This is a genomic window from Paenibacillus sp. FSL E2-0177 (genome assembly GCF_037992975.1).
GTDB classification, from domain to species: Bacteria; Bacillota; Bacilli; order Paenibacillales; family Paenibacillaceae; genus Paenibacillus_AQ; species Paenibacillus_AQ odorifer.
In genome coordinates this window covers 5,248,105-5,305,775 of the sequence record NZ_CP150307.1, presented here as the reverse complement: position 1 = coordinate 5,305,775, position 57,671 = coordinate 5,248,105, and the positions used below count along the sequence as shown (strand labels likewise).

Annotated in this window: 48 protein-coding genes, 2 tRNA genes and 1 other annotated feature (2 of these 51 only partly in view); of the genes, 46 read left to right on the top strand and 4 right to left on the bottom strand. The window is 46.2% G+C overall.

What is annotated here, in order from left to right; genetic code table 11:
* The 31 genes from MHI25_RS23740 to MHI25_RS23590 all read left to right on the top strand — a co-directional run.
* Positions 1 to 116: the 3' portion of an ABC transporter ATP-binding protein gene (locus tag MHI25_RS23740; RefSeq protein WP_340394484.1), read on the top strand. The gene continues 880 nt to the left of window position 1, outside the view; only the last 116 of its 996 coding nucleotides appear in the window; the start codon falls outside the window, past its left edge; the stop codon is at positions 114 to 116.
* Positions 113 to 1,033, top strand: coding sequence for an ATP-binding cassette domain-containing protein (locus MHI25_RS23735; protein ID WP_036683682.1), 921 nt, complete (start codon positions 113 to 115; stop codon positions 1,031 to 1,033). Before MHI25_RS23740 ends, MHI25_RS23735 begins: the two co-directional genes overlap by 4 nt.
* A 230-nt stretch (positions 1,034 to 1,263) precedes the next feature.
* Positions 1,264 to 2,895, top strand: a complete 1,632-nt coding sequence (gene bshC / locus MHI25_RS23730) for a bacillithiol biosynthesis cysteine-adding enzyme BshC (protein ID WP_076129044.1) — start codon at positions 1,264 to 1,266, stop codon at positions 2,893 to 2,895.
* Between the two features lie 100 nt (positions 2,896 to 2,995).
* Complete coding sequence (locus MHI25_RS23725) at positions 2,996 to 4,267, top strand: adenosylhomocysteinase (RefSeq protein ID WP_170914265.1); 1,272 nt, start codon at positions 2,996 to 2,998, stop codon at positions 4,265 to 4,267.
* Positions 4,268 to 4,530: 263 nt separating this feature from the next.
* Complete coding sequence (mraZ, locus tag MHI25_RS23720; protein WP_036683674.1) at positions 4,531 to 4,968, top strand: division/cell wall cluster transcriptional repressor MraZ; 438 nt, start codon at positions 4,531 to 4,533, stop codon at positions 4,966 to 4,968.
* A 36-nt stretch (positions 4,969 to 5,004) separates the two neighbouring features.
* A complete protein-coding gene (rsmH, locus tag MHI25_RS23715) occupies positions 5,005 to 5,958 on the top strand; it encodes a 16S rRNA (cytosine(1402)-N(4))-methyltransferase RsmH (RefSeq protein ID WP_036683671.1) in 954 nt (317 codons plus the stop codon).
* Between the two features lie 23 nt (positions 5,959 to 5,981).
* Entirely contained in the window at positions 5,982 to 6,374 is a 393-nt protein-coding gene (locus tag MHI25_RS23710; protein ID WP_036683668.1) for a septum formation initiator family protein, read from the top strand.
* A gap of 46 nt (positions 6,375 to 6,420) precedes the next feature.
* Positions 6,421 to 8,655 (top strand): penicillin-binding transpeptidase domain-containing protein, encoded by a 2,235-nt coding sequence (locus tag MHI25_RS23705; protein ID WP_076129051.1) that lies wholly within the window; start codon positions 6,421 to 6,423, stop codon positions 8,653 to 8,655.
* Positions 8,656 to 8,734: 79 nt separating this feature from the next.
* Entirely contained in the window at positions 8,735 to 10,660 is a 1,926-nt protein-coding gene (locus MHI25_RS23700) for a stage V sporulation protein D (protein WP_076136530.1), read from the top strand.
* A 55-nt stretch (positions 10,661 to 10,715) separates the two neighbouring features.
* A complete protein-coding gene (locus MHI25_RS23695) occupies positions 10,716 to 12,203 on the top strand; it encodes a UDP-N-acetylmuramoyl-L-alanyl-D-glutamate--2,6-diaminopimelate ligase (RefSeq protein WP_038572864.1) in 1,488 nt (495 codons plus the stop codon).
* On the top strand, positions 12,200 to 13,606 hold the full coding sequence (gene murF, locus MHI25_RS23690) for a UDP-N-acetylmuramoyl-tripeptide--D-alanyl-D-alanine ligase (RefSeq protein WP_036683655.1): 1,407 nt from the start codon (positions 12,200 to 12,202) through the stop codon (positions 13,604 to 13,606). The genes MHI25_RS23695 and murF overlap by 4 nt, the downstream gene beginning before the upstream one ends.
* 21 nt (positions 13,607 to 13,627) lie before the next feature.
* Positions 13,628 to 14,593: a phospho-N-acetylmuramoyl-pentapeptide-transferase gene (gene mraY, locus MHI25_RS23685; RefSeq protein WP_036683653.1), complete on the top strand. Its 966-nt coding sequence runs from the start codon at positions 13,628 to 13,630 to the stop codon at positions 14,591 to 14,593.
* A gap of 3 nt (positions 14,594 to 14,596) precedes the next feature.
* Positions 14,597 to 16,018 carry a UDP-N-acetylmuramoyl-L-alanine--D-glutamate ligase gene (murD, locus tag MHI25_RS23680; protein WP_076185248.1) on the top strand — a complete coding sequence of 474 codons (1,422 nt, stop codon included), beginning with the start codon at positions 14,597 to 14,599 and terminating at the stop codon, positions 16,016 to 16,018.
* A 49-nt stretch (positions 16,019 to 16,067) separates the two neighbouring features.
* Positions 16,068 to 17,165 carry a stage V sporulation protein E gene (gene spoVE, locus MHI25_RS23675; RefSeq protein ID WP_036683647.1) on the top strand — a complete coding sequence of 366 codons (1,098 nt, stop codon included), beginning with the start codon at positions 16,068 to 16,070 and terminating at the stop codon, positions 17,163 to 17,165.
* A 5-nt stretch (positions 17,166 to 17,170) separates the two neighbouring features.
* The gene (gene murG, locus MHI25_RS23670) at positions 17,171 to 18,283 is read left to right on the top strand and encodes an undecaprenyldiphospho-muramoylpentapeptide beta-N-acetylglucosaminyltransferase (protein ID WP_076278780.1); all 1,113 of its coding nucleotides are present in this window, start codon (positions 17,171 to 17,173) and stop codon (positions 18,281 to 18,283) included.
* A 205-nt stretch (positions 18,284 to 18,488) separates the two neighbouring features.
* A complete protein-coding gene (gene murA / locus MHI25_RS23665; RefSeq protein ID WP_036683642.1) occupies positions 18,489 to 19,772 on the top strand; it encodes a UDP-N-acetylglucosamine 1-carboxyvinyltransferase in 1,284 nt (427 codons plus the stop codon).
* Positions 19,773 to 19,837: 65 nt separating this feature from the next.
* Positions 19,838 to 20,593 (top strand): FtsQ-type POTRA domain-containing protein, encoded by a 756-nt coding sequence (locus MHI25_RS23660; protein WP_076129061.1) that lies wholly within the window; start codon positions 19,838 to 19,840, stop codon positions 20,591 to 20,593.
* 343 nt (positions 20,594 to 20,936) lie between these two features.
* Positions 20,937 to 22,199, top strand: coding sequence for a cell division protein FtsA (ftsA, locus tag MHI25_RS23655; RefSeq protein ID WP_076136520.1), 1,263 nt, complete (start codon positions 20,937 to 20,939; stop codon positions 22,197 to 22,199).
* A gap of 61 nt (positions 22,200 to 22,260) precedes the next feature.
* Complete coding sequence (gene ftsZ, locus MHI25_RS23650; RefSeq protein ID WP_076129065.1) at positions 22,261 to 23,382, top strand: cell division protein FtsZ; 1,122 nt, start codon at positions 22,261 to 22,263, stop codon at positions 23,380 to 23,382.
* A gap of 268 nt (positions 23,383 to 23,650) precedes the next feature.
* Positions 23,651 to 24,598, top strand: a complete 948-nt coding sequence (spoIIGA, locus tag MHI25_RS23645; protein WP_076129086.1) for a sigma-E processing peptidase SpoIIGA — start codon at positions 23,651 to 23,653, stop codon at positions 24,596 to 24,598.
* Between the two features lie 92 nt (positions 24,599 to 24,690).
* On the top strand, positions 24,691 to 25,413 hold the full coding sequence (sigE, locus tag MHI25_RS23640) for an RNA polymerase sporulation sigma factor SigE (protein ID WP_036683937.1): 723 nt from the start codon (positions 24,691 to 24,693) through the stop codon (positions 25,411 to 25,413).
* Positions 25,414 to 25,491: 78 nt separating this feature from the next.
* Positions 25,492 to 26,274 carry an RNA polymerase sporulation sigma factor SigG gene (gene sigG / locus MHI25_RS23635; RefSeq protein ID WP_036683631.1) on the top strand — a complete coding sequence of 261 codons (783 nt, stop codon included), beginning with the start codon at positions 25,492 to 25,494 and terminating at the stop codon, positions 26,272 to 26,274.
* A 130-nt stretch (positions 26,275 to 26,404) separates the two neighbouring features.
* Positions 26,405 to 26,749 (top strand): YlmC/YmxH family sporulation protein, encoded by a 345-nt coding sequence (locus MHI25_RS23630; RefSeq protein WP_036683628.1) that lies wholly within the window; start codon positions 26,405 to 26,407, stop codon positions 26,747 to 26,749.
* Between the two features lie 104 nt (positions 26,750 to 26,853).
* Positions 26,854 to 27,711: a peptidoglycan editing factor PgeF gene (pgeF, locus tag MHI25_RS23625; protein WP_340394480.1), complete on the top strand. Its 858-nt coding sequence runs from the start codon at positions 26,854 to 26,856 to the stop codon at positions 27,709 to 27,711.
* Between the two features lie 3 nt (positions 27,712 to 27,714).
* On the top strand, positions 27,715 to 28,401 hold the full coding sequence (locus MHI25_RS23620; protein ID WP_340394477.1) for a YggS family pyridoxal phosphate-dependent enzyme: 687 nt from the start codon (positions 27,715 to 27,717) through the stop codon (positions 28,399 to 28,401).
* A gap of 11 nt (positions 28,402 to 28,412) precedes the next feature.
* On the top strand, positions 28,413 to 28,853 hold the full coding sequence (gene sepF, locus MHI25_RS23615; protein ID WP_036683619.1) for a cell division protein SepF: 441 nt from the start codon (positions 28,413 to 28,415) through the stop codon (positions 28,851 to 28,853).
* A 7-nt stretch (positions 28,854 to 28,860) separates the two neighbouring features.
* Positions 28,861 to 29,127 carry a YggT family protein gene (locus tag MHI25_RS23610; RefSeq protein ID WP_036683616.1) on the top strand — a complete coding sequence of 89 codons (267 nt, stop codon included), beginning with the start codon at positions 28,861 to 28,863 and terminating at the stop codon, positions 29,125 to 29,127.
* A 9-nt stretch (positions 29,128 to 29,136) separates the two neighbouring features.
* Positions 29,137 to 29,919, top strand: a complete 783-nt coding sequence (locus MHI25_RS23605; RefSeq protein WP_339169298.1) for a YlmH/Sll1252 family protein — start codon at positions 29,137 to 29,139, stop codon at positions 29,917 to 29,919.
* Positions 29,920 to 30,146: 227 nt separating this feature from the next.
* Entirely contained in the window at positions 30,147 to 30,659 is a 513-nt protein-coding gene (locus MHI25_RS23600) for a DivIVA domain-containing protein (RefSeq protein ID WP_051491297.1), read from the top strand.
* A 185-nt stretch (positions 30,660 to 30,844) separates the two neighbouring features.
* Positions 30,845 to 31,119: a binding site (T-box leader), on the top strand.
* A gap of 567 nt (positions 31,120 to 31,686) precedes the next feature.
* Positions 31,687 to 34,779: an isoleucine--tRNA ligase gene (gene ileS / locus MHI25_RS23595; RefSeq protein ID WP_340394474.1), complete on the top strand. Its 3,093-nt coding sequence runs from the start codon at positions 31,687 to 31,689 to the stop codon at positions 34,777 to 34,779.
* A gap of 329 nt (positions 34,780 to 35,108) precedes the next feature.
* Positions 35,109 to 35,405 carry a DUF5665 domain-containing protein gene (locus MHI25_RS23590; protein ID WP_051491300.1) on the top strand — a complete coding sequence of 99 codons (297 nt, stop codon included), beginning with the start codon at positions 35,109 to 35,111 and terminating at the stop codon, positions 35,403 to 35,405.
* 92 nt (positions 35,406 to 35,497) lie between these two features.
* On the opposite strand, the gene MHI25_RS23585 is transcribed toward MHI25_RS23590, so the two are convergent.
* Positions 35,498 to 36,220: a TraR/DksA C4-type zinc finger protein gene (locus MHI25_RS23585; protein ID WP_076098553.1), complete on the bottom strand. Its 723-nt coding sequence runs from the start codon at positions 36,218 to 36,220 to the stop codon at positions 35,498 to 35,500.
* Positions 36,221 to 36,466: 246 nt separating this feature from the next.
* Here MHI25_RS23585 and lspA point away from each other — a divergent pair, with 246 nt between their 5' ends.
* From lspA to MHI25_RS23515, 14 genes are all read left to right on the top strand, one after another.
* A complete protein-coding gene (gene lspA, locus MHI25_RS23580; RefSeq protein ID WP_340395704.1) occupies positions 36,467 to 36,979 on the top strand; it encodes a signal peptidase II in 513 nt (170 codons plus the stop codon).
* Positions 36,972 to 37,943 (top strand): RluA family pseudouridine synthase, encoded by a 972-nt coding sequence (locus MHI25_RS23575; RefSeq protein WP_340394473.1) that lies wholly within the window; start codon positions 36,972 to 36,974, stop codon positions 37,941 to 37,943. The genes lspA and MHI25_RS23575 overlap by 8 nt, the downstream gene beginning before the upstream one ends.
* A gap of 205 nt (positions 37,944 to 38,148) precedes the next feature.
* Positions 38,149 to 39,402, top strand: a complete 1,254-nt coding sequence (locus MHI25_RS23570) for an LL-diaminopimelate aminotransferase (RefSeq protein ID WP_076098555.1) — start codon at positions 38,149 to 38,151, stop codon at positions 39,400 to 39,402.
* A 1,004-nt stretch (positions 39,403 to 40,406) separates the two neighbouring features.
* Complete coding sequence (pyrR, locus tag MHI25_RS23565; RefSeq protein WP_036683379.1) at positions 40,407 to 40,970, top strand: bifunctional pyr operon transcriptional regulator/uracil phosphoribosyltransferase PyrR; 564 nt, start codon at positions 40,407 to 40,409, stop codon at positions 40,968 to 40,970.
* Between the two features lie 4 nt (positions 40,971 to 40,974).
* Entirely contained in the window at positions 40,975 to 41,880 is a 906-nt protein-coding gene (locus MHI25_RS23560) for an aspartate carbamoyltransferase catalytic subunit (RefSeq protein WP_036683376.1), read from the top strand.
* 109 nt (positions 41,881 to 41,989) lie between these two features.
* Positions 41,990 to 43,273: a dihydroorotase gene (locus tag MHI25_RS23555; protein ID WP_076128828.1), complete on the top strand. Its 1,284-nt coding sequence runs from the start codon at positions 41,990 to 41,992 to the stop codon at positions 43,271 to 43,273.
* 115 nt (positions 43,274 to 43,388) lie between these two features.
* Positions 43,389 to 44,570: a glutamine-hydrolyzing carbamoyl-phosphate synthase small subunit gene (gene carA, locus MHI25_RS23550; RefSeq protein ID WP_051491286.1), complete on the top strand. Its 1,182-nt coding sequence runs from the start codon at positions 43,389 to 43,391 to the stop codon at positions 44,568 to 44,570.
* A gap of 1 nt (position 44,571) precedes the next feature.
* Entirely contained in the window at positions 44,572 to 47,799 is a 3,228-nt protein-coding gene (gene carB / locus MHI25_RS23545; protein WP_076185242.1) for a carbamoyl-phosphate synthase large subunit, read from the top strand.
* Between the two features lie 111 nt (positions 47,800 to 47,910).
* On the top strand, positions 47,911 to 48,657 hold the full coding sequence (gene pyrF / locus MHI25_RS23540; protein WP_076146022.1) for an orotidine-5'-phosphate decarboxylase: 747 nt from the start codon (positions 47,911 to 47,913) through the stop codon (positions 48,655 to 48,657).
* On the top strand, positions 48,654 to 49,292 hold the full coding sequence (gene pyrE / locus MHI25_RS23535; protein ID WP_340394472.1) for an orotate phosphoribosyltransferase: 639 nt from the start codon (positions 48,654 to 48,656) through the stop codon (positions 49,290 to 49,292). The genes pyrF and pyrE overlap by 4 nt, the downstream gene beginning before the upstream one ends.
* Before the next feature lie 1,805 nt (positions 49,293 to 51,097).
* Positions 51,098 to 52,585 carry an extracellular solute-binding protein gene (locus tag MHI25_RS23530; protein ID WP_339169282.1) on the top strand — a complete coding sequence of 496 codons (1,488 nt, stop codon included), beginning with the start codon at positions 51,098 to 51,100 and terminating at the stop codon, positions 52,583 to 52,585.
* Between the two features lie 112 nt (positions 52,586 to 52,697).
* Positions 52,698 to 52,862: a hypothetical protein gene (locus MHI25_RS23525; protein ID WP_167347621.1), complete on the top strand. Its 165-nt coding sequence runs from the start codon at positions 52,698 to 52,700 to the stop codon at positions 52,860 to 52,862.
* An 82-nt stretch (positions 52,863 to 52,944) separates the two neighbouring features.
* Positions 52,945 to 53,021, top strand: a tRNA-Met gene (locus MHI25_RS23520).
* A 44-nt stretch (positions 53,022 to 53,065) separates the two neighbouring features.
* Positions 53,066 to 53,139: transfer RNA gene (locus MHI25_RS23515), tRNA-Ile, on the top strand.
* A gap of 424 nt (positions 53,140 to 53,563) precedes the next feature.
* On the opposite strand, the gene MHI25_RS23510 is transcribed toward MHI25_RS23515, so the two are convergent.
* Positions 53,564 to 54,700, bottom strand: a complete 1,137-nt coding sequence (locus MHI25_RS23510) for a sialidase family protein (RefSeq protein WP_256717195.1) — start codon at positions 54,698 to 54,700, stop codon at positions 53,564 to 53,566.
* A 114-nt stretch (positions 54,701 to 54,814) separates the two neighbouring features.
* Complete coding sequence (locus tag MHI25_RS23505) at positions 54,815 to 55,180, bottom strand: hypothetical protein (protein WP_042191062.1); 366 nt, start codon at positions 55,178 to 55,180, stop codon at positions 54,815 to 54,817.
* Positions 55,181 to 55,686: 506 nt separating this feature from the next.
* On the opposite strand from MHI25_RS23505, the gene MHI25_RS23500 reads away from it, so the two are divergent.
* Positions 55,687 to 56,190, top strand: a complete 504-nt coding sequence (locus MHI25_RS23500; RefSeq protein ID WP_076192030.1) for a hypothetical protein — start codon at positions 55,687 to 55,689, stop codon at positions 56,188 to 56,190.
* Positions 56,191 to 56,915: 725 nt separating this feature from the next.
* Here the strand turns inward: MHI25_RS23500 and MHI25_RS23495 are convergent.
* Positions 56,916 to 57,671 carry the 3' portion of a hypothetical protein gene (locus MHI25_RS23495; protein WP_339281312.1) on the bottom strand. The gene runs 234 nt beyond the window's last position, so 756 of the gene's 990 nt are visible here — the last part of the coding sequence; its start codon lies beyond the right edge, outside the window — the gene reads right to left on this strand; the stop codon is at positions 56,916 to 56,918.

The window sequence follows — 57,671 nt, the reverse complement described above, 5'->3', positions numbered from 1 at the left end:
ATGAAGCGATGCATGTGTGCGAACAAATCGATCCCGGCGCCACAGAATTCAGCGAAACGCATATGGCGCGTTGCTGGAATCTGCATTCGATGGCCAAGGAGGTGCAGTACTCTTGAGTAAGAACCTAATAGAGGTAGAAGGTCTTAAGAAATATTTTAATGTAGGTAAAGGTAAGGTTCTTAAGGCTGTTGATAATATTAACTTCACGATCCGTGAGGGCGAGACACTTGGGATGGTAGGTGAGTCCGGTTGTGGTAAGACTACTGCTGGACGTACGATTCTTCGCTTGTATGAGCCAACTGCTGGAAGTGTGAAATATAATGGTACAGACATTTATAAATTGCCTGGAAATCAAATGAAGGCTATGCGCCGTGACATGCAAATGATTTTCCAAGATCCGTACGCATCGCTTAACCCGCGGTTTACGGTTTCTGATATCATTGGCGAGGCACTGGACATTCACGGAATGGCTGGCAGCCGTGCAGAACGTAAGAAACGGATTGAAGAACTGCTGGATATGGTTGGTCTTAACCATGACCATGCAACCCGTTATCCGCATGAATTCTCCGGTGGACAACGTCAACGTATCGGGATTGCCCGTTCGTTAGCGGTTAATCCTAAGTTCATCGTTTGTGATGAGCCGATTTCCGCACTTGACGTATCCATTCAAGCTCAGGTCGTTAACTTGCTTAAAGAATTGCAAGATCGTCTTGGATTGACTTATCTTTTCATCGCGCATGATCTGTCCATGGTTAAACATATCAGTGATCGCGTAGCAGTTATGTACTTGGGTAAAATGGTTGAGTTGGCGGAAAGTGAAGAGCTGTATGCAAATCCTATCCACCCTTATACTAAATCCCTATTGTCGGCTATTCCAGTTCCGGATCCGGAAATTGAAGTCAACAAAAAACGTATTCACTTGCATGATGAGCTTGGCAGCCCTATTTATTCTGCTAACGATAAGACCAATGACAGTGACTTTGAATTAGTAGAAGTATCTAAAGGCCACTTTGTCAGCAAAAAATTCGCATAATTTATACTTAGGTTTTCAAAGGCGGGAGCATTATGCTCTCGCCTCTTGTATGTATTTAGGATATTATTTAATGAATTTATAGTATAATTGAACAGTTGGCTGTACCTGTGTTGCTGATATCAAGACATGTTTTACTTTGACGCGGCTCCTGACTTTGGATACAATCATAGAGAGTTTTTACGAACTTGGATTTACATATAACTGCTTAGTAGAACTGGAGGCACTAGCAAATGAATATTGTAACGGAACCGCTCAAGGGTGGATCTGCACTCTCGCGCGACTATATAGATCATTTTGAAAAGGTTAGTCATTTGTACGGTGGGGATTTCCGCAATAAAGAAAGTAGAAGTAGAAGGGCAGAGTGGCTAGACGGCAGAGAAAGCCTTCGTGCCGACCGGACTCAGATTGCTGAGTGTCTACGTCAATATAATGAAAAGCATAACTCGCATGATGCGGTGATGGCTTCGCTGGCTCTCTTAGAGCAGCCGGGGACATTAGTGGTGACAGGTGGGCAGCAAAGCGGACTATTTACTGGACCCCTGTTAGTGGTATATAAAGCTGCAACTACCATTATGGCGGCAAAAGAAGCAGCTGAACAACTCGGCCGACCAGTAGTTCCTTTATTCTGGATTGCAGGTGAAGATCATGACTGGGATGAAGTGAATCATACGTATGTACTGAATCGTACGCAGGAGATTACTAAGATTAAGATAGAAAAGTCAGAAGAGAAACGCTCCTCAGTAAGTGATATTCGTGTAGAAGAGGAAAGCTGGCAGCAGGTAGTAGAACAGTTAGACGGTCTGCTTCAGGAAAGCGACTTTAAGCCGCAGATTATGGAATTCATTCGAACTTCTTCTTTTAGAGCAGATAGTATGACGGATGCATTTGCCAAGCTGATGGGTTCATTATTTGGTAAATTTGGTCTAATTCTGCTTGATTCTGCTGATCCCAACTTACGTAAGTTAGAACAGCCATTTTTCACTTCGCTAATTATGCAGAATGATGCACTGGAAACAGCGTATATGAATTCTGCTTCTGATATTGTGGGCGCCGGATATGAGCTTCAGGCTGATGTTACAGCTGGCAATGCCAACCTCTTTTATATTCATGAAGGTACACGGCTTCTGCTTCACAAGAAGGACGGAATCTTTACGGATCGCAAGGGTCAGGTATCCTTTTCCCGTGATGAATTACTTGAGGAGGTGCAGGCACATCCGGAACGCTTTAGCAATAATGTGCTGACACGTCCACTTATGCAGGATTATGTGTTGCCTGTTCTGGCAACGGTGCTGGGTCAAGGTGAGATTGCTTACTGGGCCATTCCGCGTCGTGCGTTTGAGACCATTGGGGGAGAAATGCCGTTAATTATCCCTAGAATGTCTTTTACTGTCGTAGAAGGTACGCTGCACAAGCATATGGATAAATATCAACTTAGCTTTGAGGATGTAAGACAAGGACTGGATCATAAAAGACATGAATGGCTGGCCGCACAGGATGAGCTGGGGATTGAACGTCGTTTTGAAGAAACCAAGACCTCATTCGCCGCCATGTACGAACCGCTGATTGAGCAGCTTGGAACGGTTCAGGCCGGTCTGCTTAAGCTGGGGAATAACAATAAAGAGAAGATTCTAGATCAGATTACTTTTTTACAGGCGAAAGCCCAAGATGCAATGGCAAAACAGAACGAAGCTGCAATCCGGCAATGGGAGCGAATCGAGCTGTCGTTAATGCCACTGGGTAAACTGCAGGAAAGAGTGTACAATATCATGTATTACTTGAACCGGTACGGACTTGCTTGGCTGGATGAGTTAATGACGGTTGAACCGGATTACAGTGGAACACATCGCATCATTTATATGTAATGGAAGTATCGCTTCATAAAACTAAGCTTATGCTTACGAAGTGAGTTTTGTACGAAGCAGATCACTGGAGTTATTTCCCACAAAACTTTTAGGAGGTTTCATAATGAGTTCATCTAAACAAAATAGTATCGTGGCTGATATGTCACTCGCACCGGAAGGGCATTTGAAAATCGACTGGGTTCGCCAGCATATGCCGGTACTGAACCGTATTCGTGAGCAGTTTGAAGCAGAACAGCCATTTAAAGGTCTGAAAGTATCGATCACATTGCATTTGGAAGCTAAAACCGCTTATTTGGCGAAGGTTGTCAAAGCTGGTGGTGCAGATGTAACCATTACAGGTTCGAATCCACTTTCTACACAGGATGATGTTTGTGCAGCGCTTGTGGAGGATGGAATCACAGTATTTGCTAAATACAATCCGTCTCCTGAAGAATTTAAAGCCCTTAATATCAAAGCACTGGAGAGCAAACCGGACTTGATTATTGATGACGGTGGGGATTTTGCTACATTGCTGCATTCGGAGCGTCCTGATCTGATGGAGAATATTCGCGGGGGTGCTGAAGAAACAACTACCGGGATTATTCGTTTAAAAGCTCTGCAAAAGCAAGGCGTATTGAAGTTCCCAATGGTCGCGGTTAATGATGCCTACTGCAAATATTTGTTTGATAACCGTTATGGCACTGGCCAATCGGCATGGGATGGAATTATTCGCACAACCAACCTTATCGTAGCGGGTAAAACAGTAGTTGTTGTCGGTTACGGCTGGTGTGGTAAAGGTGTTGCCATGCGCGCTAAAGGACTTGGAGCAAAAGTGGTCGTCACAGAAGTTGATGCGATTAAAGCCGTTGAAGCACATATGGACGGTTTTGAAGTAATGCCAATGCTGGAAGCAGCTAAGGTTGGTGATTTCTTCGTTACAGTAACTGGTAACCGTTATGTAATTCGCGGTGAACATTATGATGTGATGAAGGATGGAGCAATCATGTGCAACGCGGGCCATTTCGACGTTGAAGTGAATAAGCCTGAGCTGTCGGAAAGATCCGTATCCCAACGTACCGTTCGCAAAAATATCGAAGAGTACCAGCTTCGTGACGGACGTAAATTATATCTGCTTGCCGAAGGCAGACTTGTAAATCTGGGTGCTGCTGATGGTCACCCTGCTGAAATTATGGATACAACCTTTGCACTCCAGGCGCTGTCGCTGAAATATGTAAATGATAATTATAAGAGCATTGGCGTAAAAGTTGAAAATGTTCCTTATGAGCTGGATGAGCAAGTAGCACGTTATAAGCTGGAAAGTCTGGGCATTAACATCGATAGCCTCACTCCGGCACAAGTCGATTATTTGGACAGCTGGAATTTGAACGATTAATAACCGAACGCATAACAATAAAGTGTATTAACCAGTGTACCTTGAACTGAAGCAACTTTTTTAACAAAGCCATGCAACGGACAAGATTCCGATTGTATGGCTTTTTTCTGTGGAGAAATGTTTTTCGGGAAACGAGCTATCTGATTTAGGAAAAATTTCCTTGGCCAGAAAAAGGTTTTTGATTTTTAATGGCGAATCTATTATGCTTAAGTGGTGAAAAGTGGGGTAAAGTGGGGATTCGGGGATTAGGGGTGGGAAAAAGGATGTTCATGGGAGAGTATCAACACAGCATTGACGACAAAGGCCGAATCATTATTCCGGCTAAACTCCGTGAATTGCTCGGAACCTCCTTCGTGACGACCCGCGGCCTAGACTCCTGCCTGTTTGTTTATCCCATGGAAGAATGGGCAATCATGGAACAAAAGCTTAAAAGCCTTTCGCTGATGAAATCAGATGCCCGCGCATTTAGCCGCTTTTTTTTCTCAGGTGCAACTGAATGTGTTTGGGATAAGCAGGGAAGGGTAAATCTGCCGGCCAATTTACGGCAGTATGCCAAACTGGACAAAGACTGTGTCATTCTGGGCGTTTCGAACCGGGTGGAAATCTGGAACAAAGAGCTTTGGGAACAGTACTTCGAACAGTCCGAGGAATCGTTCAACGAAATCGCTGAGAAATTGGTGGATTTCAATTTTGATCTATAAAACACAATAACGAATACTGTCCTGGAGGGATGCAGCTTGTTTCACCACATCACGGTGCTTAAGGAAGAAGCGACAGAAGGGCTGCACATCAAAAAAGACGGAATCTATGTAGATTGCACTCTCGGTGGAGCGGGTCACAGCTCACTTATCGCTTCCAAGCTTAGCGGCGAAGGCCGTTTAATCTGTTTGGATCAAGATGATTGGGCTTTGGAGAACGCCAAAGAAAGATTAGCGGAATACGGAGACAAGGTTGTGACTATTAAGACTAACTTCCGTGATCTGGAGAGTGTACTTAAGGATGTGCCCTTTGTGCCACAAACAGATGGTATTCCCCAAGTAGATGGAGTGCTCTTTGATCTTGGCGTATCCTCTCCCCAGTTTGACGAAGGGGAACGAGGCTTTAGTTACAATCATGATGCTCCGCTGGACATGCGCATGGATCAGTCAGCACTTTTGACGGCTGCTGAAATTGTGAATACATGGTCCGAGCAGGAGATTGCCCGTGTTCTTTTCCAATATGGAGAAGAGAAATTCTCGCGGAGAATCGCTAGAAAAATTGTAGACAGAAGAGAAGAAGCTCCTATTGAGACAACAGGAGAATTAGCAGAACTGATCAAGGAAGGTATCCCGGCAGCTGCTCGAAGAACAGGAGGGCATCCCGCTAAACGTAGCTTTCAAGGATTAAGGATTGCTGTGAATGACGAATTGGGTGCTTTTGAAGAAGGGCTACATAGTGCAGTACGTTGCCTTGCACCAGGAGGCAGAGTATCCGTCATCACCTTTCATTCGCTCGAAGACCGAATTTGCAAGCAAATTTTTAGCAGCTATTTAAGCAGATGTACATGCCCGCCTGACTTTCCGTTTTGCGTATGCGGCGCGAAAGGCACGCTTAAGTTAATCAATCGTAAACCGCTTGTGCCTTCTGAAGAAGAGCTTGAGCTTAATACCCGAGCCCGCTCAGCTAAGCTGCGCATTGCAGAAAAATTGTAATTGACGATAAAGGAGAGTCAGAGATGGCCTATACCCGCGGCAATTTAGCAGTTCAGCCCAAAAGAAAAGAAGAGGTAAACCCCCTTTACCGCGAGAAGACAAAAGTAGTTACCAGACGAAGAGTACTTCCGCTGCAAGAGAAACTTTTGTATATGCTGACGCTAGGAGTATGCGTTCTGGTGGCGATCACCCTGATTTCACGTTACGTCCAAATTTATGATTTGAACTTGCAGGCTCAGAAATTAGATCAGGATATTGCAACAGCCAAGAAGCAGATTTCTACGTATCAGATGGAAAAGCAGAATTTAGAGCAGAAAGTCGCCCAAAAAGCACGGGATCTTGGTTATGTGTCCCCGGATGAGAATGCAACAATCTATATTCCGGCAAGCTCAGCAACGACTCCAGGTGATAATTAGTGAGCGATTGGCAAGATCGCAATAAAAAAAGTTGTGAGGTTCGCTTATGCTGAAAAGAATAAAACTTCGCACGCTGTTTATAGGAGGGTGTATTACCCTCTTTTTTCTTGTTTTGATCGTTAGAGTGTTCTGGATTCAAGTTATGCAAGGTGAGGAATGGCAGGAAAAGGCCGCCACACTTTGGGCGCATTCCTCAACTATCAAAGCGGAGCGAGGTACGATTTCTGACCGTAACGGGAGTGTGCTCGCTAGCGATGTCCCTGCTTATACCGTGGTGGTGAATCCTGAAGTGATTCAACAACAAGGCATCGGGGAAGAGGTCATCACAGGATTGCACGAATTGCTCGGCAAACCAGAGGATGAGCTGCGTAAGCTGGTTGAAGCCAAGGACGAAAAGACGGGTGCTTACCTCAAGAACCGTGAGATTCGTAATGAAGGCTGGAAGATTGATCAGGAGCTTGCCGATAAGGTGAAAGAATTTTATGTAGCCCTAGGTAAAGAACATAAAATTCAAGAGACCGGTATTGGGCTTGTTAGAGAGCAGAAACGATATTATCCAAAAGATGAATTAGCTGCACATATCTTAGGTTATACAGATAGGGACGGCAATGCTATCATGGGACTGGAAAAATACTTTGATACGGAGCTTAAGGGTGCCGATGGCAAGCTGCTTTATCAAAGTGACGGTCAAGGGGTAAAATTGCCGGATTCACAAGATACCTATAAGCCAGTAGTAAATGGAAGTAATTTCAAGCTTACAATCGATAGTACGATCCAGCATTATATAGAAGAGGCCATGCAAAAGGCGTATGCGCAATATAAGCCAAAAAGTATGAGTGTCATTGCTGCTGATCCGAACACGATGGAGATTTTGGGATTAGCCAATATGCCTACCTATAATCCAAATGAATTTTGGAAGACCGGGGCCGATGGGGCGGGATTCTATAATCATGCTATTAAATCTAAATACGAGCCTGGTTCCACTTTCAAAATTGTAACGCTTGCCGCCGCAGTAGAAGAGAAGCTTTTTGATCCTGTTGCGACATTTTTGTCCGGGTCCATCCGGATAAAGGGATATAGTAAAGCACTGCATGATATTAATCATGCTGGATGGGGGCAAATCAGTTTTCTTGAAGGTGTGAAACGTTCTAGTAACGTTCTATTCGTTAAGCTATATGAAATGCTCGGACAGGACAAGCTATTACAGTATATCAATGATTTTGGCTTCAATGAGAAAACGGGAATCGATCTGCCAGGAGAAGTAAGCGGGGTAGTTAACCCTAACCTTGGACGTCCTATAGAAATTGCGACACTCGCATATGGACACGGTAAAGTGCTAGTAACCCCACTTCAACAGCTAGTTGCCGTATCTGCTATAGCTAATGGGGGAAAGTTGATGACTCCGTATGTAGTTAAGGAGGTCACAAACCCTAACACTGGTGAGACAAAGGTTACTCAGCCTAGTGTAGTGCGTCAGGTGATTGATGAGGAAAGCGCCAAGAAAACGGGTGAATATTTGGAGCAGGTTGTTGCTGACCAAGTAAAAGGAACAGGCCGCAACGCTTATATTGACGGCTATCGTGTGGCAGGTAAGACAGGAACGGCTATCAAGGTTGAAGGAAAGGATTATGTGAAATCCAAAGTACTTGTCTCCTTTATTGGTTATGCTCCTGTTGATGATCCAAAGATCGCTGTTATTGTCATTATTGACGAACCGAACGTTGAGGTTGGCGGCGGTAAGGCAGCTGCTCCAGTATTTAAAGAGATTGTATCCCAGTCTCTGCAATACATGGGAGTACCTAAGCTGGCGTCTGAGGCTAGTGATAGCAGCAGCAAAAAGCCGGCTAAGACTGAAACAGTCGCACTTCGGACTACACCAGATCTAACAGACAAGACGATGAAGGAAGCAAGAGAAGCACTTTTGGATCAAGGCTTCGATTATGTAGTGGTCGGTGAAGGATCTACTGTAGAGAGTCAATATCCTGAGGCAGGTACTAAGCTTGCTACAGGGCAACGGATCTATTTATTAAGTCCGCAGGGGGCTCAGCCTACCATTCCAGATTTAAAAGGGGAATCCCTGCGTGATGCACTTGAAATTCTAACTCTACTAAAAGTAGAGATTGCGGTAGACGGTGAAGGTTACGTCTCAGAACAGATTGTAGGCACGCAAAATGGCAAGACCTTGGTCACTTTGAAAATGAAGCCATTAAATGATTATGGCGAAGATATTCCCGTGGCCCCGCCTGCTGATGAGGGGACAGATTCCGAGAGCGGAACATAGCTTGTTCTAACCCCTGTTTGTCCCGAATAGTCATGAAGATAAGAGCTCATGTCTATTGTTGAAAGTGGGGGAGAACGGAATGAAGGTTTCCAAAGTCGTAACACGGCGGAGAATGCTGTGGACATTGCTGGGACTGGCAGTGTTATTCGGTTCGCTGGTCGTGCGTCTTGCGTATGTGCAATTATCTCAAGGCGAGGAACTGACTGCGAAGGTAGAAGATTCCTTGCGCCGCAATATTCCTTTTACCGCTAAACGTGGTGAAATTATGGATCGTGAAGGTGTGCCGCTCGTTTCTAATATCACCACACCTACAGTGTATGCAGTACCGGTGCAGGTAAAAGAGAAGCAAAAGACAGCACAGCAATTAGCTCCACTGCTTGGGATGACTGAGGAGAAGCTGATGACATTGCTGTCCAAAAAAGAAATGTCGGTGAAACTTCAGCCCGGCGGCCGCAAAATTACGATGGATCTTGCCGCGAGCATCCGTGATTTGCAGCTGCCGGGCATCGTTGTCGCTGAGGATAGCAAAAGGTATTACCCTTACGGCGATTTAGCCGCGCATATTCTAGGCTTCACAGGTATAGATAACCAGGGTATTACAGGAGTAGAGAGTATATATGACAATCTGCTCAAAGGTATAGCCGGCAATATTTCTTATTTGTCTGATGCGGGCGGAAGACTTATGCCTGGCTCATCTGAGAAATATTCTGCCCCTCAAGACGGACTTAATCTGGAGCTGACGATTGATAAACAGATCCAGTCCATTATGGAACGTGAGCTTGATCAGGCTATGGTAAAATATCAGGCGCAGGGTGCTTGGGCTATAGCTATGAATCCGAAGAATGGTGAGATACTAGCCATGGCTAGCAGACCGGGGTATGAACCAGCATCATACAAGGAATATGATGCGCAGATTTACAACCGGAATCTGCCTATCTGGATGACCTATGAACCTGGTTCAACGTTCAAAATCATCACTCTGGCTGCTGCGCTGCAGGAAGGTAAAGTAGATCTTCAGAACGATCATTTCTATGATCCGGGGTTTATCGAGGTGGCGGGCGCAAAGCTGCGCTGCTGGAAAAAGGGCGGTCATGGTAGTCAAACCTTTCTACAGGTAGTTGAGAACTCCTGTAACCCTGGGTTTGTCGCCTTAGGGCAACGGCTGGGAAAAGAATCACTTTTCAAATATATTCGTGATTTTGGTTTTGGCAGCAAAACGGGAATTGATCTGAATGGGGAAGCTAATGGTATTCTGTTCAAGCTTAATCAAGTAGGTCCGGTAGAGCTTTCGACTACAGCCTTTGGTCAAGGGGTTTCGGTTACGCCTATTCAGCAGATTGCTGCGGTATCCGCGGCTATCAACGGCGGTAATCTCTATAAACCTCATGTAACAAAAGCATGGGTTAACCCGGTTACTGGAGAGACTGTATCAGAGGTGAAGCCAGAGCTTGTGCGGCAGGTCATTTCGGAGGAAACATCCAAGAAGGTGCGGGCAGCACTTGAGAGCGTGGTTGCCAAAGGCACAGGACGGCCGGCTTTTATTGACGGCTATCGTGTAGGTGGCAAGACGGGTACTGCACAGAAGGTTGTAAATGGACGTTATTCTCCAACAGAGCACATTGTTTCTTTTATTGGCTTTGCACCAGCGGATGATCCTCAGATCGTTGTGTACACTGCCGTGGATAATCCGAAAGGGATTCAATTTGGGGGTGTGGTTGCAGCTCCAATCGTGCAAAATATTTTGGAAGACTCGCTGCACTATATGAAGATTCCGGAGCGCAGTGATCAGCTTCCCAAAACTTATAAGTATGGCGAAACTCCGATAGTGACCGTACCTGATCTTACCGGAGCAACGGTGCAGGATATCTATGAGGATTTAAATATGAATTTTAATCTTGCACGTTCAGGCACAGGAAATACGGTCATCAATCAAGCTCCTAAGGCTGGGGCCAGAGTAGAACAGGGCTCAACCATCAGGATTTATATGGGAGCATCTAGTGAATAATGATTAAGGTATAAGGTTTCAGCTCGTATCCGAAAATGTAGAGTGAGGGATTACTATGAAAGTTAACGAATTATCTGCTTGTCTTGCTACTTCGCAACTATACGGGGATGGAGATGTGGAGATTACTGATCTTCAGACGGATTCCCGCCGTGTAGGCCCGGGAGATCTATTCATTTGTTTGCCTGGCCACACCGTGGACGGGCACAAATATGCGCCGCAAGCAGTAGCCTCCGGAGCGGCGGCTATTGTATGTGAGCACAAGCTGGAGCTTGATATCCCGCAGATTGTTGTGGATGACTGCCGGTTTGCGATGTCTGTCATGTCGAATGCTTTCTTTGGCTCACCTAGCAGCCGGATGAGAATGATCGGAGTGACGGGCACAAACGGCAAAACAACAACGACTTATCTCATTGAGCGGATTATGCAGGATCAGAATATGAAGACAGGTCTGATTGGAACGATTCAAATGCGCTATGACGGCAAAAGCTACCCTATGTCAGGCACAACTCCAGAATCGCTAGATCTGCAGCGTTCCCTTCATGATATGGCTTCCAAAGGTGTGGAATGTTGCGTAATGGAAGTATCCTCTCACGCACTTCAGCAAGGACGTGTGAAGGGTGCGGACTTCCGTACGGCAATTTTTACGAACTTAACCCAAGATCATCTGGATTATCATCATACAATGGAGGAGTATCGGGCGGTTAAAGGGCTCTTTTTCTCCAGATTGGGAAATGTGATCTCTCCGTGGAAGGAAGAACGCAAATATGCTGTGTTGAACGCGGATGATGAAGCCAGTCAATATTTTGCAGCCCAAACTGCGGCGGAAGTGATTACATATGGCATTGATAACAACGCTAATGTCCGAGCTTCGCAAATATCGATCACTGCAAAAGGAACTTTTTTCCATGTAGATACGTTTAAGGGGAAGACGGACATTTCACTCCGTATGGTTGGTAAGTTCAATGTCTACAATGCACTCGCGGCGATTACAGCTGCTTTATTGGAAGATGTCTCTCTGGCTGATATCAAGACTAGTCTTGAGGCAATCGATGGTGTAGCTGGACGGGTGGAGTCAGTGGACGAAGGTCAGGAATTTGCTGTTATCGTTGACTACGCACATACACCAGACGGGCTAGAGAATGTATTAAAAACGGTCTGCGAATTTGCTACCGGCAAAGTGCTTACAGTATTTGGCTGTGGCGGTGACAGAGACCGGACGAAACGTCCATTAATGGGGAAGATCGCTGCACGATATAGCGACATGGTATTCGTAACTTCTGACAACCCTCGGACGGAGGACCCTCAACTAATCTTGAAGGATATAGAAGCAGGACTAGTAGAGGATGGAGTCACCTCTGACCGGTATCATATGATTGTTGATCGCCGAGAAGCTATCGGGAAGGCTATTGAAATGGCAAGCCCTGGCGATGTAGTATTGATTGCGGGGAAAGGTCATGAGACCTATCAACTGATTGGCGGAGTGGTTCATGATTTCGATGACCGCATCGTCGCTAAAGAAGTTATAAGGGGCCGAAACTATTGATTACAAGAACGCTTGAAAATATTGCTGCCATGTGCGCAGGGGAACCTGCTGCTGTCGAAGCTATGAATACAACCCTTACGGGAGTCGTTACCGACTCCCGTAAGATCACACCCGGCTGCCTGTTTGTGCCTCTATCTGGAGACAAATTCGATGGTCACCACTATGCTGCCGCAGCACTGGCTGCTGGTGCGGGTGCAACCTTGTGGCAACGCGATAAAGGACCGGTACCTGAAGGTGGCGGAGTTATTATTGTTGAAGATACACTAGAGGCTCTTCAGAAGTTGTCCGCTGCTTATCTGAAGGAAGTGGCTCCACAGGTTGTCGCTGTTACGGGCAGCAACGGGAAAACAACAACAAAAGATATCATTATGTCTCTGCTTGAAGTGCAGTTCAAAGTGCATAAGACAGCAGGAAATTTCAATAATCATATCGGTCTTCCGCTTACTATTTTATCCATGGCTGAGGATACAGAGATCGCTGTACTTGAAATGGGGATGAGCTCGCGGGGAGAAATTGCTCTGCTGGCTTCTTTGGCTGAACCAGACGTAGCGGTAATTACTAATGTAGGCGAGTCGCATTTACTGCAGCTGGGGTCACGTAAAGAAATAGCCCGCGCCAAGCTGGAGATTGCTGAAGGGCTGAAGCCGGGGGGATTGCTGATTTATAATGGTGACGAACCGCTGCTGACTGAGGTAATGCAAGAGTCCACTTTTAAGGCTCCAGAAGGGATGAGAACCTTCCGATTTGGTCTAAATGAGGATAATGATGATTATCCAACAGGGATGATGTCCCATACTGGTGGCATGACGTTCACGTCAAGCCGTCATAAGGAACATGCTTTTACATTACCGCTGCCAGGTCAGCATAACGTTGTTAACGCTCTGGCTGCACTAGCGGTTGCTCGTCATTTTGGGGTTACGGAGCAGAATATGAAGGACGGTCTGAGCAAGCTCAAGTTGACGGGCATGCGGATTGAAGTGATTCGGACTTCCTCCGGACTTACGCTTTTAAACGATGCTTATAATGCCAGCCCTACTTCTATGAAGGCGGCTATAGATGTCCTGCAATCTATGAAATGCAGTGGCAATAAAATCGCTGTGCTCGGGGACATGCTGGAACTTGGGCCGGAGGAAGTAGAATTTCATCAAGAAATAGGCTACTACCTTGACCCTTCCTTAACTGATTTTGTATGTACTTACGGACCATTATCCGTTCATATTGCCAAAGCAGCAGAAGAGAAATTCGGCAAAGAGCGCGTCAAAGCGTTTACAGATAAAGCGGAACTAACCGCTGTCCTTCTAGAGAAATGCAGTGCTAAGGATATTGTTCTATTTAAAGGATCAAGAGGGATGAAGCTCGAGGAAGTGCTTCAGAGCCTAAATAAAGATATTCAACAGACCTAAATCATTGGAGGGGGTGTACCCATGGATTATCAACTATTGTTATTGACTATTGCTGTTTCCTTTATCCTTGCGGTCATTGCCGCTCCGCTCTTCATTCCGCTTCTGCGCAGGATGAAATTCGGACAGCAGGTGCGAGATGACGGACCGCAAACCCATTTGAAGAAAGCGGGAACGCCGACTATGGGCGGTATCGTGATTATCGTAGCTTTTACCTTGTCTTATCTGAAATTTTCTGTGGTGAATACAGATTTTTATGTACTGCTTGTAGCTACGCTTGGTTTTGGATTGATTGGATTTTTGGATGACTATATCAAAATTGTATTTAAGCGTTCCTTAGGGCTCACAGCTCGTCAAAAGTTATTTGGACAGCTGCTGGTTGGTGCTTTAATGTGCGGTCTTCTGATCTATGCCGGACACAGTACAAGTATCAGCGTTCCAGGTACTGATTTCAGCTTTGATTGGGGTGGCTGGTTCTATTATCCATTCATCATTATTATGATGATGGCAGTGACGAATGCCGTTAACTTTACAGATGGAGTCGATGGACTGTTGTCTGGGGTTAGCGCCATTGCTTTGGCCGCATACGCGGTGGTGGCAATGCAGGCTACGTCTATTGCGGCAGGTGTATGTGCTGCGGCCATGATTGGTGCTGTACTTGGCTTTCTTGTGTTTAATGCCCACCCTGCTAAAGTATTTATGGGGGATACGGGTTCGTTTGGTATTGGTGGCGCGATAGGTGCTATTGCTATTGTCACGAAGAGTGAGCTGCTGTTTCTCATCATTGGCGGTGTTTTTGTAATTGAAATGTTGTCCGTTGTGATTCAAGTCGTTTCATTTAAAACCCGTGGCAAACGTGTATTCAGAATGAGCCCGATTCACCATCATTTTGAGCTTGGTGGCTGGTCGGAGTGGCGTGTGGTAATTTCGTTCTGGGCGGTTAGCTTGGTGTTGGCTGCTGTGGGACTATTTATTAGCAAGGGGTTGTAGAGAATGAAACATCCAGATAAGTATCGTGGTGAAGAAGTTGTGGTTCTTGGGCTTGCTAAAAGCGGTGTCCAGGTGGCTAAAGTGCTGCATGAACGCGGCGCTGTAGTTACGGTGAACGATAAAAAGGAAAGAGATCAAAGTCCCGAAGCTTCCGAATTGGAATCTTTGGGAATTTGTGTTATATGCGGTGGGCATCCGGAAGGTCTTATTCATGAAGGTGTAAGTCTGGTAATCAAGAATCCAGGCATTCCTTATTCTGCGCCCCCTGTACAAAAGGCAATTGAGCTTGGAATTGAAGTGGTCACAGAGGTAGAGGTGGCTTATCGACTTTGTGCAGCGCCGATGATCGGGATCACGGGTTCCAATGGTAAGACGACAACGACGACCTGGGTAGGCCATATGCTGGAAGCTGCGGGAATGAACCCTATAGTTGCGGGCAACATTGGTACGCCTCTCTGTCAGGCTGCACAAGAGGCTACAAAGGATGATTGGATGGTAGTTGAGCTTAGCAGCTTTCAACTTAAAGGAACGGAGACCTTCCGGCCTAAGATAGGCTGTCTGCTGAATATTGCAGAGACCCATCTGGATTATCATGGAAGCATGAAAGATTATGTGGATTCCAAAACCAAGCTGTTCGCTAATCAATTAGCTACGGATACAGCAGTGCTGAACTGGGATGATCCTGTCTGCCGGGAACTTGTACCCTATATGAAGGCTTCGATTCTTCCATTCTCCTTGTTTGAGGAGCTGCCTCATGGAGTATTTGTTAGCCCGTCCTACATTACGGGGCAAGATGATGAGCTGAAGCGCCACATTATCTATCGCGAATCTGCGGACAAGGAAACGATAATCGCGGATGTAGATTCCATCGCCCTTCCGGGTCGCTTTAATGTGGGGAATGCGCTGGCTGCCTGTGGAATTGCTATTGCCGCTGGAGCGGACCCCTCTCTATTAAGCGGAGTGCTTTCTTCTTTTCGCGGTGTGGAGCACCGCCTGGAGTATGTAGCTGATAAGGCTGGAGCCGCTTATTATAACAATTCCAAAGCAACGAACTCCAAAGCGACAATTACGGCTTTGACATCGTTTCAGCGGCCGGTGGTATTGATTGCTGGCGGATTAGACCGCGGCTCCGATTATATGGAGCTGCTGCCTGTCCTGAGCGGACGCGTCAAAGCTTTGGTGGCGTTAGGACAAACCAAGGACAAGCTAATAAATGTAGCACAGCTGGCAGGATTAAAGCAGATTATCTCCGTCGATAATGGGGAGAGCGCCGCCGCCGTGCTGCAAGCAGCTGTGCGGGAAGCTTCCGCTCTGGCGGAAGAAGGAGATATCGTTCTCCTGTCTCCTGCATGTGCTAGTTGGGATATGTTTACATCCTATGAAGAGCGCGGGTGTATTTTTAAAGAGGCGGTGCATAACCTTTAAGTAGGGGGGTGGATAAGCCCCTACTACGGATGCAAGAGGTGTGCTCCTGATGAACAAAACTCGTCATGCTCCCGATATTTGGTTGCTGATTCCCATTCTTTCTTTGCTGGTGATCGGCATGGTGATGGTATACAGCGCCGGATCTGTTTTAGGCTTCCGCAATTATGGAGATTCGTTTTACTTTGTAAAGAGGCAGCTTTTGTTTGCAGGACTGGGACTTGTTGCAATGTTTGTTACAGCGAATACAGACTACAAAGTGTTAAAAAAGCTGGCTAAGCCGGCACTGATTGTCTGCTTTATCCTGCTCGTTATGGTGCTTATTCCCGGCATTGGTGTAGTTCGCGGGGGAGCGCGCAGCTGGCTCGGAATCAGCTCCTTCGGGATTCAGCCCTCCGAGTTCATGAAGATGGGGATGATTCTATTTCTGGCGAATTGGCTGGGAAAAGAAGAGTATGATATCACCTCCTTCACTCGTGGCTTACTTCCCCCGTTAGCGCTTATCGGATCAGCTTTTGCACTGATTATGCTCCAGCCGGATCTGGGTACAGGTACCGTTATGTTTGGCGCAGCCTTAATGATGGTCTTTACAGCTGGGGCAAGAATGAAACATCTACTCTCACTAGGAGTAGCTGGGGTGGCTGGGTTTGTTGCTTTGGTTGCCGCAGCACCTTACCGGTTGCAGCGGATCACCGCTTTTCTTGATCCTTGGTCCGATCCCCTCGGTGCAGGCTACCAGATTATTCAGTCGCTATACGCGATTGGGCCTGGAGGGCTCGGGGGTCTCGGACTTGGAATGAGCCGGCAGAAGTACAGTTATGTACCTGAGCCGCAGACCGATTTTATTTTTTCTATATTGGCCGAGGAACTGGGGTTTATCGGTGGTTTGGCTGTGTTGATCCTGTTTCTTATTCTAATCTGGCGCGGAATGAAGGTGGCGATGAGTCTGCCTGACCGTTTTGGAAGCTATTTGGCCGTTGGCATCGTCTGTATGGTGGCTGTGCAAGTCATTATTAATATTGGTGTGGTCATCGGTCTAATGCCTGTAACAGGCATCACACTTCCTCTGATTAGCTATGGAGGTTCTTCACTTACACTGATGTTAACCTCCCTGGGCATTCTATTGAACTTATCCCGTTATGCGAGGTGAAAGACATGCGTATCGTATTAAGCGGCGGAGGCACGGGTGGTCATATCTATCCCGCAGTCGCTGTTGCTAGACAACTGGAATCAGAAGATAGTGAATCTACCTTCCTGTATATTGGTGGAACGCGTGGCTTAGAGAGCAAGCTCGTTCCCCAAGAGAATATCCCTTTCAAATCTATCGACATCACTGGCTTTCGGCGCAAGCTGTCCATGGACAACGTCAAGACGGTGATGCGTTTTTTAAAGGGCGTTAAGGCTTCCAAAGAAATGTTAAGAGAGTTTAAGCCTGATGTTGTAATTGGTACAGGCGGTTATGTATGTGGTCCGGTCGTTTACGCTGCATCCCGGCTGGGCATCCCAACCTTGATCCATGAGCAAAATGCTATCCCTGGTTTAACAAATCGTTTTCTAAGTCGTTACGCGAGTACAGTGGCCGTAAGCTTTGAAGGGACAGAATCTGCTTTTCCGGGGAGCAAGCACGTAATCTACACAGGTAATCCTCGGGCAACGACGGTTACTACGGCTAGTTCACAACGGGGGTTTGCCTCGCTGGGCATTCCGGATAACAGCACGGTTGTTTTGGTTGTTGGCGGCAGTCAAGGGGCTAAGGCTATTAATAAAGCCATGATTGAAATGGCCCCATTTGTGGGTAAGGGTAATGGTGTTCATTATGTTTACGTTACAGGTGAGCCTTATTTTGAGGATACCCGTGCTGAATTGCGTCAGAAGCTGGGTAGCACACCGAACTGGCTGCATGTCCTACCTTATGTTCACAATATGCCGGAGGTCTTGGCTTGTACCTCCTTAATCGTAAATCGGGCGGGGGCATCCTTTCTCGCTGAGATTACAGCGCTGGGCATTCCTTCTGTACTTATCCCTTCTCCTAATGTGACGAATAATCACCAAGAGGCGAATGCAAGACAGCTGGAACGCGAAGGGGCCGCTGTGGTGCTGCTTGAGAAGGATTTGAATGGTAAGGCGCTTTATGAAGCTGTGCAAGCAATCATTGGAACTGAAGCTGTACGCCAAAAAATGTCCGAGGCTTCCAGACGACTGGGCAAAAGGGATTCTGCTGCCATTGTCACTAACGAACTCCGAAGACTAGCCGGTAAACAGTCTTAAGCCATTAACCTTTGAGAGGTTTTTCCTTATTGGCAGCTCTCTGTCACACACTTGGAGGAACGAACATAGGATAATCCTATAATCGTGACAATCACCCAGGACACTTCCTAACCTGAAAGGTAGTGCAGGATAATCTTGTACATTTCATATGACCTTGTATCGGAAGTGTTTGTGGTGGGTGAGCGGTAATCTCGGAGGTGATACATTGGACAAATTGGTGATTGAGGGTGGAAGTCCCCTGTCAGGCACCATTCGTATCCATGGAGCAAAAAATGCGGCGCTGCCGATTCTAGCGGCAAGCCTGCTGGCCGAAGGAGTTCACTCACTGCATAATGTGCCGAAGCTGCTGGACATCGAGACTATGCTAGACATCTTGGATCGGCTGGGCTGCAGGTGCGTGCATCAAGAGGATACGGTGACGATAGATACGTCAGCCGTGGGGACATCTCATGTACCTGAGGATTTGATGCGGCAGATGAGATCTTCCATTTTTTTAATGGGACCGCTGTTATCCAGATTTGGTGAGGTAACGATCTATCAGCCTGGTGGCTGTGCGATCGGGGAGCGTAAAATCGATCTTCATTTGCAGGGTCTTAAAGCACTGGGGGCGGAGATCGAGGAAAGCAACGGACGAATATCCTGTCGGGGCTCAAAGCTTGTAGGGAGTGATATTCATCTCGACTATCCAAGTGTTGGAGCCACGGAGAATATTATGATGGCTGCCGCCAAGGCAGAGGGGACAACGACGATATCGGGAGCAGCAAGAGAGCCGGAAATACAGGATCTACAGCAATTTTTGAATAGTATGGGTGCTCAGATTATCGGTGCAGGCACGGATACCATTACGATCCAGGGTGTCAAAAACTTATATCCCTGTACGTACGAGGTAATCCCAGACCGGATAGTGGCTGGAACTGTAATGATTGCTGCAGCAGCTACACGTGGGAATGTGACCTTGACACATACGAACGCCGGGCATCTGACTTCGCTTATTCATGTGCTTAAGCGGGCTGGTGTTCAAATCACAGTATGCAATGATATAATTAATGTCAGTTGCATGGGGCGTCCGCGTGCGGTTGAGAGAATTGTAACCTCTCCTTATCCTTCTTTCCCGACGGATCTGCAATCTCAGGTCATGGTGCTGCTGTCGCTCGCCGATGGTTTTAGTGTGATCAAGGAGACGGTGTTTGAGGGACGGTTCAAACATGTGGAAGAAATGGCCCGGATGGGTGCTGACATTTCTATCGATTTGAATCGTGCGTTTATTCGCGGCGTTCAGAGATTGTATGGTGCTACTGTGGAAGCTACTGATTTGCGGGCGGGTGCAGCTCTGGTCATTGCCGGGCTTGCTGCACAAGGGACTACGGTCGTTGAGCAAGCGCATCACATTGACCGTGGTTATGATGGAATAGAGAAGCTGTTTCAGAAGCTTGGCGCGCGTATAAGCCGTAAGGTGCCTGTAACGGATCCACTTGATTTGGCCAATTAAAGCTCCCTGTCTCCTTCCAGATCTCCCAGAGAAGGAGACAGGGCCTTATTACGGAGAATATGAGAATGACTACAACCCGATTACCTCTTCTTAAAGAGGACAAGCCTAAGAAAAAAATGAGCCGTAAGATTACGGCGATCCTGCTGCTGCTGTTCACTGCGCTTCTTGCTGTGATTTTTTTTAGATCGTCTATTAGCCATATTACAGTGATAGATTTTCAAGGTAGTAAGTATTCTACTAGTGAAGAGCTACTCTCACAAAGTGGAATTAAAATAGGTGGGCAATTCTTTGCTGTATCAACGAAAGCTGTGGAAGAATCTCTGCTGAAGCTTAAGACGATTAAAGACGTCAGCGTGCAGAAGGATTTCCCCGGGGTGATCACAGTGAAGATTGAGGAATTTCCAGCGGTAGCCTATGAACTGGAACAGGGAGGCCTCTTGAAGGCAATTCTATCCAGTGGAGCTGCAGTCCCTGTTAATGAGACAGGAATTGCCGTTGAGAAACCCATATTAACGAACTGGGACCCGGAAGATCCGAATAAGGCTAAGCTATGTCAAGCATTAGCAAGCATTCCTAATGAATTGACAAGTGATATCTCTGAGATTGTTCCCTCGCCGACCTTGTCTTTTCCAGACCGGATCAAGCTCTATACTAGATCCCGTTTTGAGGTGATTACAGCCATCTCATTGCTAAAGAGCAAGGTGTCCTATTTGAATCAGATTATAGAGACTGAACAGCCTGGACTGATTAAAATGCTAGAAGCCGATTCATATGTTCCCTTTCAGGTTGTAAGCGATGAAGAAGATGTTGCGCAAGAGTAGTGTGGAGGTAAATAGTCCCTACTAATAGAGTTAAAAAAATGCTACAATCGGAGTTACGGGCAATAAGCTATATCCCTCTTTTTTCTTCGATTTTTTTGAGATATAGTACTATATTTGGTTGAAATGACCAATTAGGCCGATATTTCTTGTGATAATTGCTATTTTTACAATAACATATGAGTAACTATTCACATTTGGGGATGTTGGAATATTATTCCGTTCAAAAAATTTGTAGAAAAAAGAGGGAAAGGATTAGGTATGTTGAATATGTACAGAGAAGTTTCCCGGGACCGGGATAAGGTAATGCAATTAATTATGATTATAACAGGAGGTGCCATAGGACTTGAGCAACAATGACATCATTGTTAGTTTGGACATCGGTACATCCAAAGTTCGGGCAATAATTGGGGAAGTTACCAATGGAACCTTTAATATTATTGGCGTTGGATCTGCCGATTCGGAAGGAATACGTAAAGGCGCGATTGTAGATATCGACCAAACTGTGCAATCGATCAAAAGTGCTATAGATCATGCAGAGCAGATGGTGGGTATTCAAATATCAGAGGTTTATGTAGGCATTTCCGGTAATCATATTGGCCTGCAATCCAGCCACGGTGTTGTGGCCGTTCAGAATGAGGATCGTGAAATCGGCGATGATGATATCGATCGCGTAATTAAAGCTGCGGAAGTCATTGCTATGCCTCCGGAGCGTGAAGTGATTGATGTTGTTCCCAAACAATTTATCGTCGATGGTCTTGAAGGAATTCAAGACCCGCGCGGAATGATTGGTGTTCGTCTGGAAGTTGAGGCAACAATCATTACGGGTGCTAAGACGCCAATACATAATCTACTACGCTGTGTTGAGAAATCAGGGCTGAAGGTAAAGGATCTTGTGCTGATGTCTCTTGGAGCTGGTGGATTGGCGCTGTCCAAGGACGAGAAATCGATGGGATCTGTTCTGGTTGATATCGGTGCGGGCTCAACAACAATAGCCATATACGAAGAGGGTTCTCTTAGTGCAACCTCCACGATTCCGATCGGAGGAGAATTCGTAACCAATGATATTGCCTACGGACTTCGGACACTTACTGATCAAGCGGAGAAGGTAAAACTTAAATATGGTTGTGCTTGGATTGACGATGCAGCCTCAGACGTTGTCTTCAAGGTATTGCGCATTGGCAGTAACGTGGAGAAGGAATTTAACCAAGAGGATCTGGCGGCCATTATCGAGCCAAGGGTGCAAGAAATATTCCACCTGATTCGTCAAGAAGTTAAACGGCTTGGTTACAGTGAACTGCCTGGAGGTTATATACTAACAGGTGGGACTGTCTCGATGCCGGGTGTATTGAAGGCTGCTCAGACCGAGCTGGCTGCATCTGTACGCATCGCCGTGCCGGATTATATCGGTGTACGGGACCCTGGGTTTACCGGCGGTGTCGGTATTCTGCATAATGTTGTCCGTAGTTTCCGTGGAAGAAACAGTGGTGGAAGCAGCAACAAAAAGACGGTCAACCGGAGCAAGCAGAACGCCACTCCGAGTCAGGAAACTGTTCAGAAGCCCGGATTTGTGGAGCGTCTAAAAAATATGTTTAGCGAGTTTATATAAGTGTAAGTCCAGATATACTTGGACCGGCCATCCAAGCACATTGAGGGGGAGATGGAACAATATGTTAGAATTTGATTTTGAAATGGAGAGCTTGGCGCAAATAAAAGTCATCGGCGTGGGCGGCGGAGGTAGTAATGCTGTCAACCGGATGATTGAAAACGGCGTTCAGGGTGTAGAATTTATTACGGTTAATACAGACGCCCAAGCGTTGCATATGGCCAAATCGGAGCACAAGCTGCAGATTGGGGACAAGCTGACCCGCGGTTTGGGTGCAGGCGCCAACCCTGAAGTCGGTAAGAAAGCAGCGGAGGAATCCCGTGATCTGATTTCGAATACCCTTAAAGGTGCAGATATGGTATTTGTTACTGCAGGAATGGGTGGCGGTACAGGTACAGGTGCGGCACCAGTTATAGCTGAAATTGCTAGAGAGTGTGGAGCCCTGACTGTGGGTGTAGTGACTCGCCCGTTCACTTTTGAAGGAAGAAAACGTTATAACCAGGCAATGCTTGGAATCGAAGCTTTGAAAGAAAAAGTCGACACGCTAATCGTCATTCCAAATGACCGTTTGCTTGAAATTGTTGATAAGAAAACACCGATGTTGGAAGCTTTCCGTGAAGCAGATAATGTTCTCCGGCAGGCTGTTCAAGGTATCTCTGACCTAATTAAGGTTCCTGGTCTGATTAACCTTGACTTTGCGGATGTAAAGACGATCATGACAGAGCGCGGTTCAGCCCTTATGGGTATTGGTATTGCAAATGGTGAGAACCGTGCGTCTGAAGCAGCACGTAAAGCCATCATGAGCCCACTCTTGGAAACGTCTATTGAAGGCGCCCGCGGCGTAATTATGAACATTACGGGAGGATCTAACCTCTCTCTATACGAAGTCAATGAAGCGGCTGAGATTGTTACATCCGCCTCTGATCCTGAAGTGAATATGATCTTTGGTGCGATAATTGATGAAGGCCTGAAGGATGATATCAAAGTAACAGTAATTGCTACTGGCTTTGAACATAAACCATCACCTGAAGCACCAGGACGCCGTCCGGTCTCGACGAATAACGAGCCAGCGGCAGCACCGGATAAGAACGCTGCTAATCTGCGTCCGTTCGGGAATCAGAATACGTCAGATCAATTAGATATTCCGACGTTCCTGCGTAACCGTAATCGTGGCAACAATGACTAATTAAATATTTTTATTAAGAGATATGAAGCACCGTATTCCCCAGCTAATAGAGCTAGGGCAATGCGGTGCTTTTTTTATGTGAAATGCTGTTCAGTAGGAATAAAACCCTCCCGCGCTATAACTCGACAAAAAAACCTTAAGAATGCCCCCCAAGTTTAGACAGACTTTGAATGCGAGACTTTTTATACTAATCATATCGTCCAAAAAAACAGAGCCTGATCTATTTTGGCTACAGGATAGATTCCGCCATAGTAAGCAGGTGAATGCACTGGTTGTTTATATTGACTTGATATTCGCCGCCAATCTAGTGATCGACGGAATTCTTTTGTGGCTGACAGGCTGGATGGTCAAGCTTAGGATATCATGGTGGCGCTTAGTCCTCTCAGCTCTGGTTGGTGCGCTGTATGTGGTGATGATGTTTGTGCCGGAGTTGTCTTTCATGTATACCTTCCTCATTAAGTTTGGATTGTCGGTGGTTATGCTATGGATTGCCTTTGGTTTTGGGAGTCTGCAAAGCTACCTTCGCACTATGGGAGCTTTTTATATTATCAATTTCGCAGCGGCTGGTGGGATTGTAGGTATTCACTATTTGCTGCAGAGCTCCGGTGATATTTGGAATGGTATTATGTTCACTGCTTCAGGAGGGCATGCTTACCGCCTAAAGATTGGCTTTTGGTTTGTAATTGCAGTATTTCCCCTGGTGTTAATCTGCTTCAAGGCAGTGCACTCCTCACGAATCAGAAGGGAGCAGCTTGAAACCTATATCGGTGAGGTGGTAGTAGAAATTGATGGAGTGACTGTTTCCTGTCCCGGCCTGCTAGACACAGGTAACCGGCTTTGTGATCCTTTGACCCGCATACCGGTGATGGTTATGGAATCTTCGCTCTGGGAGGGACATCTGCCTGAAACATGGAAAGGTAGACTCACTCAGGACGGAGCGGACAAACTTTTACTAGAAACGGACGGGCAGTCGTTTGCTTGGCAGGACAGGATGCGACTGGTGCCTTACAGGGGAGTTAACCGGGGGGCATCATTTATGCTCGCACTGAAGCCTGATCAGGTGACGATAAAGCTTGGTGAAGATATCTTTTATTGTAAAAGAGTCTTGATTGGGCTGGATGGTGGGACATTGTCGGGGGATGGAGCCTATCGGGCTGTAATACATCCTGATTTGACTCAAAAAGAGAGCGCTACTGTTGCAGCACTGCCTTCCTAATCTTTAAAGCTAGCTGAACCAAACTTCTGATGGCTGAAAGCGGGATTTGAAAGCTTCACACGCGAACCGTGCACTTCTTGGAGGAGGAACAAATAATGGTCAAATGGAAAATTGCTCTGCAGCTGCAATATTACCGCATGCTGTTTCTACTAGGGCTGAAGAGTCAGGAAATCTATTATATTGGCGGGAGTGAGGCACTTCCTCCACCGCTGACACGGGAAGAAGAAGAATATCTGCTTCAGCGGCTGTCAAGCGGCGATGCAGCTGTTCGTGCGATGTTGATTGAGCGCAATCTTCGCTTGGTAGTATATATCGCTCGTAAATTTGAGAATACCGGAATCAATATCGAGGATCTGGTTTCGATTGGCGCTATTGGCTTAATTAAGGCTGTGAACACTTTTGATCCTGAGAAAAAAATAAAACTGGCTACTTATGCATCCCGCTGCATAGAGAATGAAATCTTGATGTATCTGCGGCGGAACAGCAAGACACGGAGTGAGGTTTCTTTTGATGAGCCGCTTAATATTGATTGGGATGGCAATGAATTATTGCTTTCTGACGTATTAGGAACGGAAAATGATACCATTTATCGGAACATAGAAGAACAGGTTGATCGCAAGCTGCTGCAAAAGGCACTGGAAAAGCTGAGTGATCGGGAAAGACTCATTATGGAGCTGAGATTTGGCCTGCGCGGAGGCGAAGAAAAGACACAAAAAGATGTGGCTGATCTGCTCGGCATCTCCCAATCTTATATTTCGCGGCTGGAGAAAAGAATTATCAAGCGGCTGCGCAAGGAGTTTAACAAGATGGTGTAAGGTGAAATTAGCAAGGAATAAAATGGCGAGCCCGGGAGATAATGTACAGTAATGTTTCTCCTTGGGAGGTAAATCATCATGACCCGTAATAAAGTCGAGATTTGCGGTGTGGATACTGCTAAGCTGCCTGTTCTAACGAATGTGGAAATGCGGCAACTGTTCACTTCGCTGCAGCAGCAGGGCGAGCGATCCGCCAGAGAGAAATTGGTAAACGGTAATCTTAGACTTGTTCTAAGCGTTATCCAGAGGTTCAATAATAGGGGGGAATTTGTTGACGATTTGTTCCAGGTGGGTTGCATCGGTCTGATGAAAGCCATCGATAATTTCGATTTATCACAAAACGTTAAATTCTCCACATATGCGGTTCCGATGATTATCGGTGAGATTCGGCGTTACCTGCGTGATAACAACCCGATTCGGGTATCACGTTCTCTCAGAGATATCGCCTACAAGGCTCTCCAGGTACGCGATAGTCTGACCAATCAGAACTCGCGGGAACCGACGATATTCGAAATATCAGAAGCGCTGGGTGTGCCGAAGGAAGATGTTGTTTTTGCTCTTGATGCCATTCAGGATCCAGTGTCCTTATTCGAGCCGATCTATCATGACGGCGGCGATCCTATTTATGTAATGGACCAGATTAGCGACGATAAGAATAAGGATGTGTCGTGGATCGAAGAAATTGCATTACGTGAAGCGATGCGTAAGTTAGGACAAAGGGAGAAACGAATTTTATCCATGCGGTTTTTCGAAGGGAAAACACAGATGGAGGTCGCAGATGAGATTGGCATTTCACAGGCACAGGTCTCACGTCTGGAGAAATCTGCGATTCAGCAAATGCAAAAACACGTGAAATCTTAGAGCAGTAGCCATGAGGAGATATTCCAGAATCCGGGTTAAGGATTTTGGGTTGTCTCCTCTTTTTAATGCATGTTGACAAGCTTCCGGATCATATATTGGACTATAGGTCGGATTGTACAGGGGTGGTGAGATGAATGAGGATTATCAAGGGTCTGCCAAAAAAATGAAAATCTCAGATTTTCAGACGAAGGATGTTATCAACATTGTAGATGGCAAGCGGCTGGGGCAGATTAGTGATCTGGAGCTTGATTTGCGCCGTGGTGTCATTGATGCCATCGTTATACCCGGATACACTCGGTTTATGGGATTGTTCGGAGGCGGGACAGATCTGATTATTCCATGGCGGAATATAGTTAAGATCGGGTCCGATGTAGTACTCGTGAAGATTGAAGAGTCGCGGATGTCTCCGGGACAGGAAGAGCGTGAAACGATGTATCTGGAACGGGGAGATCGCAGCGAACGGCGCACTTATTAATTAGGTGCGTTTTTTGTTTTTTTATTTAAGAATTTAGGCGATCAGGCTTAACCGTCACTTTGTACGGGTATTTACATGTGGTACACTAAGGCGGAGGTGAGGAAATGGAACCGTTTGTGCAGGGGAAAGAAATGCTTATGCTGCTCCATCTGGAGCCTTGGCGAGTGGAGCATAACGAAATTACAGCGGGGTTTACTGGTAGACAGGGAGGGGCTAGCAAGGTGCCCTATGACAGCCTGAATTGTGCGTTTCACGTTGGGGATGCTCCTGAAGATGTCCTGAGCAATCGGAGAGCGCTTGCCGAAGCTCTTGATTTCAAGCCGGAAGCATGGACCTGTGGAGAACAAACTCATGGGGCAGAGATAGCTGTAGTAAGGGAAGTAGACCGTGGGCGGGGACAACAGGACAGAGCATCGGCATTTCAAGCTACGGATGGTCTGCTGACGGATGTGCCTGGGGTTTTGTTGACTTCTTTTTATGCGGATTGTGTGCCCCTTTATTTTTATGATCCCGTGCGTAGAGTCGTTGGTCTTGCGCATGCAGGCTGGAAAGGAACGGTGGCTCAGATTGCCGCAGCTATGGTGAGTAAGCTGCAAACGGTATACGGCAGCCATCCACATGATATTGTGGCAGCGATCGGTCCATCCATTGGCGACTGCTGTTATGAGGTGGATGATTATGTGATGGAGCATGTTCGGCAGCTGGAGGGCAGCTTGAATGAGGGGATAAAAACTTTCGATGCTGTGGAGCTTTACAGAGCCTCAGAGACTGATCAGAGTAAATACTTGCTAAACTTGAAAGAAATGAATCGACGCATTATGATAAAAGCAGGAATATTGCCGACTCATATCGAATGTACAACATGGTGTACAAGCTGTAATCGTGATTTGTTTTTTTCTTATCGCAAAGAAAACGGTATTACAGGCAGAATGACGAGCTGGATCGGAATAAAGGAGAGTTGAAAGTTGTCTTTAACACTGCAGGAGAGAATTGCTGAGGTAGAGGAACGTGTAGCACGTGCCTGTGCGGCAAGCGGCCGGGATCGTAATGACGTCAAGGTAATTGCAGTGACGAAATATGTTTCTCTGGAAATGGTATCCTCCGTATTGGAGGCAGGCCTAGAGCATGTTGCTGAGAGTCGCTGGCAGGATGCTGAGCACAAATGGAAGGTTTTAGGGGACAAAGGGACATGGCATTTTATCGGGCATTTGCAAACCAATAAGGTTAAAGACGTTATTGGCAAATTTCAATATATACACTCTTTGGACCGGATGTCTCTGGCGCAAGAATTACACAAAAAGGCGCTTGCCGCTGATCAGGAAGTGAATGTGTTTCTTCAAGTGAATATCTCTGGCGAAGATACGAAGTTTGGTCTGTCACCTGAGGCAGTACCTGGATTTTTACGTGAAATCGCTAGTTTGGACCGCGTTAAGGTAATTGGACTTATGACGATGGCACCTTTAGAAGGTGATTCAGAGCTTACCCGTCCTGTATTTCGCGGACTTCGTGAGCTGCGCGATGAGCTTAATCAACTTGCTTTGACACCTGAGCCGATTACGGAGCTGTCCATGGGAATGTCGAATGATTTTGAAGTGGCGATACAGGAAGGAGCCACCTGGGTACGCCTGGGTACGGTGTTAGTAGGCCATTAGGAGGGATCGTGATGAGCGTTATGAACCGATTTATGAGTTTTTTGGGCTTGCAGGAGGAAGAGGAAGTTGTGGAGCGGGAGCAAATCCACGAAGAGGATGAGTATGAGCCGGCCCCTGTAGAAACCCGCAAAAATCAGAGGGGCAACGTTGTCAGTATCCATTCGCAAAAAAATGTCAAGGTTGTATTATATGAACCACGTTCATATGATGAGGCACAGGAGATTGCTGATCATCTCCGTTCGCATCGGACGGTAGTAATTAACCTGCAGCGTGTTCGCAATGATCAAGCAATGCGAATTATTGATTTTCTCAGCGGAACTGTTTATGCCCTTGGGGGAGGAATCTCTAAAATTGGGGGCAATATATTTATGTGCACTCCAGATACTGTTGAAATTCAAGGCTCCATTACAGAAATCCTAGGTGACGATCAAGACTATAACAGAATGAGGTGAATGGGCTTTGCTTCAAATTGATTACATTATCGATATTTTGTTTAACATTTATTTTTACATGATTATTTTCTATGTGCTAATGTCCTGGTTACCCAACGTTCGTGATAACTTCATTGGAGAACTGCTAAGCAAACTCGTAGAGCCGTATTTAACACCTTTCAGACGGTTTATTCCACCGCTCTTCGGTACACTTGATATCTCTCCAATTATTGCATTACTTGTCTTGGAATTCGCTGCAGGCGGACTTAAATCTATCCTGCATTTGATTTTTTAGGCAATTGTGATGAAGAACGAAGTTTACGGGCATTTTCATCCCGATGAACGTCAATTTGTGGACAAGGCCTTCGAATGGGTTACCAACGCTGGAGAATATCATGAGACTAAATTAACTGAATTTCTCGATCCCCGCCAAGGTTTTATTTTGCAAACTTTAGTTAACCGCCATCCTGATGTGATTGTTAAATGGGAAGGTGGACATGCTGAGGCAGAGCGGAAGCGAGCGCTTGTCGCTCCTGATTATCGTGACCTGGATCAGGAAGACATGGAGCTGAAGGTGCTTGCAATAACCTCAGGGGAGCAGAAGTTTCTGTCTCTGGAGCACGGGGACTACATGGGTTCTATTCTGGGGCTGGGCGTTAAACGAGGCAAAATCGGTGATATTCATGTTCTGGACGATGGTTGTCATGTTGTAGTCGCTGCTGATATTGCAGATTATTTAGCTATGAATTTAACTGGAGTGCACCGGATACAGGTAAGTACGGAAGTATTACCCCTTTCCGCCTTGCGTAATAGTGAGGTTAAGCTGGAATTGATGGATTTGACTGTAGCATCCCTGCGATTGGATGGCATTGCCGCAGATGTAACACGGCTTAGCCGAAGCAAAATTCTTGCTCCCATCAAGGCTGGACGTGTTCGGGTAAACTGGAAAGTGGAGGAAGACCCATCCTGCGGTCTTAAGGATGGTGACATGGTATCTATTCAAGGCTTTGGTCGCTTCAAGGTTCTAGAGGTCGGCAGTTTGACGAAAAAGGGCCGATACCGTGTTCAGATTGGTAAATTTGTGTGAATCCCTTGCAGGAATACGGTCTTACTTGTCGAAATTGATTATTTCGAGGGAATCAAACATTTTTTAAGCTGGACGCCGATACTTTTAAGAAGAGGCGGACCATGAATGGCAGGCGGAACACAGGAACACCTTCTGCCTTTACTTGAAGTACAGTCTTTCTTCTTTGTCTGCCGCTTAGTTGCGATTTAGAGATAAAGAAGGTCCGAAATTTCTAGGAGGTGCACAGCATGCCATTAACACCGCTCGATATACATAACAAGGAGTTTTCTCGGAGACTTCGCGGTTATGATGAGGACGAGGTCAACGAATTTCTGGATCAAGTGATCAAGGATTACGAAAGCGTCATCCGTGAGAACAAGGAACTGCAGAATCAGCTTTTGTCTATTCAAGAGCGTCTGGATCATTTTGTGAATATTGAAGAAAGTTTATCGAAGACGATCTTAGTCGCTCAGGAAGCGGCGGATGATGTGAAGAACAACTCCAAGAAGGAATCCCAGCTCATTATCAAGGAAGCGGAGAAAAACGCCGATCGTATTATTAACGAAGCGTTATCCAAATCCCGTAAGGTTGCTATTGAGACTGAAGAATTGCGCAAGCAAGCTTCGATCTATCGCACTCGTTTCCGGACATTAGTGGAAGCTCAGCTGGAGCTGTTATCACAGGATGACTGGAATGCCTTAGAGAGTCGTGAGGCGAGCGAGAACGTAGCTTTCAAGGATGATGTTCTTCATCGCATCTAAAGGTTTCAGACGATAATTGGCTAAATAGAGGGAGCTATTCCCTCTATTTTTATTTTCCGATAAAATAGACCATAATAAAGTGAACTCCATGTGCAAGTACCCTCATAATAGCTAGATTGGGCGAATGGTTGTTGACATTTAGATTCAAAAAGTCTATAAATAGAACATATCTGAATAATATTTATATGTATTCGATGACGGGACAAGTACGACAAGGTAACGTTCTCCAGAGAGTCGGCGATTGCTGCGAGCCGATTGTTCGAACCCTGCCGGAAGATCTTCCCCTAGAAGTTAAGCTGAAGCGTTGATCGTGCGTAAGCCTAACCGTCTGCCGGACGTTACACCGGACCTGTGCACAAGATTTACGCGCAGGACTGAGATTGTGCTGAATACACTCCCCTTAAGGATGTGCTCATGCGCAGAATTAGGGTGGTATCGCGAGCGTCGTCTCGCCCCTTTGGGGGTGGGATGACGCTTATTTTGTTGTTCCGGGACGGCCATCCCCCTAAATCCCCCTTTCTAAGGGGGACCCCAAGGGCTGCTGCCCTCTGGACACCCGCAAAGTAAAGCCTCGTGCAAACTAGGTACGGTGGTGGAAACGAACGGATTCATGTGGCTGAAGGAGCGGCCCTTCTTAGGCTCCCCTGGCGGGTTCGCCTGCGGGGCCTTTACGGCAAGAGCGGTGAGCGACCAGCTGCGCAAGGTCGCCCATTGGCGCCCCGAGCGATTGCTGCCCTGCGGGATCGCGGCTCGGGAGCCCGGGCAAGAGCGGTGAGCGACCAGCTGCGCAAGGTCGCCCATTGGCGCCCCGAGAGATTGCTGCCCTGCGGGATCGCGGCTCGGGAGCCCGGGCAAGAGCGGTGAGCGACCAGCTGCGCAAGGTCGCGTATGGCGCCCCGAGCGATTGCTGCCCTGCGGGATCGCGGCTCGGGAGCCAGGGCAAGAGCGGTGAGCGACCAGCTGCGCAAGGTCGCCCAAAGATCGAAAAGAGCTTTATAGACTAATCCATGAAAGGATTGACCATCACATGCAAAAAGTAGATGTCAGAGAAAAGGCGCGGGCAAGAGATGTCCGCATATTAAAGAAATGGAGCGACGAAAATACGTTCCGCAAGTCCATGGAGAACCGTGAGGGACGTCCAAACTATGTATTCTATGAAGGTCCGCCAACAGCAAACGGTGCGCCGCATATCGGACACGTGCTGGGACGGGTAATCAAGGATTTCATCGGTCGTTACCAGACAATGAAAGGTTACCGCGTGGTACGTAAAGCAGGCTGGGATACACACGGTCTGCCAGTAGAACTAGGCGTACAAAAGAAGCTTGGCATCTCCGGTAAACAAGAGATCGAGGAATATGGCGTAGAAAAATTCATCCAGGAATGTAAAGACAGCGTCTTTGGTTATGAGAAGCAATGGCGTGAATTTACAGAAGCGATTGGATACTGGACAGATCTAGATAATCCTTACGTAACCTTGGATAACACCTATATCGAAAGTGTATGGAACATCTTGGCTACAGTGCATGAGAACGGGTTGCTTTACCGCGGACACCGTGTTAGCCCGTATTGCCCGAGCTGCCAGACTACACTAAGCTCGCATGAAGTTGCTCAAGGCTACAAAACCGTTAAGGATCTCAGTGCAACCGCGAAGTTCAAGCTGGATGACAGCGGAGACTACGTATTGGCTTGGACGACAACACCTTGGACCTTGCCAGCCCATATGGCGCTAGCTATGAACCCGGACATGGATTATGTACGTGTGCAACAAGAAGATGGTGTGTACATCGTTGCTAAAAACTTGGTCGAAGAAGTAATGAAAGGCGAGCACACAGTCCTTTCTACACATAAAGGTTCCGAGTTTATCGGTAAAACTTACGCACCTCCATTCGGATATATTAAGGCAGAGAAAAGCAATGTTATCGTAGGCGCTTCTTTCGTTACAGATTCCAGTGGTACAGGGATCGTACACATGGCACCAGCACATGGTGAAGATGACTACAAGACTTGCCGTGAGAATGGCATCAGCTTCGTAAATGTGGTTGATAATTCCGGTAAGTATACGGATGTAGTCTCTGATTTTGCGGGACGTTTTGTTAAGGATTGCGATCTGGATATCATTAAGGTTTTGTCTGAAAAAGGATTGCTTTACAGTAAAGAGAAATACGAGCACAGCTATCCGTTCTGCTGGCGTTGTGATACACCACTTTTGTATTACGCAACAGACAGCTGGTTCATCAACACTACAGCGATCAAAGATCAGCTGATTGCTAACAACAACAGTGTAACTTGGTACCCTGAGCATGTACGAGAAGGCCGTTTCGGGAAGTTCTTGGATGAACTGGTTGACTGGAATATCAGCCGTAACCGTTATTGGGGTACACCCCTCAATGTCTGGGTATGTCAAGAGACGGGTAAAGAGTTTGCTCCACACAGCATTGAAGAGCTAAGAGCGATGGCGATTGGTGATGTTCCTGAAGATATCGAACTGCATAAACCTTTCGTGGATAAGATCAAGCTGCGCAGTCCGTTTAGCGAAGGTGCAGAGATGGTTCGTACATCGGAAGTGATCGACGTATGGTTCGATAGTGGCTCGATGCCTTTTGCACAAAGCCATTATCCGTTTGAGAACGAGGATAAGCTGAATGATCAGTATCCGGCAGATATGATCTGTGAAGGGATCGACCAGACCCGTGGATGGTTCTATAGCTTGCTTGCAGTATCCACCTTGTTCAAGGGTAAAGCACCTTATAAAGCGGTAATTGCTACAGGCCATATCCTCGATGAGAATGGTCAAAAAATGTCCAAATCCAAGGGCAATGTTATTGATCCTTGGGAAATCATGAATGAGTATGGTACGGATGCTTTCCGTTGGGCTATTTTGTCCGACAGTGCACCGTGGAATAATAAACGTTTCTCGCGTGGTCTTGTAGGTGAGACGAAATCTAAAGTAGTGGATACGCTGGTAAATACACATGCCTTCTTGACGCTGTATGCGGGCATTGATGGTTACGATCCAGCCGATCATCCTTTTAAAGTATCAAAACATAAGCTGGACCGCTGGATTCTGTCCCGTCTGAACAGCTTGATTCTTTTGGTGGATAAAGGACTTGCGGTAAATGACTTCGTGAATACATCTAGAGCTATTGAGAACTTTGTGGATGAGCTGAGTAACTGGTATATCCGTCGTTCCCGTGACCGTTTCTGGGGGAGTGGCCTAGGTGAAGATAAACTGGATGCTTACCGTACGTTGACTCATGTGCTTTTGGCGACAGCAACTTTGATGGCTCCATTTACACCGATGTTGTCCGAAGATATCTTCACGAACCTTGGCGGCGGAGAAAGTGTGCATTTGGCAGACTACCCGGTTGCTGACGAGAACTTGATCGATAAAGAGCTGGAAGAGGATATGGAAAGTGCAAGACAGATCGTTGAGTTGGCGCGTAACGTACGTAACGAAACAGGCATTAAGAATCGTCAACCGCTGTCCGAGCTGATCGTTTCGATGAACCGTGACTTCCATTTGGCTGAGTATGAAGAGATCATCAAAGATGAGATCAACATCAAGAACATCGTGCTGGAGAACAGTGACAGCGGATTTGTTGATTTCACACTCAAGCTGAATCTTAAGGTAGCCGGTAAAAAATACGGTAAAAATGTAGGCTTCCTGCAAGGCTTCCTGAAAGGTCTCGACAGTGATTCTACCCGCAAAGCGGTACAGGACGGTAAAATTGCAATTGCGACACCTGAAGGTGAAGAGCTTGTAATCACTTCTGAAGAGCTGCTTGTTGAAAAACAAGCCAAAGCAGGTTTCGCCGCAGCTTCCGGATATGGAGTTACGGTTGCGCTCAATACCGAAATCACGCCTGAGCTTGAACAAGAAGGCTGGGTTCGTGAGATCATTCGTGCGGTTCAAGATTACCGTAAACGTCTGGATCTGCCGATCGAGAAACGGATCGCACTCACTTTGAAGTTAGATGATGAGCTAAAAGCAGCTGTTACAGCATTTGACAATGTATTGCGAGACAATGTTCTTGTGACTACGGTTGATTTTGATGGAGAACATGCTTTTGAGACGGTAGAAGTCGGTGATAAATCCATCGGTATCCATATCGAAGCATAATTCTGCATTACCTGTCCCAAAACAGCATATACTAGCGGCATAAGTGTAAACGGAGATCTTCCGTTTATGCGGGAAATATAGTCTTTATATTTCGGCGCAAAACTAACGAGTCCCGAGCTTAAGGAGATGAATTCTCTTTGGCCGGGCTCGTTTACTTTGTAGCGAAGGAAAGACATATGAGAGGAGCCGTAGCTGTGGAGGGAAATAAGAGGAGAATCTCCATTAAGACATCCGGCAATAAGAATAACCCAGACAAGGAAAAGGAGAATAAGGCTTTTCCTGAAGTTAATCCTGAGTATCTAACAGCAGATCCGCGTAATCCCGAGGATATTCCGCTGGAAGAAAAAATGAATACAATGTACCGTTTGACCTTTGAGTGGGCTCATATTTTGGAAAAATCCCGAATTTATCAATATACGGATCTGCTATATTCACCTTGGCGGTTGATTTGGAGAAATATTTTATTTGGAGCAGCTCGGGGAGTTGGGATTGCACTGGGTTTTACTTTTTTTGCGGCAACGATTATTTATATCCTTCAGGGACTAGGCGCCCTCAATCTACCGATCATTGGTGATTATATTGCGGATATTGTGCGGATCGTACAACGTCAGCTAGAATTCAAATAGCCATCGAAACGTTAAGATTAAAAACAGCGAACCATTCCTCAAAACTGGAACAGTACGCTGTTTAAATATTTTTGTGTAGGGGACATCTGTGTTTAGTCTTCGTCGAGAGGATCTAGGCTATGGGTTGCCTCGTCACTGTCCAAATAACGCTGGTAGCTCCGTCCAGGCACTACAATTAGATTGTTGCCCGTGATATCAGTGGCGATAAAGTTCTCCCAAGGCTCTACGCAGCCTTCCAGCTCATCGGCTTCAATCTCCATATCATTATAAGAATCAATATTGTTGCCCTCCGCCATGGCGGGAGAATTCGAGGTACCCCAGCTTTCAACAATCTGCCAGGCATCCTCACCGTCAAAACCGTTTTGATCGTCGCGTTCATCCAGACTGGTTCGTCCAAAAGGTGGAGATAACAGCTCCTCTTCTACTGGTCGAGTGAAAGGTGCGTTTTGCCGCGGGTTGTGCTCTTTACAATAAAGTGTGGAAGGGATGGCAGATAAACGTTCAAAAGGGATCGGCTCACCACTAGCCTTGCATATCCCATAGGTGCCATTATCCATAGCGGATAAAGCAGCTTCAATATCGTCCAGCTCATGCTCGTCCCGCTCTAACAGTGAAATGTCCATGGAGCGATTATACAAATCGGTGGCTGCATCTCCTGGATGGTTGTCATTCTCGGAAAGTTCACCGGAGCCATCCCGCATGGATTCATCTAAGCCGTAATGTTCATTATTCTGAAGCCTGTGCTGAATCGTATCCCGATCTTTTTCCAATCGTGCGCGTAGCTCTGAGAGCTGCTGTACTGTCAGGTGCGTCATAATGAGAAAGCTCCTTTCTGTACCTTTTATAAGAATCATTCCGACTTGCCGGATAACACCGGATGGTTCTTCTGTTAGGTTGACCGGAGAGCAGGGATTTTAGCGCTGGAAAATAGTCCCCAAGATTGAACTTAGCGGATGTCCCGCAATAGACGATTCTTTAAGGGCTGTGCTACAATATACAAGTCTTTAAACAGTATTCGTACCGCATTTAGCGGGAAAAATAAGAACGGAGTGACAACTTCTGTGGTGTACTATTTGATTGCTCTTATTGTATTTTTGGTGGATCAAGGGACAAAGTATCTCATTGCTACACGTCTGGAGATCGGAGAACAGATTTCTGTTATCGGAGATTTTTTCCTGATTACCTCTCATCGCAATCGCGGGGCTGCTTTTGGGATTCTCGAAGGTCAGCAATGGTTCTTCTTTCTAGTTACGGTTGTAGTGGTTAGTGGTATCGTTTGGTATTTGAACAAGACTAGACACTCGCGGAAGCTGTTATCTGTTGCCCTAGGGCTTGTACTGGGTGGAGCTATCGGTAACTTCCTGGACCGGATAATCAATGGTGAGGTTGTTGATTTCCTTCTGTTCAATTTTGGGAGCTATAGCTTCCCGATTTTTAACGTGGCGGATTCTTGTATTGTCATTGGGGTTGGATTGATTCTTCTGGATTCTTTTCGTGACCTTAAGAACGGCGAAGATATTACAGAAATAAAAGAAGTTAAAGAAGCAAAGGAAGTAAGAGAAGGGAATGAATGATTTGAATAAAGACGTCAATCACCAAGCGGCATCTACGAGCGAAGAAGAGAGGGACGTCACGGAATGGACCGTTTCGGCAGAGAACGCGCGGGAGCGAATCGATAAATATATTACGGAATCATGGGAAGAAGAAATTTCCCGTTCTCAGGTGCAGCTGTGGATCAGCGGCGGTAACGTTGCGGTTAATGGCAAGCCAGTGAAAGCCAACTATAAGCTATCAGAAGGCGACGTGGTTAGTGTTGTTGTCCCTGAAGCAGAAGTAACGGATTTGATCGCGGAGAACATTCCTCTTGAGGTTGTATATGAAGACAGCGATGTCATTGTGATTAATAAACCCCGGGGCATGGTTGTGCATCCAGCTGCGGGACATCCGTCAGGCACCTTGGTAAATGCGCTGATGTATCACTGTAAGGATCTGTCCGGCATTAACGGTGAGATTCGTCCAGGTATTGTCCATCGGATCGATAAGGATACCTCTGGTCTTATCATGGTGGCTAAGAATGATGCCAGTCATGCCTCACTTGCCGCACAGCTTAAAGAGCATAGTGTTACGCGCCGATATATTGCAGTCGTACACGGCAACTTGTCGCATGATAAGGGCACTGTTGACGCACCGATTGGCAGAGATCCACATGATCGCAAGCTATACACAGTAACCGAAAAGAACAGCAAAAAATCCGTGACCCATTTTACAGTAATGGAACGTTTCGGAGATTGTACACTGCTGGAGCTGCAGCTGGAGACTGGCCGCACGCATCAAATCAGGGTACATATGAAGTTCATTGGCCATCCACTTGTAGGTGATCCGATATATGGACGCAGCAAGGGCACTACGATGAATGGACAAGCGTTGCATGCGGCGGTGCTTGGATTTATCCATCCTACCACAGGTGAATATAAAGAATTCAGCAGACCTATTCCAGAGGATATGGAAGAAGTGCTGTTCACACTACGCAGCAGATAAGTACAAATGAAGTGATAATTAGTCTATGGTATTGAACACTACTTTACGGCATATTTAAAAACATAAGGATAAAGAAAGGGTAATGCCTTATTCTTTATCCTTATTTTTATAATGAAACGGATATCCGGAAACATACGCCATCCAAGGGACGGCGAAGCCGTTTCTTTTAAAAGTAGAATAGATATTCAGGAGATGAGATGACAGTATGAGTATTGAACAATACCAAGATAGCTTCATTCAGACTAATTTTGCAGACCGCATCGGCGGTGCCAATTATGGCAAAGACACTTCGATTTATAAATTCGAGAAAATCAAACGTGCTAAAGCATCCGCAAAACAGGATTTTCCTAACATTGAACTAATTGATATGGGCGTAGGCGAGCCGGATGAGATGGCTGATGCGGGTATCGTAGCTAAGCTTGCTGAAGAAGCAGCGAAGGAAGAAAACCGCGGATATGCGGACAATGGAATTGCCGAATTCAAGACTGCTGCTGCTGAATATTTGCGGGAAGTTTTCCGGGTGGAAGGAATTGATCCAGACACGGAGGTAGTTCACTCCATCGGATCGAAGCCTGCGCTGGCTATGTTGCCATCTTGTTTCATCAATCCAGGTGATATCACGATTATGACCGTGCCGGGTTATCCAGTCTTGGGTACACATACTAAATATTTGGGTGGACAAGTATTTACAGTGGAGCTGAAGAAGGAGAACAAATTCCTTCCAGATCTGAATGAAATTCCGGAAGACATTGCTCGTAAAGCTAAGCTTCTTTATCTAAACTATCCAAACAATCCAACGGGCGCTAGTGCCACTCCTGAGTTTTTTGCTGAGGTCGTTGCATGGGCGAAAAAATACGATGTAGTGGTTATCCATGACGCACCTTATGCTGCCTTGACCTATGACGGTTTGAAGCCACTTAGCTTCCTCTCCGTTCCAGGTGCAAAGGATGTGGGTGTAGAGCTGCATTCTCTTTCTAAGTCTTACAATATGACGGGCTGGAGAATTGGTTTTGTGGCTGGTAATCCGCTAGTGGTTAAAGCCTTCAGCGATGTGAAGGATAACAACGATTCCGGCCAATTTATCGCGATTCAAAAAGCAGCGGCTTATGGTCTTGCTCATCCGGAGATTACTGAAGCGATTGCAGATAAATACTCCCGTCGTCACAACCTGCTGGTTGATGCACTGAACAGCCTCGGCTTTAAAGCTGAGAAGCCAAAAGGCTCCTTCTTCCTGTATGTCGCTGCACCTAAGGGAATCAAAGACGGCCGTCGCTTTGAATCCGGTGAAGATTTCTCCCAATTCCTCATTCGTGAGAAGCTGATCTCCACTGTGCCTTGGGATGATGCAGGTCCGTTTGTTCGTTTCTCCGTTACCTTTATTGCTAAAGGTGAAGAGGAAGAGAGACGTGTCATCTCTGAAATTCAAAGACGTCTTAGCGATGTGGAATTTGAGTTTTAAGCATTGTTATTGAAATTAATGAGGCTGTCCCAAAAGTAGTGAATTCTACTTGGGGGCAGCTTCTTTTTTATGGAATAGGAAATGTTGTAGATGTTACTGTGCCCTATGACTATATGCCACGTGTTGTGTATTGTAGTGCATTTTAGTGTAGTGTTCTGTTATTCGGGTGGGTGGTGGTTGACTGCAATATTTGATTTTCGTACAGCTTGCAGTAGATGATTTGTGGTAGCTGTGACGGTGGAATTTGTGCAGTGGACTTTCTGCGGTGGGCTTGTGTGGTGAGCGATATGCGTTCTGTGTTTGTGCGAAGTAAAGAGTGGGTTATAAACTAATTAGGGAAAAACTCCCTGAAATTAGCCGATATTCGCTCTAAATGTACGAAATCAGGGAAAAGTTCCCTAATAATCAGCGGGTTTTCTATATTATTTACTGAACTGGCCAATAATTAGGGAAGTTTTCCCTAATAACAAGTCTGATGAACAGAAATCACTGAATTTCAGGGAGAAATTCCTTAATTACTATATAAGTACCTCACCGATTGCATCATTTTCAGCATTACTAGGTGCGCCTTTTGAATCATTTGGACATTAAGTAGTGTTAAGAACATAAACGAGGCTGTCCAAAAAGCGATGAAAGGCTATTTGGGACCAGCATCGTTTTTTATGCAGATATACTGAGTACCGCTTCCCCCTTGTTGTTAATAGAAGTAAGGAAGAGAAGTGCAAAAGTTTAGGCAGAGAAAGTTGACATGAGGGGGTTGTTCTGTCATAATTCTTGTTAAATGAATAGCGCCTTTAATTCAGTCCTGTGAGGCTGGCAAGGTAACGTGAATCGAGGTTCGCGACTCTTAGAAAGGTATCCGTGTGTAAATACGGAACTGTCTTTTTATGCGCGCGGCCGTCATCTTCCTCATCTGCGGATTTCACTCCTTGCCTGTTATAGGCAAGGAGTTTTTTGATTTCCGGGAACTTGAATAGGCGAACAAGCTGGAGGGTGACAAGATTATGGTTACTGAGAAAAATGTCATTATGGATGAAACGGCGATCCGCCGGGCCTTATCGCGTATTGCTCATGAGATTTTGGAGAAGAACAAAGGTATCGAGAATTGTCTGCTGGTCGGCATTCGGACACGAGGTGTGTATCTGGCACAGCGTATCGCTGAGCGCATCAAGGAGATTGAAGGCGTCGAGATTCCATACGGTGAGCTGGATATCACACATTACCGGGATGACCGTGAAGTGGAAGGCAGTGAAGCAGTAGTGAAGAGTAACGTCGTTATTACTTCAGGAAGTGCTGGCATCCATGATCAGAAAGTCATTTTGTTCGATGATGTACTTTACACCGGACGCACCATCCGCGCGGCGATGGACGCTTTGATGGATTGCGGACGCCCACGAATGATTCAACTGGCAGTACTGGCTGACCGCGGACACCGCGAGCTGCCGATCCGGCCGGACTACATCGGTAAGAATGTACCTACCTCAAAGCACGAGCAGATTGAAGTGGCGCTGAAGGAATACGACGGCAAAGATGAGGTCTACATTATTTCAAACCGGGAGGAACGATAACATCATGACACTTACCAAGGTAAAGGAACGTAGTCTGCTGGGAATCAAAGAGCTTGACCGGTCGGAAATTATCCAACTGCTTGACAGAACAGCATTTTGGGACAATCAAAGTGAAAAGCTAACGCCCATCTTGAACTCCCATTTTATTTCTAACATGTTTTTTGAGAACAGCACACGCACACGCTTCTCTTTCGAGATGGCAGAGAAACGACTAGGTGCACAAGTACTTAATTTTACGGCTGCAGCTTCTAGTGTAGAAAAAGGGGAGTCGATCTACGATACAGTGCGCACACTGGAATCGATGGGGATCGATGCCGGAGTTGTGCGTTTGAAGCCTGCAGGTGTGCTGCAGCAGTTAGCTGAGAAGGTGTCCATACCGCTTATCAATGCGGGCGACGGCAACAATGAACATCCTACGCAGGCGCTGCTTGATTTATACACCATGACCAAAACCTTTGGGGAACTAAAGGGTCTGACAGTCTCCATCATTGGGGACATTATGCATAGCCGCGTAGCGCGTTCTAATCTCTGGGGGCTTACGAAAATGGGGGCCAAGGTGCAGTTCTGCGCACCGGATAATATGAAGGCTCCTGAGCTTATGGAGTATGCGCCTTACGTAACTATGGAAGAAGCTCTTAAAGCGGATGTAGTAATGATGCTTCGAGTACAGCTTGAGCGCCATACTTCCGGCATTAAGCTGTCTGCCGAAGATTACCGTAGCCACTATGGTCTAACAGAAGAGCGGGCAGCTAAGCTGGCCAAAGACACAATCATTATGCATCCAGCTCCGGTTAACCGGAATCTAGAGATTGATGATGCAGTAGTTGAGTGCAGTCAATCGCGGATTTTCCCGCAAATGTCTAATGGCGTACCGGTCCGGATGGCGGTTCTCGAAAGAGCTTTACTATAAGCTTACAGAATGCTAACGTATAGAGACTAATAAATATACACAAAGATGAATTTTTATTATATAATAACGAGAGGGCCCGCAGCTGTGATCTGAGGGTAAAGGTAGAATCATGACAGTGATTATTAGAAACGCCAGCGTATTGAATAAGGAAGGCTTGCTTGAGCGCAAACACATCGAACTTCAGGAGGGTGTGATCTCGGCTATAATCGACGGAAATGAAGCTATCGGAGAAGCCACGGAGATCATTGATGCTGAAGGTAAGCTGCTCATTCCGGGACTCATTGATATGCATGTGCACTTGCGTGAACCGGGATTTGAACACAAGGAAACAGTGGAAACCGGAAGTCGCTCAGCTGCTAAAGGCGGATTTACAACCATTGCATGTATGCCAAATACTCGTCCGGTGACAGATAGCCCGGAGATCGTGCAATTTGTGAAAGACAAGGCGCGTGAAGCAGGACTAGTTAAAGTGCTTCCTTATGCAGCCATTACGAAAAATGAGCTCGGACGTGAGTTGACGGATTTTGCGGCGCTCAAAGAAGCTGGAGCTATTGGATATACAGACGACGGTGTGGGCGTACAAAGTGCTCAAATGATGAAAGATGCAATGAACATCGCAGCATCGCTCGATATGCCAGTCATTGCCCACTGCGAAGATAATTCGCTAGTTGAAGGCTGCTGTGTAGCTGAAGGTGAGTTCGCTAAGAAGCATGGCCTCAAAGGAATTCCGAATGAGTCAGAAGCGATCCATGTTGGACGCGATATTTTGCTGGCAGAAGCGACAGGCGTTCATTACCATGTATGCCATGTCAGTACTGAACAGTCGGTGCGGCTGATTCGCCAAGCAAAAGAGATCGGCATTAAAGTAACTGCTGAGGTATGTCCGCATCACTTGCTTCTTGCTGAAGACGATATTCCAGGCCTGGATGCCAATTGGAAAATGAACCCGCCGCTGCGCTCCCGCCGCGATGTTGAGGCGTGTATCGAAGGGTTGCTTGATGGCACACTAGATATGATTGTTACAGATCATGCGCCACATAGTGAAGAAGAGAAGGCGAAGGGAATGCAGCTGGCACCTTTTGGTATCGTTGGATTCGAGACAGCTTTCCCACTCTTATACACAGCGTTTGTAGAAACCGGAAAATGGGATTTATCCTTACTAGTACAAAGAATGACTGCCGATCCTGCACGGGTATTCAGATTGAACACCGGGGTTATGGAGATCGGAGCTCCTGCAGATTTGACACTGATCGATCTGGAGCAGGAAAAAGAAGTAGATCCAAGTTCCTTCGCAAGCAAAGGACGTAACACTCCTTTTGGCGGCTGGAAGCTTAAGGGTTGGCCAGTAAAAACTTGGGTGGACGGCAAAGCCGTATGGACTGAGAAAAACTAGCGGACTGGTGAGGCGAAATTGCTGATCTTTACAGATCAGCAATTTGAACGCGTACACTCCGGAAGGCATGCAAGGCATACGTATTAGACTACAGAACATGAAGGAGTGGAAGGGAATGCAGGCGAGATTGCTGCTTCAAGACGGAACTTTATTTACAGGTACCGCATTTGGCGCTGAAGGTGAAAAGACAGGCGAGGTTGTTTTTAACACAGGAATTACAGGATATCAAGAGGTGCTGTCTGACCCTTCATATTGCGGACAAATCGTTACCATGACGTACCCATTGATCGGGAACTACGGGATTACGCGGGATGATTTCGAATCTGTTCGACCTTTCGTACACGGTTTTGTAGTGCGTCGTCATGAAGAAGTTCCAAGTAACTGGCGCGCAGAATACAGTGTGGACGACCTGCTGAAAGAATATGATATTCCTGGAATCAGCGAGATTGATACCCGGATGTTGACGCGGATTATTCGCCACTACGGAACAATGAAGGCGATCCTGACTACCTCTAACAAACGTGTAGAGGAATTGATGGAAATGATGGGCGACACTTCAATTGAAGAATTGCGCAATCAGGTAGCTCGCACATCTACTCCAAGCATGTACAATAGCCCAGGAACTAAAGAGCGCATCGTGCTTGTAGATTACGGCGCGAAGGCTGGCATCTTGCGCGAGTTGAACAATCGCGGTTGTGATGTTGTAGTTGTACCTCATGACGTAACCGCTGATGAGATTCGTCGCCTCAATCCAGATGGTATCCAGCTGTCCAACGGCCCTGGGGACCCGAAAGACGTCCCACACGCAGTGAAGACGATCTCGGAATTGCTTGGTGAATACCCAATTTTCGGCATCTGCTTAGGTCACCAGCTGTTTGCACTGGCTTGTGGCGCGGATACAGAGAAACTGAAATTCGGGCACCGTGGAGGTAACCATCCGGTTAAAGAATTGGAGAGCGGACGTTGCTTCATTACTTCTCAGAACCATGGCTACACAGTGAATGAAGATTCTGTGAAGAGCACGGATCTAGAAGTTACTCACATTAATAATAATGATAAGACCGTTGAAGGACTTAAACATACCCGTTACCCTGCATTTTCAGTACAGTACCATCCAGAAGCAGCACCGGGACCTCATGACAGCAGCTATTTATTCGATCGTTTCTTACAGATGATCGCTGATCATAAAGCTAACACACCTGTAAGCTCGCGCCAGGCGCAGCTTGCGGCAAACGCCAGAATCACGGCGCCAAAACCTACAGTAAAACAGCTTGAAGCCGTGAAAGGAGCTCTATAACATGCCTAAGAATGAAAAGCTTAAAAAAATATTAGTAATTGGTTCTGGACCGATTGTTATCGGGCAAGCCGCAGAATTTGACTACGCCGGAACTCAGGCCTGTCAGGCCCTGAAAGAAGAAGGCGTGGAAGTTGTGCTGATCAACAGTAACCCAGCGACTATCATGACTGACACCAATATGGCTGATAAAGTTTATATCGAGCCGATTACCCTTGAATTCGTAACTGGCATCATCCGCCAGGAGCGCCCAGATGGCTTGTTGCCAACTTTGGGAGGACAGACAGGTCTTAATATGGCTGTAGAATTGGCTCGTGCAGGAGTACTAGAACAAGAGAATGTTAAGCTTCTAGGTACCCAGCTTGAATCCATTGAAAAAGCAGAGGATCGCGATTTGTTCCGCGATTTGATGCGCGAATTGGAACAGCCTGTACCAGAGAGCACTATTATTACCACAGTAGATGAAGCGATGAAATTCGCTGAGGAAATTGGTTTCCCACTGATTGTACGCCCAGCCTATACGCTTGGCGGCACCGGCGGCGGGATCTGCGACAACGAAGAAGAGCTGCTTGAGACTGTCAAAGCAGGTATTCGTTATAGTCCAATTGGACAATGTTTGGTGGAGAAAAGTATTGCCGGCATGAAGGAAGTTGAATACGAGGTTATGCGTGATGCGAATGACAACTGTATCGTTGTCTGCAACATGGAGAACTTTGACCCGGTAGGTGTGCATACGGGTGACAGTATCGTTGTGGCACCTAGCCAAACGTTATCCGACCGTGAATATCAAATGCTGCGCAGCGCTTCACTCAAAATCATTCGTGCGCTGAATATCGAGGGTGGCTGCAACGTGCAGTTCGCACTGGATCCGCAAAGCTATCAATATTATGTAATAGAAGTAAATCCACGTGTCAGCCGCTCTTCGGCTTTGGCTTCGAAAGCAACCGGTTATCCGATTGCCAAAATGGCTGCCAAAATCGCACTTGGTTACACACTCGATGAAATCGTCAATCCAGTTACTGGACAGACCTATGCTTGCTTCGAGCCTACACTTGACTATATCGTAAGCAAAATCCCACGCTGGCCGTTCGACAAGTTCATTCATGCGAACCGTAAGCTGGGCACACAAATGAAAGCAACTGGAGAAGTTATGGCCATCGGTCGTACCTTCGAAGAGTCCATTCATAAAGCAATTCGTTCCCTGGAAATCGGTGTACACCGTTTCCGCCTGCCGGGCGCTGAGGATCTGGAAGAAAGCGTCCTGCGTGAACGTCTGGCAAAACCAGATGATGAGCGGTTGTTCTTGATCGCTGAAGCTTTCCGCCGCGGATTTGGCTTGCAAGAGATTCAAGACATTACTAACGTAGACTGGTGGTTCCTGTCCAAAATCGAGGGACTGATCAACTTTGAAGAGGTCATCCGTGGGGATGAAAGCTTATCAGAAGAAACCTTATATCAAGCTAAACGCAGAGGTTTTACAGACCGTGCGATTGCTGAGATACGTGCAGAAGGACAAGCGAACGGTAAATACACTAAAGAAGCTGATGTACGCGCGCTTCGTTTAGAGCGAGGATTAACGCCTGTATTCAAAATGGTAGATACCTGTGCAGCTGAGTTCGAAGCTTCTACACCTTACTACTACTCTACTTATGAGACTGAAAATGAGGTCATTCATTCCGATAAACAAAAGGTTATCGTGCTTGGATCGGGTCCAATCCGGATCGGCCAAGGGATTGAGTTCGATTACTCCACTGTGCATGCAGTGTGGGCGATTCAGAAGGCAGGTTATGAAGCGGTTATTATCAATAATAACCCTGAAACTGTATCTACCGACTTTAATACTTCGGACCGGTTGTATTTTGAACCCTTGTTCTTTGAAGATGTAATGAACGTAATTGCGCAAGAGAATCCGATTGGGGTTATCGTACAGTTCGGAGGCCAAACAGCCATTAACCTTGCTGCACCACTAAGTGCGGCTGGCGTTAAGATTCTCGGAACTAGCCTAGACAGTATTGACGAAGCTGAAGACCGGAAGAAATTCGAAGCTTTGTTGGCTCGTCTGGATATTGCCCAACCAAAAGGAAAGACGGTTATCAACGTAGATCAAGCAGTAGAAACTGCACAATCGCTTGGATATCCGGTGCTGGTACGTCCTTCCTATGTACTGGGTGGACGCGCAATGGAAATTGTATATAATGATGCGGAATTGCTTAGCTACATGGTAGAAGCGGTTAAGGTAAATCCGGAGCATCCGGTATTGATTGACCGTTACATGTTAGGTAAAGAGGTTGAGGTAGACGCAATTTGTGACGGTGAGACGGTAGTTATTCCAGGGATCATGGAGCATGTTGAGCGTGCAGGCGTTCACTCCGGTGACTCCATCGCTGTATATCCTCCGCAATATCTGGATGAAGGTCTGAAAGCAAAAATTGCTGAGATCACAATCAAGATTGCTAAGGAATTGAAAACGATTGGTCTGGTCAACATCCAGTTCGTTATCTATCAGAATGAAGTGTACGTAATTGAAGTAAATCCACGTTCATCGCGTACGGTTCCATTCTTGAGTAAAGTAACTGGAATTCCAATGGCGCATCTGGCAACCAAAATCATTCTCGGCGGCAAGCTGAAAGATGACGGTTATACAGAAGGTCTATGGCCGGAAAGTGATTATGTATCGGTTAAAGTGCCGGTGTTCTCTTTTGCCAAGCTGCGTAGAGTAGAACCAACGCTCGGACCTGAAATGAAATCGACGGGTGAGGTTATGGGCCGCGATAAATTGTATGCAAAAGCTTTGTATAAAGGTCTAATCGGAGCAGGAATGAAAATTCCAGCAACCGGCGCTATCATCGTTACAGTGGCAGATAAAGATAAAGCAGAAGCTGTAGAGCTTATGAAAGGCTTCCACTCGCTGGGTTACAAGATCATTGCTACCGGAGGCACCGCTCAAGCGCTTGAAGAAGCAGGTCTCAACGTAATGAACGTAAACAAGCTGGATGAAGGTGCGCCGAACATTCTCGACTTGATTCGTGGTGGGCAAGCCAACTTCGTCTTTAATACACTGACTAAAGGGAAAACACCAGAGCGTGATGGATTCCGTATCCGTCGTGAAGCGGTTGAGAATGGCGTCGTATGTATGACATCACTCGATACAGTAACGGCACTGCTCAGAATGCTGCAGACGATCAACTTCTCGTCACAGTCCATGCCTGCTTTTGTCGGTCAATTAAACTAATCTCATAAAGATGTATAGGGCGGTTTGCGTTTACGCAGACCGTTCCGCTATGCCTAGGGGCTAATAAATGAAGAGTGTGGATTTAAGTCTGCACTGGATGGGAGAACGGTTATGGGACAGGGAGATGCGAAGTGGAATGAAATGGCGAATCGCTTGATGATCGCCTTAGATTACCCTGATGTTGCTGGGGCAAGAACCTTGATTGACAAGCTTGAAGGGATTCCTTGTTATATGAAAGTGGGAATGCAGCTTTTTTATGCAGCGGGACCGGAATTCATTAATGAACTGAAATCTCGGGGGTATTCTGTATTTGCAGATGTCAAAATGCATGATATTCCTAACACGGTAAAAGGCGGGGCAGAAAGCCTTACGAACCTCGGTGTGGATATGTTTAACGTACATGCCGCAGGAGGCTCAGCGATGATGGCTGCTGCCCGGGAAGGCGCTGCTTCAGTAGTTAATGCGAATGCTGCGCTTAAAATGCCTTTGATTATCGCAGTTACACAGCTGACCAGCACGAGCCAAGAAGTGATGAATAACGAAATTGGAATCGCAGGAGACGTAGCAGATACTGTAGTCAGATACGCTAAGCTGGCAGCCGCTGCAGGTCTGGATGGAGTAGTGGCTTCACCGCAAGAGTCTTCAGCGATCGCAGAGGCTTGTGGGCCCGCATTTTGTACAGTTACACCTGGTATCCGGCCAGCAGGTGCATCCCTAGGTGACCAGTCCCGGGTGATGACGCCGGGCAAAGCGATTCAGCAAGGCAGCCACTTTCTGGTGGTGGGCCGTCCTGTTACAACTGCGGCTGATCCACGTCAAGCAGCACTAAATATTATTGAGGAGATGACCTTAGCATGAGTACATTAAATAGAAGTGAACAAGTAGCAAGTTATCTGCTTACGATAGGAGCAGTGGCACTGCGTCCGCAGGAGCCTTTTACCTGGACCTCTGGTATTAAATCCCCGATCTATTGCGATAACCGCCTGACTATGGCTTACCCAGAGGTACGTAACTATATTGCTGATGCCTTCGCTGAGCTTATTAAAAGCCAGTATCCAGACACAGAGGTGATCGCAGGTACAGCAACCGCAGGCATTCCTCACGCAGCTTGGGTAGCTGATAAACTTAATCTGCCAATGGCTTATATCCGCGATAAAGCTAAAGGTCACGGCAAGCAGAACCAGATCGAAGGACTGATTAAGCCGGGGCAAAAGGTAGTCGTTATCGAAGACCTGATCTCCACTGGCGGAAGCTCCATCAAAGCAGCTCAAGCTGTGCAAGAAGCAGGCGCAGAAGCGTTGGCTGTATTGGCAATCTTCAGCTACGAGCTGGACCGTGCGGTGGAGGCTTTTGCCGCAGCTGAAATGCCATTACGAAGCTTATCCAACTATAGCACATTGATTGATGTGGCTCTTACACAAGGCAAGATCGCAGCTACAGATGTGGAACTGCTGAAATCTTGGAGAAAAGATCCTTCCGCATTTGGCGTTTAAACTAAATATCTGATTATAGTTTGGACGGGCCTCTCACATTTTGGTGGGAGGCTTTTCTTTTTAACTACACTGAGTGTAATAAAAAGGAAAGCTTAAAGCACACTCTGCTGTATAGGTGCATGAAGTACGTTGTTATTTATTGCAGAAAGATGCAATGATCCAGCCGCGGCAGGTGTAAACTCTGGCGCTCTGGAATACTATACTCTGCCCCGGTGATTCCATCGCGTTGTCGTCTCAAACGCCGAATAGTTGCAGTTTGTGCACTTAAACTAACCTTCCTTAGAGGATCTGGTGATATAGTTGCATTTTGTGCAATTATATCACCCAGATATCCGCCGAAAGCACCTAATCACGTTTTTTAACTGCACATAGTGCAATTAAAAGGAGAAGCACAACACACTCAGCTGTAATAGTTGCACAAAGTGCAATTATCCTGTCGCAGAAGGGGCGATTTGTGCCGGTCACATGAAATGTAGCAGGTTAGTCAGTAGGTTAGTTAGTATGGAAGGAAAATGCTGTATTGGTAAAAGGAAAAGTAGAGTGGAGAGTAGGGTTTTGGTGTTTGCATTCACATTTCACATCTACATTTACATTTATATTCACGTTCTGACACTTGGCTGACCTGCGCTCTGTCGTTCTGGTATATTGCGTTCTGACACTCTGGATTCTGATACTCTGCTGCTCTGCGCTCTGAACGCTCTGACACTCTGGAATACTATACTCTGCTCCGGTGATTTCATCGCGCTGTCGTCTCAAACGCCGAATAGTTGCAGTTTGTGCACTTAAACTAACCTTCCTTAGAGGATCTGGCGATATAGTTGCACTTTGTGCAATTACATCCACCAGATAACCGCCGAAAGCACCTAATAACGTTTTTTAACTGCACATAGTGCAATTAAAAGGAGAAGCACAACACACTCCGCTTTAATAGTTGCACAAAGTGCAATTATCCTGCGTAGAAGGGGCGATTTGTGCCGGTCACAGGAAAGGTGCGGGTTAGTTAGTAGGTTAGTTAGTAGGGAAGACGAATGCTGTATTGGTAAAAGGAAACGTAGAGTGGAGAGTAGAGTTTTGGTGTTTGGATTTACATTTACATTTACATTTACATATACATTTACATATACATTCACGTTGTGATACTTGGCTGACCTGCGCTCTGTCGCTCTGGTATATTGCGCTCTGACACTCGGGATTCTGAAACTCTGCTGCTATGCTGCTATGCGCTGTCGCTCTATGCTCTGGCACTCTGCTACTCTGCTGCTATGCGCTGTCGCTCTATGCTCTGGCACTCTGCTACTCTGCTGCTATGCGCTGTCGCTCTATGCTCTGGCACTTTGCTACTCTGCTGCTATGCGCTGTCGCTCTACGCTCTGAACGCTCTGACACCCGGGGATGCTATCGCAATGTCGTCTCAAACGCCGAATAGTTGCAGTTTGTGCACTTAAACTAACCTTCCTTAGAGGATCTGGCGATATAGTTGCACTTTGTGCAATTAAATCAGCCAGAAATCCGCTGAAAGCACCTAATAACGTTTTTTAACTGCACATAGTGCAATTAAAAGGAGAAGCACAACACACTCAGCTGTAATAGTTGCACAAAGTGCAATTATCCTGCCGCAGAAAGGCATTTTAGTATCCTCAGGAAACTCCCGGAACGTTTTTTATAGAAATAATATGAAGAAATCGTAGCATAACTTTAAACAGCCTGTAACTTCCCCTCCTGAATAAAGCTATATACTGTTACTAGAATTATGGGTAATTATTCATAAGGTGGATGGATTGAGTATTTTATGGGAGGGTTCAAGAATGAATCATATAAATAATAATAGAAGGCTATGGCGGCGCTGGTTAAGCTTTGGAATATGTGCAGCACTCCTATTGCCTTTAATTTCTGAAAGCAGGCACACAGCTTGGGCGGAGGCTTCTAAGCCATCTACAGAACAGCGCGTGTTACGTATTGGCAGCCTCTGGTCTGGAGAGGACGATTCTTCTTTTCGTCAGCAGTTTACAGATATGTATGAATTGCAGCATCCTGAAATCAAACTTGAGATTATTCCAGCCATCAATATGAATGAGCTTCGTTTTGACAGCACCTATCCAGAGGTTAACCCAGATAATCTGGAGAATATCCGAGCAATTATGGGCGGTGCAGAGCCAGTTGATGTAATCGTCGGTGATAGTACATTGGTGAAGAGTTTGGTGGAACATAATCTGGTGCAACCGCTGGAGCCGCTTATCGCACGAGATCAATATGATTTAAGCAATATGGCGCCTACGATGCTAAGTGGAGTTCGTGAGCTGGGTGGAGGAAGTCTTTACGCGTTAGCGCCGACTTTTATGTCGAGTGCGTTATATTTTAACAAAGGTATTTTTGATGCTGCTGGTGTAGGTTATCCGACAGATGGAATGACTTGGGATGAAGTGTTCGCGCTGGCCGAAAAGGTGACCAAGAAATCGACAAATAAAGATAAGCGTATATATGGCTTTTCGATGAACCGTTATATGAGCGATCCTTTCTGGGATATGCAGACCTATGTCTCACCGCTGGAGCTTGCTATGTATGACAACAAGGGACATAAGATGGAGGTAAACCAAACACAGTGGAGTCAAGCTTGGACGACCTACAGCCAATTGGTGAAAAAGCAAATTACACCTGGGTTAAACGGTATGGATTTTATAGAAACAGAACGGAGTACCTATAGTCCTGTCCAAGGGGATCTCTTCCTTACCGGAAAAGCTGCAATGGTAATTGGAGAATACGATTATCTTAATGAGCTTACAGGTGTGAGCCGCAATGCAGCAAAGATCAAAAATTATAATCCTGTCGATTGGGGTTTCGTTACCGTACCTACTTTTAAGGAGAAACCAGGAGTGGCTGTAGGTACTTGGGTAGGTAATATGATGGCTATCAACACTATGGCTGCTAATAAGGAAGATGCGTGGGATTTGATCAAATTCGTCAACAGTAATGAAGTAGCCAAAATTAAAGCCCATACCCGCGGGGAACTAACTTCCCGTAAGGATTACATTACCACGAAAGTACCTTCAGTAAATCTGGAGTCCTTCTATACGCTTAAACCATTACCAGCCAATGATCCTTTGATGAACGTCCTACAAACACAGAAGCCTGGAATTAGCCGTATTAACGATGTTGGGCGTCAACTGTTCACAGAAGTTTATCAGGGCAAGAGAACGGTCGAGAGTGCACTTAAAGCTTGGGAGAAGCAAGGGAATACGATGCTGGGTACGCTCGAAAAAGATCCCACATATTATTTTGACTCCATAGGGGATTGAGTTTTGGAATATGTAGCAGCCACCGGATTTCCGGTGGCTTATTTTGTGGAACTTGGGCATGATAAGTTCAGAGCAGCGTAAGATTAATTTGCGAAAAGGAGAAGAGGGCATCATGAATTGGATATACTTCGCGAAACTGTTCAGAACGAGATTTCAAGCAGGCTGTTTGGCAAAAAGACTGGAGCAAGATGGCTGGATTTATGGCTATCATGACCCAAGTTTTGTGGAGATTTATCGATCCCGCAAAGGAAGATATGGGGTTAGATTTTTGCCTTGAGAACTTTTACAAATTCATCCTTGACGTAGACCCATTTTGTACTGTATATTATTTATTGTCGCTGTTTGAATATTATTTCTGACGCGGGGTGGAGCAGCCCGGTAGCTCGTCGGGCTCATAACCCGAAGGTCGCAGGTTCAAATCCTGCCCCCGCAACCAATTTTATTACAACAGCAATTGTACATTCGGATATTTTTAGATCCGGGCCCTTAGCTCAGTTGGTTAGAGCGGTCGGCTCATAACCGATTGGTCGGGGGTTCGAGTCCCTCAGGGCCCACTTATCAAAAACCCTTACCTTGTAAGGGTTTTTTGCTGTCTATAGGCTCCTTGTAAGTAGAAGTGGAAGAGTTGGAAAAGCGACAAAATAGAAAATGATCACATTTTGGTCACGGCGTTGTTAGATCCACTGGTTTTATCATAGATCATCTGGAAAACGGTAAAGAGTATGTATTCTGTGGAACTGCCCTACTCTTGTAGAGGAAAGGGGACAGTCATGACATATAGACTATTAAGTAGCAAGCACCATACGCCGTAGATTTTGATTGAATTAAAAGCATGTCCAATACGCTGAAATTGATGATTTCTTTGAAAAGGTTAATGCTGAATTTTGATAAGAAGCAATAGAGGATGCCGCATATTCGCTCGGCATCCTTTATTGCAAGTAGATATACTAACTTTATCATCAGAAGTTGATTAATAGCTTATTGATTATCACCAAACCAGATGTTCTCTGTACCGGTCCGCGTGTCTGTCCATACGCTCACTAGACGGCCTGTTTGAGGGACGATGGCATTACCGATGTAGTCCCCAATTAGGGGGATGCCGGTGACGTCAAAGGAAGTTGTTGTTATCCGGGTGTTTGTATACGTCATACCGCCATCTCTAGATGTTGCTAGATAAACATCAAGGTTGAGGGGGTTGACTCGATTAGTGTAATAGGTAACGAATATTGCACCATCCGCAGGGGATACGGTGATGGCTGGGAAAAAGTTTTGGGAGCCCACAGGACTACCTGTAATGGATATTGGTGCCCCCCAATCCACACCAAAATTAGTGGAGATAGCAAGAAAAATATCAGAATAACCTTCTCGAAAATCTTGCCATACAGCATAGACATTCCCTCGCGTCGTCGGTGCATTAGAAATATCTGCTGCGAGGGAAGGGTATGTCAGACATCTAAATGTATATCCCGGCAATGGATCTGGTGGGACTACAACGCTGGCGACCATGGTTTCAGGAGTAAAAGTGACCCCACCGTCTGAGGATGTGCGAATTTTAAGATCAGTATTACCGGGAGGCTGATTGATCCATCCCACGATAACAATCCCATTTAATGTAATTGCTATACCGGGGAATTCTTCGAATTCTTCGACCGAAGACAGCAGGGAGGGACTGGAATAGGTACTACCGTTATCTAGGGAACGATTGAAGAATATCGTATTTCCCGGTATGAATTGTGTGTTGTAATCATGCGTATAACCAGTATATACATTTCCAAAAAAAGGACTTGATCCAGCTTTGTCGGTGACAACGACCACCTGATCATCATTTACAAACTGCCCAAACCCTTGATTCACGATGACTGGCGGTCCGAATGAAGAGGCATTGTCGGCAGATGTATAGGAGACGATCGACCCGCTGAGACCGTCTGAATCGAAGGCGTGGGCTAATACTACGAAAGTGGTCGGGAAAATATAATCAATATGTGGTGCTTCGATGCCTGCAAATCCTGTCGGTAACGGCAATAACGTTGTTGTCCAAGTGGCACCTGCGTCAATAGATTTGTATAAACCTATATTAGGAGGGCCTAATCGAAGATCTACAGCTACGGCAACCATAACTGAAGGATTAAGCCAATTTACCGCGATGGTGGGCTCAAACTGAACGCTTGCGCTCGGTGAAAGTTGAATATTAACCATGCAAAGCTCCTTTCGTCATAGAGTTTTTGGTACTTACGGGTTCAGCTGAGCTATGAAAGTAAGTTCGGATTGCAGCACTCTTTGATGGGGGATGACGTTTCCTGACGAATCCGTTCCGAACACCGTGATAATCGTGTCTGCCGGTGCGTTTCCAGTTACGAGAAATTGGACTTCATAAGCTGAATTGCCTGCGATATTAAAACTGAGAAACTGGCTGGTGTTAGCATTAACATTTAATGAGTTGGAGTAGACTAAACCTTTACTAACCAAGGTATTCCATACGTAAACGTGATAGACTACGTTAGATGAAAAACTAAGGTTGTCATTATCGATATTAATGACCACGTTGGATGCTGGGGTAGTCCCTGTGTTCGTAATAATGCCTGTTGTTGTTGCCATGAGCTTCACCTCTTTATTAGTTTGCTATATATATATGAATTGAGATTCATTGTGTTTGGACAAGGGAATCAGAAAAATCGCGGAAATGATACTGAGGGGTCTTATTAGGTGGGGAAATACATATAAAATTTCAGCATGATCTGAAGGTAACTTGATTATAAGTTGAACAGCAATAGACGATTTTTACGTGCTACTATGAGGGTGTAGAAAACAGGTTAGAGTCGCACGACCGAAGCAATGGCGATTTACCGGGGCGTAACTCTTGGATGGGATTTCGGGATTTGGTGTCTTACGTTTGGAATGAAAAAGCCGCTGAACGTGGAGTAACTATTCGCTATCCGCAGGAGAATTTTAAGAATTTTGAATAGAAGGTCTGACATTCATTTTAAATAAATGTTATAATTATAATATCAGTGTGTAGAGATATTGGTCTTTTTTATTGGGCCAAAAATATATGTCTCATGATACGTCTGCCATCTGAAATATTATTCACGGAGATGACAAACATGCATGGAGACACAAGACTGCCCAGAAACGGAAAAGAAGGTATATTATTTTTACTCATTATTTCAATCATTTCAGTTAACACTATTGCCCCTATTATTGTGGGGTTGGAACGCGGCTTCAGTAAGGAAGTGTATATAGATACACTAAAGGTTATTCCGTTTATGTGGATGATCGTAGTTTTATCCGTAAGATTAGTTGCAGGTCCGATTGTCGGGAAAGTGATGCCGAAATTCATGGGACAAACCGATGGATTTAATGCAAGGATTCTGTTGAATACTTTATTAAATGTCACAGTGTTATCTATTTTACTATCAATTATCGGCACATGGGTTGGGACAAAACAAATAAGCCTGGATCCACTTAAAAACTTTCTTCACATCTGGCCGAGAAACTTTGGAATAGCATTTTGGATTGAACTGTTGGTTGCGCAGCCGATAGCAAGATTTGCAATGAAAACATTACACGCAAGACAGGATCGAAAATCGGAAAGTGTAAATGCGTAACTAGCTAGAATTTTGTAGACGAATAAGAAAAAAAGGAGCGTCCATGGTGGGCGTTCCTTTTTTGTAGCAATCGGAAGTACCGAGAGGGACCCCTGTGTTCCTTTGAAATTTGATTCGATAACAATTACGTGAACGAGGCTGCTCCTATCGGACACAGCTGACCCTTAAAGCGGTTTTTTTCCACATTTGCAATTCTAACGGACTCCATAGTCGCTAATGGCATAAAAAGTACCGCATTTGAGCCTCTTTCTGGGCATTAGCGTCCATGGAGTCCGAAACCATGCTCTTAAGGCTGAAAATCAGCAAATAGCGACATCTGGGTCCGATAGCTCGAGGTGGAGGAGGTTAGTTCGTTAGCTCGTTAGTGCCGTGCTCCTCACAGATTTAGTTGCAGAATTTACAGCGAGAATCGTCCTTTAAAGTAATAACAGTAGTCTCACCTCTACAACCAGCATATCTAGTATGCGAGTTCATAAACCATACAGTAAAGCACAAAACGGCACTGCTCCAAACCATGAAATGGTTTTGAAGCAGTGCCGTTTTTGTTAGCAGCCAGCTAAATTGTCCAATGGAGAGCAGGGCGACCGAAACGAGGTACTCAATTACTTCCGATCGCAGTCCTAGTCGCAGTCCCGATCGCAGTCCCGATCGCAGTCCCAGTCGCAGTCCCGATCGCAGTCCTGACCGCCGTCCCAACCGCCGTCCCTGGGTTTCCACCAACATCCTTAAAGTTTCATGCTGTCCCACAGCTGCTGGAATGCCCCGGATTCGACCTCGAAGAATGCCGGTGCTTGACCGTAGCGTACAAGTCCTTGACCGAACAGCGTCAGCTCTACTCGGGCGTTGTCTTCCAGCTGCAAATAGATGATCTTACGGTCTTCGCTGTCGTAGATGCCTTGCTCGATCAGCGGCTCTGCTGCCAGCGGTTTAGCAGCTTGGAGGGCTGTCAGGAAGCCATCAAGCGCCTCGCCATTGGCAAGTGGCGCCTGCTGCTGGAGGCCGTTGTTCCAGCTGTTGAAGCTTTCCCATTGTGCAGAAGTAACTCGGCCTTCAAGATTCAGCTTGCCGAACAGGTCGGCGCCGCTGTTTATGGTGATGCCGTTGGTGTGCTCATACAGTTCGGCGAATACCTCGCCGTTGATTTCCGAATAGGACATAATCAGAAAGCTGGAGTCATAGCCCTTCACGGAATAGAGATCCGTTTCGCCGATGTTCGAGGCTAACTCAATATATTCGTCGCTACCGCTCCATTCGTTGATGCCGCCTGTAGTGCGTCCCAACTTATCACCGCGCAGAGCAGCAGCATCGGCAGCGTCAATGCGAGTCGCTGACTGTGTATAAATATTATTTTTATACACGACCAAGGCGATCATATCTGCCTTCACGCCAGACTCCTTATCTGGCAGTTTCAGCTTGGGAATGACAATGCTGCCGGATGTAGCTGTGCCTGAATTGCCAGCATTGCTTGCTCCCGGAGTTAC

What these genes read in the sequence shown, in the direction of transcription:
- bshC (WP_076129044.1), top strand. Translation starts at nt 1,264, where the DNA reads ATGAATATTGTAACGGAACCGCTCAAGGGTGGATCTGCACTCTCGCGC.
- mraZ (WP_036683674.1), top strand. Translation starts at nt 4,531, where the DNA reads ATGTTCATGGGAGAGTATCAACACAGCATTGACGACAAAGGCCGAATC.
- MHI25_RS23710 (WP_036683668.1), top strand. Translation starts at nt 5,982, where the DNA reads ATGGCCTATACCCGCGGCAATTTAGCAGTTCAGCCCAAAAGAAAAGAA.
- MHI25_RS23705 (WP_076129051.1), top strand. Translation starts at nt 6,421, where the DNA reads ATGCTGAAAAGAATAAAACTTCGCACGCTGTTTATAGGAGGGTGTATT.
- MHI25_RS23700 (WP_076136530.1), top strand. Translation starts at nt 8,735, where the DNA reads ATGAAGGTTTCCAAAGTCGTAACACGGCGGAGAATGCTGTGGACATTG.
- MHI25_RS23695 (WP_038572864.1), top strand. Translation starts at nt 10,716, where the DNA reads ATGAAAGTTAACGAATTATCTGCTTGTCTTGCTACTTCGCAACTATAC.
- mraY (WP_036683653.1), top strand. Translation starts at nt 13,628, where the DNA reads ATGGATTATCAACTATTGTTATTGACTATTGCTGTTTCCTTTATCCTT.
- murD (WP_076185248.1), top strand. Translation starts at nt 14,597, where the DNA reads ATGAAACATCCAGATAAGTATCGTGGTGAAGAAGTTGTGGTTCTTGGG.
- spoVE (WP_036683647.1), top strand. Translation starts at nt 16,068, where the DNA reads ATGAACAAAACTCGTCATGCTCCCGATATTTGGTTGCTGATTCCCATT.
- murG (WP_076278780.1), top strand. Translation starts at nt 17,171, where the DNA reads ATGCGTATCGTATTAAGCGGCGGAGGCACGGGTGGTCATATCTATCCC.
- MHI25_RS23660 (WP_076129061.1), top strand. Translation starts at nt 19,838, where the DNA reads ATGACTACAACCCGATTACCTCTTCTTAAAGAGGACAAGCCTAAGAAA.
- ftsZ (WP_076129065.1), top strand. Translation starts at nt 22,261, where the DNA reads ATGTTAGAATTTGATTTTGAAATGGAGAGCTTGGCGCAAATAAAAGTC.
- sigG (WP_036683631.1), top strand. Translation starts at nt 25,492, where the DNA reads ATGACCCGTAATAAAGTCGAGATTTGCGGTGTGGATACTGCTAAGCTG.
- MHI25_RS23630 (WP_036683628.1), top strand. Translation starts at nt 26,405, where the DNA reads ATGAATGAGGATTATCAAGGGTCTGCCAAAAAAATGAAAATCTCAGAT.
- pgeF (WP_340394480.1), top strand. Translation starts at nt 26,854, where the DNA reads ATGGAACCGTTTGTGCAGGGGAAAGAAATGCTTATGCTGCTCCATCTG.
- sepF (WP_036683619.1), top strand. Translation starts at nt 28,413, where the DNA reads ATGAGCGTTATGAACCGATTTATGAGTTTTTTGGGCTTGCAGGAGGAA.
- MHI25_RS23605 (WP_339169298.1), top strand. Translation starts at nt 29,137, where the DNA reads ATGAAGAACGAAGTTTACGGGCATTTTCATCCCGATGAACGTCAATTT.
- MHI25_RS23600 (WP_051491297.1), top strand. Translation starts at nt 30,147, where the DNA reads ATGCCATTAACACCGCTCGATATACATAACAAGGAGTTTTCTCGGAGA.
- ileS (WP_340394474.1), top strand. Translation starts at nt 31,687, where the DNA reads ATGCAAAAAGTAGATGTCAGAGAAAAGGCGCGGGCAAGAGATGTCCGC.
- MHI25_RS23585 (WP_076098553.1), bottom strand. Translation starts at nt 36,220, where the DNA reads ATGACGCACCTGACAGTACAGCAGCTCTCAGAGCTACGCGCACGATTG.
- MHI25_RS23575 (WP_340394473.1), top strand. Translation starts at nt 36,972, where the DNA reads ATGAATGATTTGAATAAAGACGTCAATCACCAAGCGGCATCTACGAGC.
- MHI25_RS23570 (WP_076098555.1), top strand. Translation starts at nt 38,149, where the DNA reads ATGAGTATTGAACAATACCAAGATAGCTTCATTCAGACTAATTTTGCA.
- pyrR (WP_036683379.1), top strand. Translation starts at nt 40,407, where the DNA reads ATGGTTACTGAGAAAAATGTCATTATGGATGAAACGGCGATCCGCCGG.
- MHI25_RS23560 (WP_036683376.1), top strand. Translation starts at nt 40,975, where the DNA reads ATGACACTTACCAAGGTAAAGGAACGTAGTCTGCTGGGAATCAAAGAG.
- MHI25_RS23555 (WP_076128828.1), top strand. Translation starts at nt 41,990, where the DNA reads ATGACAGTGATTATTAGAAACGCCAGCGTATTGAATAAGGAAGGCTTG.
- carA (WP_051491286.1), top strand. Translation starts at nt 43,389, where the DNA reads ATGCAGGCGAGATTGCTGCTTCAAGACGGAACTTTATTTACAGGTACC.
- carB (WP_076185242.1), top strand. Translation starts at nt 44,572, where the DNA reads ATGCCTAAGAATGAAAAGCTTAAAAAAATATTAGTAATTGGTTCTGGA.
- pyrF (WP_076146022.1), top strand. Translation starts at nt 47,911, where the DNA reads ATGGGACAGGGAGATGCGAAGTGGAATGAAATGGCGAATCGCTTGATG.
- pyrE (WP_340394472.1), top strand. Translation starts at nt 48,654, where the DNA reads ATGAGTACATTAAATAGAAGTGAACAAGTAGCAAGTTATCTGCTTACG.
- MHI25_RS23530 (WP_339169282.1), top strand. Translation starts at nt 51,098, where the DNA reads ATGAATCATATAAATAATAATAGAAGGCTATGGCGGCGCTGGTTAAGC.
- MHI25_RS23525 (WP_167347621.1), top strand. Translation starts at nt 52,698, where the DNA reads ATGAATTGGATATACTTCGCGAAACTGTTCAGAACGAGATTTCAAGCA.
- MHI25_RS23510 (WP_256717195.1), bottom strand. Translation starts at nt 54,700, where the DNA reads ATGGTTGCCGTAGCTGTAGATCTTCGATTAGGCCCTCCTAATATAGGT.
- MHI25_RS23505 (WP_042191062.1), bottom strand. Translation starts at nt 55,180, where the DNA reads ATGGCAACAACAACAGGCATTATTACGAACACAGGGACTACCCCAGCA.
- MHI25_RS23500 (WP_076192030.1), top strand. Translation starts at nt 55,687, where the DNA reads ATGCATGGAGACACAAGACTGCCCAGAAACGGAAAAGAAGGTATATTA.